At 57.7% G+C, this 56,890-nt stretch carries 56 protein-coding genes, 1 tRNA gene and 1 pseudogene (1 of these 58 cut by a window edge); 43 read left to right on the top strand and 15 right to left on the bottom strand.

All coding sequences use genetic code 11. The features are described from left to right. On the top strand, window positions 1–367 hold the 3' portion of the coding sequence (locus tag VE23_RS16660) for a DUF4446 family protein (RefSeq protein ID WP_069202490.1). 140 nt of this gene lie to the left of the window's left edge; only the last 367 of its 507 coding nucleotides appear in the window; its start codon lies off the left edge, out of view; the stop codon is at window positions 365–367. On the opposite strand, the gene yyaC is transcribed toward VE23_RS16660, so the two are convergent. Continuing rightward, window positions 342–932 carry a spore protease YyaC gene (gene yyaC / locus VE23_RS16655; RefSeq protein WP_049868607.1) on the bottom strand — a complete coding sequence of 197 codons (591 nt, stop codon included), beginning with the start codon at window positions 930–932 and terminating at the stop codon, window positions 342–344. The two genes, VE23_RS16660 and yyaC, sit on opposite strands and share 26 nt — an antisense overlap. 145 nt (window positions 933–1,077) lie before the next feature. On the opposite strand from yyaC, the gene VE23_RS16650 reads away from it, so the two are divergent. The 4 genes from VE23_RS16650 (at window position 1,078) to VE23_RS16635 (ending at window position 3,038) form a co-directional block, all read left to right on the top strand. Beyond that, complete coding sequence (locus tag VE23_RS16650) at window positions 1,078–1,317, top strand: DUF3343 domain-containing protein (RefSeq protein ID WP_049869775.1); 240 nt, start codon at window positions 1,078–1,080, stop codon at window positions 1,315–1,317. Window positions 1,318–1,581: 264 nt separating this feature from the next. Next, window positions 1,582–2,493: a mechanosensitive ion channel family protein gene (locus VE23_RS16645; RefSeq protein ID WP_021878903.1), complete on the top strand. Its 912-nt coding sequence runs from the start codon at window positions 1,582–1,584 to the stop codon at window positions 2,491–2,493. Between the two features lie 83 nt (window positions 2,494–2,576). After that, a complete protein-coding gene (locus VE23_RS16640) occupies window positions 2,577–2,807 on the top strand; it encodes a DUF951 domain-containing protein (RefSeq protein WP_021878902.1) in 231 nt (76 codons plus the stop codon). Between the two features lie 140 nt (window positions 2,808–2,947). After that, window positions 2,948–3,038, top strand: a tRNA-Ser gene (locus tag VE23_RS16635). Between the two features lie 396 nt (window positions 3,039–3,434). Here the strand turns inward: VE23_RS16635 and VE23_RS16630 are convergent. Then, window positions 3,435–3,620 (bottom strand): YjzC family protein, encoded by a 186-nt coding sequence (locus VE23_RS16630; RefSeq protein WP_021878901.1) that lies wholly within the window; start codon window positions 3,618–3,620, stop codon window positions 3,435–3,437. A gap of 432 nt (window positions 3,621–4,052) precedes the next feature. Here VE23_RS16630 and rpsF point away from each other — a divergent pair, with 432 nt between their 5' ends. From rpsF to rpsR, 3 genes are read left to right on the top strand one after another with little or no spacing between them, the layout of a single operon-like run. Continuing rightward, complete coding sequence (gene rpsF, locus VE23_RS16620) at window positions 4,053–4,337, top strand: 30S ribosomal protein S6 (protein ID WP_048744296.1); 285 nt, start codon at window positions 4,053–4,055, stop codon at window positions 4,335–4,337. A 33-nt stretch (window positions 4,338–4,370) separates the two neighbouring features. After that, complete coding sequence (ssb, locus tag VE23_RS16615; protein ID WP_021878898.1) at window positions 4,371–4,946, top strand: single-stranded DNA-binding protein; 576 nt, start codon at window positions 4,371–4,373, stop codon at window positions 4,944–4,946. 20 nt (window positions 4,947–4,966) lie between these two features. Next, window positions 4,967–5,245, top strand: coding sequence for a 30S ribosomal protein S18 (gene rpsR / locus VE23_RS16610; protein WP_021878897.1), 279 nt, complete (start codon window positions 4,967–4,969; stop codon window positions 5,243–5,245). 117 nt (window positions 5,246–5,362) lie between these two features. Here rpsR and VE23_RS16605 read toward each other — a convergent pair whose 3' ends face one another. Then, window positions 5,363–6,703 (bottom strand): hemolysin family protein, encoded by a 1,341-nt coding sequence (locus VE23_RS16605; RefSeq protein ID WP_049868606.1) that lies wholly within the window; start codon window positions 6,701–6,703, stop codon window positions 5,363–5,365. Between the two features lie 239 nt (window positions 6,704–6,942). Here VE23_RS16605 and VE23_RS16600 point away from each other — a divergent pair, with 239 nt between their 5' ends. Next, the gene (locus VE23_RS16600; protein WP_049868605.1) at window positions 6,943–7,704 is read left to right on the top strand and encodes a DUF1836 domain-containing protein; all 762 of its coding nucleotides are present in this window, start codon (window positions 6,943–6,945) and stop codon (window positions 7,702–7,704) included. Window positions 7,705–7,709: 5 nt separating this feature from the next. Here the strand turns inward: VE23_RS16600 and VE23_RS16595 are convergent, their stop codons facing one another. Beyond that, complete coding sequence (locus tag VE23_RS16595) at window positions 7,710–8,063, bottom strand: DUF4870 domain-containing protein (RefSeq protein ID WP_021878893.1); 354 nt, start codon at window positions 8,061–8,063, stop codon at window positions 7,710–7,712. 192 nt (window positions 8,064–8,255) lie between these two features. On the opposite strand from VE23_RS16595, the gene VE23_RS16590 reads away from it, so the two are divergent. The 14 genes from VE23_RS16590 (at window position 8,256) to VE23_RS16525 (ending at window position 25,854) form a co-directional block, all read left to right on the top strand. Next, complete coding sequence (locus VE23_RS16590) at window positions 8,256–9,374, top strand: LCP family protein (protein WP_021878892.1); 1,119 nt, start codon at window positions 8,256–8,258, stop codon at window positions 9,372–9,374. Between the two features lie 28 nt (window positions 9,375–9,402). Beyond that, entirely contained in the window at window positions 9,403–9,813 is a 411-nt protein-coding gene (locus VE23_RS16585; protein ID WP_021878891.1) for a CBS domain-containing protein, read from the top strand. Between the two features lie 294 nt (window positions 9,814–10,107). After that, a complete protein-coding gene (locus VE23_RS16580) occupies window positions 10,108–11,016 on the top strand; it encodes a DUF2232 domain-containing protein (protein WP_021878890.1) in 909 nt (302 codons plus the stop codon). A gap of 15 nt (window positions 11,017–11,031) precedes the next feature. Then, window positions 11,032–12,993 carry a DHH family phosphoesterase gene (locus VE23_RS16575; RefSeq protein WP_021878889.1) on the top strand — a complete coding sequence of 654 codons (1,962 nt, stop codon included), beginning with the start codon at window positions 11,032–11,034 and terminating at the stop codon, window positions 12,991–12,993. After that, window positions 12,990–13,436, top strand: a complete 447-nt coding sequence (rplI, locus tag VE23_RS16570; RefSeq protein ID WP_048744292.1) for a 50S ribosomal protein L9 — start codon at window positions 12,990–12,992, stop codon at window positions 13,434–13,436. Before VE23_RS16575 ends, rplI begins: the two co-directional genes overlap by 4 nt. 19 nt (window positions 13,437–13,455) lie before the next feature. After that, window positions 13,456–14,811, top strand: coding sequence for a replicative DNA helicase (dnaB, locus tag VE23_RS16565; protein ID WP_049868604.1), 1,356 nt, complete (start codon window positions 13,456–13,458; stop codon window positions 14,809–14,811). Window positions 14,812–15,407: 596 nt separating this feature from the next. Continuing rightward, on the top strand, window positions 15,408–16,694 hold the full coding sequence (locus VE23_RS16560; RefSeq protein WP_048744288.1) for an adenylosuccinate synthase: 1,287 nt from the start codon (window positions 15,408–15,410) through the stop codon (window positions 16,692–16,694). A gap of 181 nt (window positions 16,695–16,875) precedes the next feature. After that, a complete protein-coding gene (locus VE23_RS16555) occupies window positions 16,876–17,724 on the top strand; it encodes a hypothetical protein (RefSeq protein WP_049868603.1) in 849 nt (282 codons plus the stop codon). A 446-nt stretch (window positions 17,725–18,170) separates the two neighbouring features. Beyond that, entirely contained in the window at window positions 18,171–19,634 is a 1,464-nt protein-coding gene (locus VE23_RS16550; RefSeq protein WP_021881642.1) for a M23 family metallopeptidase, read from the top strand. A gap of 145 nt (window positions 19,635–19,779) precedes the next feature. Continuing rightward, window positions 19,780–20,529: a response regulator YycF gene (yycF, locus tag VE23_RS16545; protein ID WP_048749826.1), complete on the top strand. Its 750-nt coding sequence runs from the start codon at window positions 19,780–19,782 to the stop codon at window positions 20,527–20,529. Continuing rightward, window positions 20,529–22,361, top strand: a complete 1,833-nt coding sequence (gene walK, locus VE23_RS16540; protein WP_049868602.1) for a cell wall metabolism sensor histidine kinase WalK — start codon at window positions 20,529–20,531, stop codon at window positions 22,359–22,361. The genes yycF and walK overlap by 1 nt, the downstream gene beginning before the upstream one ends. After that, window positions 22,361–23,932, top strand: a complete 1,572-nt coding sequence (gene yycH, locus VE23_RS16535) for a two-component system activity regulator YycH (RefSeq protein ID WP_049868601.1) — start codon at window positions 22,361–22,363, stop codon at window positions 23,930–23,932. Before walK ends, yycH begins: the two co-directional genes overlap by 1 nt. Next, a complete protein-coding gene (yycI, locus tag VE23_RS16530; RefSeq protein WP_048745322.1) occupies window positions 23,932–24,744 on the top strand; it encodes a two-component system regulatory protein YycI in 813 nt (270 codons plus the stop codon). The genes yycH and yycI overlap by 1 nt, the downstream gene beginning before the upstream one ends. A gap of 297 nt (window positions 24,745–25,041) precedes the next feature. Beyond that, on the top strand, window positions 25,042–25,854 hold the full coding sequence (locus VE23_RS16525) for an MBL fold metallo-hydrolase (protein ID WP_048745321.1): 813 nt from the start codon (window positions 25,042–25,044) through the stop codon (window positions 25,852–25,854). Here the strand turns inward: VE23_RS16525 and VE23_RS16520 are convergent. Continuing rightward, window positions 25,817–26,068: a hypothetical protein gene (locus VE23_RS16520; protein ID WP_021880305.1), complete on the bottom strand. Its 252-nt coding sequence runs from the start codon at window positions 26,066–26,068 to the stop codon at window positions 25,817–25,819. The two genes, VE23_RS16525 and VE23_RS16520, sit on opposite strands and share 38 nt — an antisense overlap. Before the next feature lie 231 nt (window positions 26,069–26,299). Here VE23_RS16520 and VE23_RS16515 point away from each other — a divergent pair, with 231 nt between their 5' ends. After that, on the top strand, window positions 26,300–27,673 hold the full coding sequence (locus tag VE23_RS16515) for a S1C family serine protease (protein WP_049868600.1): 1,374 nt from the start codon (window positions 26,300–26,302) through the stop codon (window positions 27,671–27,673). A 166-nt stretch (window positions 27,674–27,839) separates the two neighbouring features. Further along, window positions 27,840–28,007 (top strand): CxxH/CxxC protein, encoded by a 168-nt coding sequence (locus VE23_RS25490; RefSeq protein ID WP_021880303.1) that lies wholly within the window; start codon window positions 27,840–27,842, stop codon window positions 28,005–28,007. A 451-nt stretch (window positions 28,008–28,458) separates the two neighbouring features. Here the strand turns inward: VE23_RS25490 and VE23_RS16505 are convergent, their stop codons facing one another. Beyond that, on the bottom strand, window positions 28,459–30,855 hold the full coding sequence (locus VE23_RS16505; RefSeq protein WP_442950548.1) for a 5'-nucleotidase C-terminal domain-containing protein: 2,397 nt from the start codon (window positions 30,853–30,855) through the stop codon (window positions 28,459–28,461). A gap of 221 nt (window positions 30,856–31,076) precedes the next feature. Between VE23_RS16505 and VE23_RS16500 the strand changes: the two genes are divergently transcribed. After that, on the top strand, window positions 31,077–31,565 hold the full coding sequence (locus VE23_RS16500; protein WP_049869774.1) for a pyridoxamine 5'-phosphate oxidase family protein: 489 nt from the start codon (window positions 31,077–31,079) through the stop codon (window positions 31,563–31,565). A gap of 158 nt (window positions 31,566–31,723) precedes the next feature. Here the strand turns inward: VE23_RS16500 and VE23_RS16495 are convergent, their stop codons facing one another. Further along, a complete protein-coding gene (locus VE23_RS16495) occupies window positions 31,724–32,995 on the bottom strand; it encodes a sensor histidine kinase (protein ID WP_049869773.1) in 1,272 nt (423 codons plus the stop codon). Continuing rightward, window positions 32,995–33,672 carry a response regulator transcription factor gene (locus tag VE23_RS16490; protein WP_021880299.1) on the bottom strand — a complete coding sequence of 226 codons (678 nt, stop codon included), beginning with the start codon at window positions 33,670–33,672 and terminating at the stop codon, window positions 32,995–32,997. Before VE23_RS16490 ends, VE23_RS16495 begins: the two co-directional genes overlap by 1 nt. Before the next feature lie 293 nt (window positions 33,673–33,965). On the opposite strand from VE23_RS16490, the gene VE23_RS16485 reads away from it, so the two are divergent. From VE23_RS16485 to VE23_RS27660, 4 genes are all read left to right on the top strand, one after another. Further along, window positions 33,966–34,715 carry a polyphosphate polymerase domain-containing protein gene (locus VE23_RS16485; RefSeq protein WP_049868597.1) on the top strand — a complete coding sequence of 250 codons (750 nt, stop codon included), beginning with the start codon at window positions 33,966–33,968 and terminating at the stop codon, window positions 34,713–34,715. Beyond that, window positions 34,712–35,392 (top strand): DUF4956 domain-containing protein, encoded by a 681-nt coding sequence (locus VE23_RS16480; RefSeq protein ID WP_048745318.1) that lies wholly within the window; start codon window positions 34,712–34,714, stop codon window positions 35,390–35,392. Before VE23_RS16485 ends, VE23_RS16480 begins: the two co-directional genes overlap by 4 nt. Before the next feature lie 20 nt (window positions 35,393–35,412). Further along, a complete protein-coding gene (locus VE23_RS16475) occupies window positions 35,413–37,632 on the top strand; it encodes a carbohydrate-binding domain-containing protein (RefSeq protein WP_069202489.1) in 2,220 nt (739 codons plus the stop codon). A 105-nt stretch (window positions 37,633–37,737) separates the two neighbouring features. After that, on the top strand, window positions 37,738–37,866 hold the full coding sequence (locus tag VE23_RS27660) for a hypothetical protein (protein WP_269745999.1): 129 nt from the start codon (window positions 37,738–37,740) through the stop codon (window positions 37,864–37,866). A 188-nt stretch (window positions 37,867–38,054) separates the two neighbouring features. Here the strand turns inward: VE23_RS27660 and VE23_RS16470 are convergent, their stop codons facing one another. Further along, complete coding sequence (locus tag VE23_RS16470) at window positions 38,055–38,945, bottom strand: diacylglycerol/lipid kinase family protein (RefSeq protein ID WP_049868596.1); 891 nt, start codon at window positions 38,943–38,945, stop codon at window positions 38,055–38,057. A gap of 380 nt (window positions 38,946–39,325) precedes the next feature. On the opposite strand from VE23_RS16470, the gene VE23_RS16465 reads away from it, so the two are divergent. Together VE23_RS16465 and VE23_RS16460 are read left to right on the top strand one after the other, a co-directional pair. After that, complete coding sequence (locus tag VE23_RS16465) at window positions 39,326–40,288, top strand: hypothetical protein (RefSeq protein ID WP_049868595.1); 963 nt, start codon at window positions 39,326–39,328, stop codon at window positions 40,286–40,288. Window positions 40,289–40,358: 70 nt separating this feature from the next. Beyond that, window positions 40,359–40,595, top strand: coding sequence for an NHLP leader peptide family RiPP precursor (locus VE23_RS16460; RefSeq protein ID WP_021877630.1), 237 nt, complete (start codon window positions 40,359–40,361; stop codon window positions 40,593–40,595). Here the strand turns inward: VE23_RS16460 and VE23_RS16455 are convergent. Then, entirely contained in the window at window positions 40,584–42,509 is a 1,926-nt protein-coding gene (locus VE23_RS16455; RefSeq protein ID WP_049868594.1) for an ATP-binding protein, read from the bottom strand. The two genes, VE23_RS16460 and VE23_RS16455, sit on opposite strands and share 12 nt — an antisense overlap. Window positions 42,510–42,793: 284 nt before the next feature. Between VE23_RS16455 and rlmH the strand changes: the two genes are divergently transcribed. Beyond that, window positions 42,794–43,273 (top strand): 23S rRNA (pseudouridine(1915)-N(3))-methyltransferase RlmH, encoded by a 480-nt coding sequence (gene rlmH, locus VE23_RS16450; RefSeq protein ID WP_049868593.1) that lies wholly within the window; start codon window positions 42,794–42,796, stop codon window positions 43,271–43,273. A gap of 96 nt (window positions 43,274–43,369) precedes the next feature. Here rlmH and VE23_RS16445 read toward each other — a convergent pair whose 3' ends face one another. Beyond that, a complete protein-coding gene (locus tag VE23_RS16445) occupies window positions 43,370–44,317 on the bottom strand; it encodes an LLM class flavin-dependent oxidoreductase (protein ID WP_049868592.1) in 948 nt (315 codons plus the stop codon). Then, window positions 44,314–44,658, bottom strand: a complete 345-nt coding sequence (locus tag VE23_RS16440) for a hypothetical protein (RefSeq protein ID WP_049868591.1) — start codon at window positions 44,656–44,658, stop codon at window positions 44,314–44,316. Before VE23_RS16440 ends, VE23_RS16445 begins: the two co-directional genes overlap by 4 nt. 348 nt (window positions 44,659–45,006) lie before the next feature. On the opposite strand from VE23_RS16440, the gene VE23_RS16435 reads away from it, so the two are divergent. Next, window positions 45,007–45,498: an SRPBCC family protein gene (locus VE23_RS16435; RefSeq protein WP_021877645.1), complete on the top strand. Its 492-nt coding sequence runs from the start codon at window positions 45,007–45,009 to the stop codon at window positions 45,496–45,498. A 158-nt stretch (window positions 45,499–45,656) separates the two neighbouring features. Here VE23_RS16435 and VE23_RS27440 read toward each other — a convergent pair. Then, a pseudogene (locus tag VE23_RS27440) lies at window positions 45,657–45,776 on the bottom strand (LLM class flavin-dependent oxidoreductase); the annotation flags it as partial. A gap of 229 nt (window positions 45,777–46,005) precedes the next feature. Here VE23_RS27440 and VE23_RS16430 point away from each other — a divergent pair. Continuing rightward, window positions 46,006–47,130, top strand: coding sequence for an NADH-dependent flavin oxidoreductase (locus VE23_RS16430; protein ID WP_049868590.1), 1,125 nt, complete (start codon window positions 46,006–46,008; stop codon window positions 47,128–47,130). Window positions 47,131–47,336: 206 nt separating this feature from the next. Here VE23_RS16430 and VE23_RS16425 read toward each other — a convergent pair whose 3' ends face one another. Beyond that, a complete protein-coding gene (locus tag VE23_RS16425; RefSeq protein WP_157053981.1) occupies window positions 47,337–47,543 on the bottom strand; it encodes a hypothetical protein in 207 nt (68 codons plus the stop codon). 609 nt (window positions 47,544–48,152) lie between these two features. On the opposite strand from VE23_RS16425, the gene VE23_RS16420 reads away from it, so the two are divergent. From VE23_RS16420 to VE23_RS16410, 3 genes are all read left to right on the top strand, one after another. Then, window positions 48,153–49,154: a glutathione S-transferase family protein gene (locus VE23_RS16420; protein WP_049868589.1), complete on the top strand. Its 1,002-nt coding sequence runs from the start codon at window positions 48,153–48,155 to the stop codon at window positions 49,152–49,154. 19 nt (window positions 49,155–49,173) lie between these two features. Next, a complete protein-coding gene (locus VE23_RS16415; protein ID WP_049868588.1) occupies window positions 49,174–49,680 on the top strand; it encodes a GNAT family N-acetyltransferase in 507 nt (168 codons plus the stop codon). Window positions 49,681–49,768: 88 nt separating this feature from the next. After that, on the top strand, window positions 49,769–50,074 hold the full coding sequence (locus VE23_RS16410) for an SCO family protein (RefSeq protein WP_232317077.1): 306 nt from the start codon (window positions 49,769–49,771) through the stop codon (window positions 50,072–50,074). 202 nt (window positions 50,075–50,276) lie between these two features. On the opposite strand, the gene tlp is transcribed toward VE23_RS16410, so the two are convergent. After that, a complete protein-coding gene (gene tlp / locus VE23_RS16405) occupies window positions 50,277–50,501 on the bottom strand; it encodes a small acid-soluble spore protein Tlp (protein ID WP_048748327.1) in 225 nt (74 codons plus the stop codon). Between the two features lie 231 nt (window positions 50,502–50,732). Here tlp and VE23_RS16400 point away from each other — a divergent pair, with 231 nt between their 5' ends. The 5 genes from VE23_RS16400 to VE23_RS16380 all read left to right on the top strand — a co-directional run bounded on the left by VE23_RS16400 (window position 50,733) and on the right by VE23_RS16380 (window position 56,828). After that, complete coding sequence (locus tag VE23_RS16400; RefSeq protein WP_198156185.1) at window positions 50,733–51,875, top strand: CdaR family transcriptional regulator; 1,143 nt, start codon at window positions 50,733–50,735, stop codon at window positions 51,873–51,875. A 156-nt stretch (window positions 51,876–52,031) separates the two neighbouring features. Then, entirely contained in the window at window positions 52,032–52,898 is an 867-nt protein-coding gene (locus VE23_RS27655) for a methyl-accepting chemotaxis protein (RefSeq protein ID WP_049868585.1), read from the top strand. After that, window positions 52,895–54,028, top strand: a complete 1,134-nt coding sequence (locus VE23_RS16390; RefSeq protein ID WP_049868584.1) for a glycerate kinase — start codon at window positions 52,895–52,897, stop codon at window positions 54,026–54,028. The genes VE23_RS27655 and VE23_RS16390 overlap by 4 nt, the downstream gene beginning before the upstream one ends. Window positions 54,029–54,078: 50 nt before the next feature. Further along, window positions 54,079–55,506 carry a GntP family permease gene (locus tag VE23_RS16385; RefSeq protein ID WP_084781725.1) on the top strand — a complete coding sequence of 476 codons (1,428 nt, stop codon included), beginning with the start codon at window positions 54,079–54,081 and terminating at the stop codon, window positions 55,504–55,506. A gap of 182 nt (window positions 55,507–55,688) precedes the next feature. Then, on the top strand, window positions 55,689–56,828 hold the full coding sequence (locus tag VE23_RS16380) for a zinc-dependent alcohol dehydrogenase (protein ID WP_048748740.1): 1,140 nt from the start codon (window positions 55,689–55,691) through the stop codon (window positions 56,826–56,828). Window positions 56,829–56,890 lie beyond the last annotated feature (62 nt).

The raw sequence follows: 56,890 nt of genomic DNA, 5'->3' as shown, positions 1-56,890 counted from the left end.
TCAAGTCATGGGCCAAACGGGCGTCACGAGTCTGGAAGATGTCATCGTCGGCCTCCGGCTGTCGCTCGACGAGCAGCAGGATATGCTGCAGGGCTACGGCCGGCAGCTGGCGGAATTCGGGCATCTGCTCAAGGATACGAAGGGAAAGATCGGCGTGTTCCGCTACAACGCGTTCTCCAACCAGGGAAGCGACATGAGCTTCTCGGTGGCTATTGTCAACGAGGACAGCAGCGGTGTCGTGCTGACCGGACTGCATGGCCGGGACGAGACGTATATGTACGCCAAGCCCCTGCAGCAGGGCAGCTCGGCCTATGCGCTTACGGAAGAGGAGCAAAAGGCGATCAGTCTTGCGTTGCAGCGTGAATAGAATAGGCTCGGACGCTGCCGATCGTATGATGAAGGACGTGTGACATCATGTCGGCCATCCTCATGACGAGATTCAGGCGCGTATTTTGCAGGACGAAATATTCCATGAATCCGCCTACGTTGACGATTCCGGTCATATGAATATCGCCTACAGGCGGCAGATCCTTGTTCACCCCGGCGCCGGGACGGACAGGGCCGGGTCCGAGCTGGATGCAGCCTACGCTGGACAGCTGGCCCAGACAGGCATCGATGCCGATGATGAAAGGCTTGGACACCTTGCGGTTGATTTCAAGCATCGTCTCCTCCAGATTCATCGCGTGAACGGGCTCGTCCAACGTGCCGAACAGCTCGAAATGAGGGCTGCTGCTCTTGGCCAGCTGGGTGCCGATGAGCGGTCCGAGAGCATCTCCCGTGGAACGGTCCGTCCCGATGCATACGACGACGATGCGGCGGTCAAGCGGAACAGGCTGGAGATGCAGATGAAGACGGCTGGCAAGCTGCTCGGCAGCATCGGACTCGGTGTGGGGCACTTTCAGCGGCAGCTCTCTCAACACAGGTCGTTTCATAGAATCCCCTCCGCAATAATGAATTGTTACTAGCTAGTATATGGTAGAGAGAACGGATTTATACTTGTACCATCCATCCAATCTGGACAAGCTCCGCGAGCGGGGCCTGCCTCCGGAGAGGACAGGTAAGGAGCCTAGCAAAATCATGCTGATCGCCTTCGATTCCACGCAGCAGGCGCTGCGGACCGAAATGCTGCTGGAGTACGCAGACATCGAAATCGATATTCGCCCGACGCCCAAGCAGATTACCGCCGGCTGCGCGCTCTCCATCGACTTTCCCGATGGGGAGCTGGCGCAGGTGCGGAAGATTATCGCCGAGGAGTCCGTCGACATCCGTGGCATCTTCCGCGAGACGGAGGACGGCTACGACGAGGTGCGGGAGTAAGCGGGCTGTCATCAGCCCGGCGATCTCAGCGGACCAGGCTATGCCTGATCCTGGCGGCCTCATCCACGAACCGTCCCAAGCCAGCGGGCGGCAGCCCGCTGGCGGCGGTATGGCCTGCACAGGGCGGCAGGCGTGGATGGGATGCGATGCAAGGATCGATGGAATCTTGGCGAGGCGCCCTTCCAGGGGCGCCTTATCCCTTTGCACAGACATGCCCGGCAATGGCGGTTGCCGCCGCTCCGCCGGATGAAAGGAGAGGTATAGATGAACCCCTATTTGACGAACGCTGCGGTGGAAAATGCGGCAAGCCCCGATAATGAAGGAACTCTCGCCTCTGCGGCCGATCAAGCGGCAGAAAAAACGAATGAGTTCCTCTCGGCGATGAAGGAGCAGTTCTCCTCGACATTCTGGGTCAATTCGGGGATTATCCTGATCAAGATCGCCTTGATCCTGCTGATCGGCCGGCTTATCATCCTGATTGTCAACAAGTCGATCGATCGGATCCTGGAGCGGGAGTCCAAAGTGCCGCTGCAGACGCGCCGTGTCGTCACGGTCGGCCGGCTGATGAAGAATGTCGCTTCGTATGTGGTGTATTTCATTACGGCGATGCTTGTGCTGCCCTTGGTGGGCATCCAGATCGGCCCGCTGCTCGCCGGCGCAGGCGTGCTTGGCCTGGCCATCGGCTTCGGCGCCCAGAGTCTGGTGAAGGACGTCATCACCGGATTCTTCATCATCCTGGAGGACCAGTTCGCTGTCGGAGACATCATCCAGACGGGAACCTATAAAGGCACCGTGGAGCTGATCGGTCTGCGTACGACGAGGCTGAAGAGCTGGACCGGCGAAGTCCATATCATCCCGAATGGAACGATCGCGCAGGTGACCAACTATTCGCGGAACAACTCGCTCGCGGTCATCGATGTGGACATGCCCAACGGCGACAGGCTGGATGAGACGGCAGCCTTGGTCAAGGACATGCTTGCCGCCATGGAGAACGCCAACCTCGTCAAGCCGCCGGAGCTGCTCGGCATATCCTCCATGACGACTGCGGAGTACAAGCTGCGCATCGTGGCGGAATGCATGCCGAATACGGAGGCTTCCGTCACCAGGCAGATCAATATGGACTTGCAGCGCTTGCTGCGGGAGCGTGAGGACGGGCAGCAAGATGCGCTGGCCTGATCTCACAGCCCATGGTAAGATGAAGGGAACTTACCGCAGGGGCCAACCCGGCTGTGATCAAGCGCTGAAGGGGGAATGAAGCGATGGAACGCAAGCAATTCGAGCTTGGCGATGTCGTGCTGATGAAGAAGCCGCATCCATGCGGAACGAATGAAATGGAAATCATTCGGATGGGAATGGATATCCGCATCAAGTGCACCGGATGCAAGCACAGCGTCCTGATCCCCCGGGCGAAGTTCGAGAAGAACATGAAGAAGGTGCTTCGTTCCGCTGCGCCGGAGGACAGGCAAGGGGAGAGCGGATCGGCTTCCTGAACGCTGGGCGAAGGGAACGGGAGCGGGGAGCGGTATTGACCGCCCGTAGAGGCAGCATGGGCTCAGCCATGCGAATTGTCAGACTTTTCATATGCTCTTGCGTACACTAGTCCAGCTATGGTATGATAATTTTTGCTTGCGGAGAGGTACCCAAGTGGCCCAAGGGGGCTGACTCGAAATCAGTTAGGCGTCGCAAGGCGTGCGTGGGTTCGAATCCCACCCTCTCCGCCATAACATTTGCATCTAACGCGGCTCTTTCCAAGAGCCGCTTTTTTGCGTCAATGTTTACTTGCCGGACTGCACCTATACATACGGAAAAGAGGACCCTTGCGGGTCCTCTTCCGACGGCGCTTAATGGAGTTCGCAATTCAAGCTGCACTTCCCTCATCGAAATCCGGTATGCCGCCCGGCTGTGGATGTCTAGCGACTTCCCTGCCTGCTGCGGCGATGTCCCTGCAGACTAATGTCTTTGGCACAACCCCTCGCTTCTCTGCGTTCATGTACGTGCTTTCCCTGCAGTGTCCTTGCGCTTTTTACGGCCAACGGAACCACACCCTCATCTTGTCGCGCCGTCAAGGATAGTATGAGCGGAGGATGGCCGCCTTATTCGCCCGGAAAGAAATAAAATCAGACCTTCGGCATTTTCACCCAGACCCGGTTGTGGTTCGAGGTTTTCGGGAAATGCTGACCCTTCTTGAGCGAGATCTTCTTGGGATGTGAGATCCCCATGTGGAAGGAGTCCTCGCCGGCCTCCATGTACCATCCGTCGTTAGGAGCCTTGAAGCCTTGTTCAAACTTGGTGCGTTCGCCCATTACGATTCACCTCGTCCGCGGATTTTCCGACCGCCGTGCCCGCTGCGGACATGACGCGCCGGACCTATAGTTTCGGCTTCCCGGGAGCGAATCATCAGCGGCAATTATTCGCATGGATAGGGGGAGAGGAAGGCTTGTTCCGTCGCTTTTCTTGACTGCGGCAAGGGGGCTCGAAGTCGGGGTCCGGTCCGTCCGAGCCGGCGGCTGCGGCTGCCTCGGAGCCGAGAACATAACTGAAACCGTCATTCGGAGGGTGCAGGAGGGAGACTGCTCAAGCGCCGTTCAAAATCTGGAAGCGGCCTCCGCTCAGCTTGCATCGTACAAGCTGTTCTGATATAGTAGGTGGGTATGCGAGTTAGAGTTAAGTCTCTCGCTCCTTGCTCTTATGCTCAGGCAGAAAGGGCCGCTTAGTCCAAGAGGAGGTGAATCAAAGTGCGCAAATACGAAGTGATGTACATCATTCGTCCAGAGACGGAGCAAGAAACCGTTCAAGCTCTCGTCGAAAAGTTCAATGGCATCATCAACAATGGCGGAGAAGTTACCAAGTCCGATGTTCTCGGCAAGCGCCGTCTTGCGTATGAGATCAACAAGATTCGTGACGGCATCTACGTTCTCGTCCACTTCAACGGAACCAACGAAGTGATCAACGAGCTGGATCGCGTCATCAAAATCACGGATGATGTTATCCGTTACCTGATCGTCAAAGACGTAGCGTAAGCCAAGATTGTTTGAACTTGGGAGGCGGGTACGATGTTGAACCGTGTCATTCTGATTGGCAGATTGACCAAAGATCCAGAACTTCGCTATACCCCGTCCGGAGTTGCGGTAACGCAATTCACGCTGGCGGTGGACCGGCCCTTCAACAGCCAGTCCGGGGAACGCGAAGCCGATTTCATTCCGATTGTCACGTGGAGGCAGCTTGCCGAGACGTGCGCCAACTATCTGCGCAAAGGCCGTCTGACGGCGGTTGAAGGCCGGATGCAGGTAAGGAACTACGAGAACAATGAAGGCAAGCGCGTCTACGTGACGGAGATTATTGCCGACAATGTCCGTTTCCTCGAATCCGGTAACCGCGATGGCGGTTCGCGTGAAGAAGGCTCGTACAATGCAGGAGGAAGCGGCGGCTACAGCGGCGGAAGCGGCAATGGCGGCGGAAGCGGCAGCAGCGGTGGCGGATACGGCGGCGGCCAGTCGAGCGGCGGCAACCAAGGCGGAGGTTCCTACGGGGGCAATCGCGGCGGCGGCGGAGGTTCTCAGGGAAACCGGGATCCATTCTCGGATGACGGACGCCCCATCGACATCTCCGAAGATGATTTGCCATTCTAACTAGAAAGGACGGATAAACCATGGGATTCAAGCAAAGAGAAGACGGCGGCGAGCGTCCAGAACGCAAATTCCGCAAAGGCGGCCGTAACAAGCGCCGTAAAGTCTGCTACTTCACCGTGAACAAAATCAAGCATATTGATTACAAGGACACGGATCTGCTCCGGAAATTCATCAGCGAGCGCGGCAAAATTCTGCCACGCCGTGTAACGGGCACCAGCGCGAAATACCAGCGTGCCCTGACGACCGCTATCAAGCGTTCGCGTCAAGTTGCACTGCTGCCATATACGACGGACAACTAAGCCGTTGCGACAACAGCTCTTCCGGATTTCCGGAGGGGCTGTTTTTTAGTTTGCCAGGATAACCGCATCCGCATGCAAAAAAAGCCCCGCGCATAAGAGCGCAGGGCTGCAGTCCGATCAGTCTTCTTGATCATGAAGCTCAGGAGTATCTTCGAATTCATCGGCCGAATCGCGGATGATCATCTCGACCTTGCGGATCCGGTTCTTGGTTGCTTCGCGAATGATGAAGGTCATGTTGTCGAACTCGTACCGGAATCCGGGCTTCGGCGACGGGATGCGGGCGTAGAGCCAGCCTCCGATCGTATCAGTGTCTTCGTCGTGAAAGTCATGTCCGACCATGTGTCCAAGCTCATCAAGGGAAACTTTGCCGTCCAGCAGGTAGCAGTTCTCCTCGAGCTTCTCGATCTCGCGGCGCTCGTCTTCATCGAACTCGTCGCGGATCTCGCCGACGATCTCCTCCAGAATATCCTCGATCGTAATCAGGCCGGATGTGCCGCCGTACTCATCGACAAGGATGGCGATATGGACGCGGTCGCGCTGCATGCGCTGCAGAAGCTGCTTGACCGGGATGCTCTCCGGCACCGACAGGACGGGATGAATGAGATCCTTCATCTTGAATTCCTTGTCTTCCTGATAGGTCAGGAAGAGCTGCTTCGTATTGATCATGCCGACGATGTTGTCCTTGCTTTCAGTAGCTACAGGGAAACGAGTATATTGTTCACGCTGGATGACAGCCAGGTTCTCTTCGCGGGTATGGTTCGTGAACAGGCAGACCATATCGGTGCGGGGCACCATAATCTCTCTGGCGACCATCTCATCGAAAGCGAAGATCCGGCTGACATAGCCATATTCGGTCGTATTGATCTTGCCGCTCTGGAGGCTTTCACTCAGGATGATCTGAATTTCCTCCTCCGAGTGGGCGTCCTCATGCTCCTTGGCGGGATGCAGGCCGAACAGGCGGATCAGGCCGTTGGCGGAGCCGTTCAGCACCCAGATGAACGGGTAGAGTACTTTATGGAACAGGATGATCGGCTTGGCAACGAGAAAGCTGATGAATTCGGCTTTTTGGATCGCCCAGGATTTAGGGGCCAGCTCGCCGACGACTACGTGAAGGTAGGTCACGATGACAAAAGCGATCAGGAAGGACAGTAGACTACTCACTCTCTCATTCAAATCGAACTGAGTGAATAGCGGATGCAGCAGCTTCTCTACAGTAGGTTCGCCGAGCCAGCCAAGACCGAGGGCGGTAATGGTGATACCGAGCTGACAGGCGGACAGGTAACCGTCCAAGTTGCTGGTAACGCGCTGCACGGCTAAGGCGCCTTTGCGGCCTTCAAGCACCAGCTGGTTGACGCGGCTGGGGCGGATTCGGATAATGGCGAATTCCGTTGCTACAAAGAAGGCGGTCAAAAAGATAAGCAAAGCCACCAAAGCCAAATTTAAGCCTATACTGTCCATTCGTGTACATCGACATCCTTTTCATCTTAGAATAAGTTCTTATGAACCAGTATAACGAACTTGAGGATCTCACTTCAACTGTTTGAAAAGGCCTTGCCGGACGGTATAAGCTCATTAGCGGTCTTTGTCACGCCGAAATAAGCCCTTTTCATGCCCGCACTTGCCTTTACAGGCCTATTTGCGGGCTTTATGATAGGTTCATATGATCGGATAAGGAATCCGAAGGGAGGAAAGCGGCAGTGGAATCATTTCTGCTTAAGCGCAGCGAGATGGCGGCGCTACTCATGTCTCTGGACGGGAAGGGCGACCATACCCCGATTCAGATCGTCCAGCAGGCCTGGAAAAAAGGCCATCGCAAGCAAGTAAGCTCGGGCAGGGCACTGCCGGCGTTCCTGTCCACGGATTGGCCGGCGGTTCTGGAAAAGCTGATGAAGGGGCAGGGACTGAAGGGAATGTCCCTCCAGGAGGCTGCTGCTCTGGGCCAGCTGATTCCGTACGCGGGCCTCTCCATCACGGCCATGCAGAACTGGGTCAAGCGGGACTTCAAGAGGTACTTTGAATCGCCCAAAGCCGGGAAGAAGTACTCGCTCGAACAGGCGGCGCTTCTATTTATTATCGATGATCTTAAGGCCAGTCTGGACTTTGAATCCATCCGCAAGCTTCTCGGCCGGCTGTTCGGCTGCGGAGGAGAGAAAAGCCTCCTCAGCCCCGTGGACTTTTACCAGGCTTATTCTGCTCTATTTGAAGAATTGGATGCTGACGGAGATCAAATTCTTGACGCGGCTCCCTCGGAGAGCGTGTCCGGCAACGGCATGGAGAGCAGCCTGGAAACCAAGGCCAGAGAAGGGGCAAGCCGTTATATAAGCGGCTTGTCCGGCCTGGATGAAGCGGAAGCCGAAGCGCTCGGCAATCTGCTGCTGATCGCCGTGTTCTCCGTCCAGGCCGCTTATTTCCATTCCTTGTCGAGAAGGTACAGCAACGCCACGCTGTTCCTGAACTGACCCGGCTAGAACTCGCCGCTGATCATCTCGGCCCAGTCCCCGAGCACGGGCAGCCGGGCCTGCTTGCCCTGCAAGGAAACGATCATAAGGCCGATCCAGACCAGCAGGGCGAGCGGAGCGAGCAATCCTCCCAGCAGCCAGCCGATGACGGGGACGAGGGCGAAAACCATGCTCAGGCACAGGTAAGCTGCGGAGAAAAGAATGGATTGCACGGCATGGAAGCGGACATACCGGCTCTTCTTTTCCAATAGAAGGAGCAGGAAGGCCCCGACGAAGCTGCCGAGATAACCGAGGAAAGCGGCCAGCCGCGGATCGAGGCCGGTGGAAGACGGATCGGCTCTTCTTGGAGAAGGGTGCATGTGTCCAGGCTCCTTTTCCATAAAATACAGTCATTAGGCCATGTTTATGTGCATTGGAGCGCGGGTATGCGATGGATACAGGGGTATTGCAGGCAAGTTTTAAGCAATTTGTAACTATTCTTTAAGGTTACTCGTCTACAGTTAGGCTAAAATGAATGGAGCCGTGCACCCTCAGCAGAAAGGAATTCACCCATGAAACCCAAAAAATCTCGCGCCCGCAAGGCGTGGACATGGACGGCTTCCGTCCTGGCCGTCCTTCTCGTCCTGGGAACCGTAGGCTATTTCAACCGGACTACTCTCGCCCTATGGGGCTTTGATATGTTTCTTTCCAAAAAAGTGGAGAAGCAGCTGGAGGGCTCGTACCAGCCGACCGTCGACAGCAAGCCGCCTGCAGCCAATCCCGTGAAATATCAAAAAGCCGACCCGTACTCCGTCCTCCTCCTTGGAGTGGATGCGCGCGGCGCCGAGCAGGGACGCTCGGATACGATGATGTTTACGGTCGTCCGTCCATCGGATGGAGCGATTCTGATGGTATCGATGCCTCGAGACACCTATACGGAGATCGTCGGCAAGGACAAGAAAGACAAAATCACGCATGCCTATGCGTTCGGCGGAGCCAAAATGGCTGTCGACACGGTGGAGAATCTGCTCGGCAACCAGGTCGATTATTATGCCGCGGTCAACTTCGAGGGCTTCCGCAACCTGATCGACGCGATGGGCGGCATTCCGCTGCCGGTCGAAAAGGATCTGGTCAACAAGGAAGCCGATCATGAGAAGTTCGTCGTCAAGGCCGGGCAGAGCAAGTACAACGGCACCGACGCGCTCAACTTCGTCCGCTACCGCGAGGATGCCGGCGGCGACATCAGCCGCACCGAGCGCCAGCAGGCGTTCGTGGAATCCATCATGGACGAGGCCTCCAGCGTATCCTCCTGGACGCGCATTCCGGAATTCGTCGGCATCATGGGCAAAAACTTCGCGACCGACATTCCGCCATCCGAGATGATCGACAAAGCCAAGGCGATGCTGCAAAGCGGCAACCGGGCCATCTACACCCACACGCTCAAAGGCGAAGGACATAAGCTCAGCGAAAATGGGGCCTGGTATTACTTTGCCGACGAGAAAGACGTTGAGGCGAGCAGGAAGCTGATCGCCGACTGGATGAACAAATCCTTGACGATGGAGCAGCTGACGGGCGCCGCATCGAAGGACAGCGAAACGCTGGATGCCGCCTCGGGGTCGACCAACGATGCCAGGAGCGAATCCGGCAAAGGACCGGAGGTCACGACGGCTTCTTCCGATGAGAACCAGTGACCTTCTCCAAGATAGGAGAAGCTGAGAAATGAATATTGCTTTTTTTCTTCTGCCCAAGGCAGAGACGATTACACTGACGCTTGAAGCGACGCTGCGGCAGACGCTGGAGAAGATGGAATACCATCGCTATACGGCGGTGCCGATTTTGGATAAAAACGGCGCGTACGCGGCCACGGTCACGGAGGGCGACCTTCTCTGGTTCATGAAGAACGAGAATCTCAGCTTCGAGCAGACCAGCCGCGTCACCTTGTCGGAGGTGCCGATGCGGGTGAGGAACAAGCCGGTTCGGATCGATGCCAACATGGAGGATCTCATCTCGCTTGCCAAGGCGCAGAATTTTGTGCCTGTCGTCGACGACATGCAGCGTTATATCGGCATCGTCCGGCGCAGCGACATCATCGACTATTGCGCCAAGTCCATCTTCCAGGAGAAATCCTGAAGCGAGCTTCCTGCATGCCCTGCCGCATTTGCGGCAGGGCATTTTTTGCCGCGGATCCAAGCTGCCGCAGCAGCGCGAGCGGGCCGCAAACTGTCCTGCCAGCCGCCCAGAGAGCCTATCGGACGACGGCTGGTGAGGCGGCGCGTCCCGCGGGAGGGGAGAGGCAGGCAATCCCGGCGGTACGGGCGTAGCTTGCACCGCCGGGATTTGTGTTATAATGAGAGGTACAGCTTCCTGCGTTTTTTGCCGGGAGGCGCTTAGATAGACCTTTATTAATCCAAGAGGTGAACGGGTTTGAAATTCGGTGGGAAATCCATCCTGTGGAGCGCTATTGCTCTCTTGCTGCTGCTCTCTATGGGAGTGCCGCTGCTGAACTGGCTGACCGTCGCCTTGATCATGGTGCCGTTCGTGGTTCTATACGCCACTTTGTCCAGAGGAATGTTCGCCGCTCATATCGTGCCGGTATTTCTGATCGCCTTTTTCGTGCCGGGTAGCGGACCGGCCTCTGTCATTATCGGACTCTTCTTTCTCGTGCCCGCTATCGTGATGGGCCATCATTACCGGCAAGGCAAGCCCGTCCGCAGGACCATGACGGCGGTGCTGCTTACGATCCTCGGGCTGGCGCTGGTCGAGCTGCTCGTGTTCGAGTCGGTATTCGGCGTCTCCCTGATCCGCGAGATGCAGGATCGGATGCAGGATATGCTCGGCAACGTGGCGAGCCAGGGCGTGATGTCGGATATTTGGACGGCGGAGAATACCGATATGGTCGTGAAGATGACCGTACAGGCGATTCCTCAGGCGCTGCTCTTGATGGCATTCGCGGCAACGGCTGTCGCGCAGTATTTGTCCCGGAGGGCGCTGGCCGGCTTCGGCATGGCTGTTCCCGGAATGCCGCCCGCCCATGAATGGCGTCTGCCGCGCGTGCTCGTCACGTATTATTTGATTGCGCTGGTCGTGCAGATGTTCATCCCCGCGGGAGACAACTCGTTCCTATCGGTGGCGCTGCTGAATCTGGTTCCGCTGCTTCGCATGGCCTTCACGGTCCAGGCGATGGGCTTTTTCTTCTTCCTGGCGCATCAGAAGGGCTGGGCGAAGCCCGTTCCGGTCCTCATCAGCATTATCCTGCTTATCTTCCCTCCGCTCAGCCTGATCGGAGTGCTGGATGCGGCGTTCCCGATCCGCAAGTCGTTCCAGAAACATTGAACAGGGGCGTGTACTATGCCGAAGTTGCTTCTTAAGCGCTGGCACGGGACCCATATGGTGCTGGCTCTCGTCCTCATGATTGCGTTGTCGGCGGCCTTGTTCTGGTTCGAGTGGCCGCTTGGCGCGGCCGCGTTCGTCCTCACGATCCTCTGCGGCGTCTATATCTTCCTGGCGGAGAAGGCTTTCCGCAAGGATCTCAAGAAATATTTGGGCACCTTGTCCTACCGTGTCAAAAAAGTCGGCAGCGAAGTCATCAACGAGCTGCCTTTCGGCATCATTCTATTCAATGACGATCGTATCGTAGAGTGGCATAATCCTTTTGTCGCGGACATGATGGACCGGGATTCGGTTGTCGGCGTTCCGCTGCTCGATCTGTTCCCCGCGCTCGCCCAGGCGAAGGATAGGCCGGGCAAGATGGAGGTCGCCGTCGGCGCCGATATTTACGAGCTGCTGTTCAAGCCGGGCGACAAGCTTCTGTACATCCGCGAAATCACAGAGATGTGGCAGCTGTCCAAGGCTTATGAAGAAGAGAAGCTCGCGCTCGGAATCGTGTTCATCGACAACCTCGACGAGGTGTCGCAGTCGATGGACGATCAGCAGAGGACGACGCTGCTGTCCCGTGTCACGACGGAAATCACGGAATGGTCGCAGCAGGAGAACCTGTATATCAAGCGGCTCAACTCCGACCGGTTCCTGCTCATTACCGACCAGAAGGCGCTGCGGCAGCTGGAGCTGTCCAAATTCATCATCCTGGACGAAGTTCGGGAGATGACCGGAGATCTCAAGATTCCGATGACGCTCAGCATCGGCTTCGCGGCGGGGGCTTCGAGCATATCGGAGCTTGGCCAATGGGCTCAGATCAGCCTGGACATGGCGCTTGGACGCGGAGGCGACCAGGCGGCCGTGAAGGTGGGAGAGCGGCAGAGCTTCTACGGCGGCAAATCCAACGCGGTCGAGAAGCGGACCCGCGTGCGGGCAAGGGTCATCGCTCATGCGCTGCGCGATATGATCCGCGAGAGCGAGAAGGTCGTCATTGTCGGCCACAAGATGCCGGATATGGATGCCATCGGCGCTGCGATCGGCGTCGCCAAGGCAGCGCAGCATCTCGGCAAGGAAGCGTTCATCGTCCTGGAGGGCATCAACCCGTCCATCCAGAAGATGATGGAGCTGCTCAAGGAAGACGAGCGTCTGTACCGCCGCTTCATCTCGCCGGAGCAGAGCCTTGGGCTCGTCGATGCCCGTACGCTGGTCGTCGTCGTGGACACGCACAAGGCGTCGATGATCAAGGAGCCGCGCATCCTCAGCCAGACTGGCCGGATCGTCGTCGTCGACCATCACCGCCGCGGAGAGGAGTTCATCCCGAACGCGGTGCTGATCTACATGGAGCCGTATGCTTCATCGGCTTGCGAGCTCGTGACGGAGTTGCTTCAGTATATTCACGACCGGCTCGTGCTCGACATCCGCGAAGCGACGTCTCTGCTCGCCGGCATCACGGTCGATACGAAGAGCTTCGCGCTGCGCACGGGAGCCCGCACGTTCGAGGCGGCCTCGTTCCTGCGCCGCAACGGCGCCGATACCTCGATGGTGCAGCGGATGCTGAAGGAAGATTTGGAAGAGTATTTGAAGAAAGCCGATATCATCAAGCATGCCGAGATCGTGCATGAACACATCGCCCTCGCGGTAACGGAGCCGGGCCAGCGCTACTCCCAGCTGCTGATCGCGCAGTCGGCCGATACGCTGCTGAACATGACGGGCGTTTATGCGTCCTTCGTCATTGCGGAGCGCCAGGACGGACTTGTCGGCATCAGCGCGAGGTCGCTCGGCCAGATGAACGTACAGGTCGTCATGGAGCGGATGGGCGGCGGCGGGCATCTCACGAATGCCGCCTGCCAGATGGACGGTTCCGTGCGCGAGGTGGAAGCCAAGCTCAGGGCTGTGCTGAGCCAAATGAATGAGGAAGAGGAGTTGTTCGAATGAAAGTCATATTCCTGCAGGACGTAAAAGGCCAAGGCAAGCGCGGCGAAATCAAGGAAGTGTCGGAAGGCTACGTACGCAATTTCCTGCTCCCGAAAGGGCTCGTAAAGCCGGCTGAAGCAGGCAACATCAAGAATCTGGAAATGCAGAAGGCGTCGGAAGACAAGCGCAAGGCTCAGGAGAAAGCGGATGCCGAGGCGCTGGCCGCGAAGCTGGAAACGCTGACGATCGTCGTGCGGACCAAAGCCGGGGAAGGCGGCCGCCTGTTCGGAGCCATCACGACGAAGCAGATTGCCGAAGCGCTGGAGAAGCAGGAAGGCATCAAGATCGACAAGCGCAAGATCGAGCTCCAGGAGCCGATTCGGGCGCTCGGATTCAGCAATCTGGACGTCAAGCTGCACCCTCAGGTGAAGGGCAAGCTGAAGGTGCAGGCGGCGGAAGAATGAGAACGGAGGGACTACGGGGATGAGCCAGGACGGATTGATGTTTGACCGGGTTCCCCCGCAGAATACGGAAGCCGAGCAGGCGGTGCTTGGCGCCGTCCTGCTGCAGGCGGAAGCTCTGATCACGGCGATGGAGAAAATCCGTCCCGAAGATTTCTACTTGAACCAGCATCAGATCGTGTTCGAAGCGATGATCGAGCTGGGCGAGAACAACCAGCCGATCGACCTCGTCACGCTGACGGCGTATCTCAGCGACCGGCAGCAGCTCGACGAGGTCGGAGGCGTCAGCTATTTGGCCAAGCTGGCCACGGTCGTTCCGACCGCCGCCAACGTGGAGTACTACGCCCAGATCGTCGAAGAGAAATCGATGCTGCGGCGTCTGATCCGCACGGCGACGACGATCGTCTCCGACGGCTATGGAGCTTCCGACGATATCGGGCTCATGCTGAGCGAGGCGGAATCGCGCATCATGGAGATCGCCAACCGGCGCTCCAGCAGCGGCTTCGTCTCCATCCGCGACGTATTGATGGAAGTTTTTGAACGCGTAGAGTTTCTGTATACGAACAAAGGCGGTTCCACCGGCATTCCATCGGGCTTTGTCGATCTCGACAAGATGACGAGCGGCTTCCAGCGCAACGACCTTATTATCGTTGCGGCGCGCCCTTCGGTCGGCAAGACGGCATTCGCTCTGAACATTGCCCAGAACGTAGGCGTGCGCTCGCGCGAGACGGTCGCCATCTTCAGTCTCGAGATGAGCGCGGCCCAGCTCGTCCAGCGTATGGTATGCGCAGAATCCAACGTCGACGCCGGCCGCATGCGGACGGGCTTCCTCGAAGGCGACGACTGGGAGAAGCTCACGATGGCGATCGGCGCGCTGTCCGAAGCGGAGATCTATATCGACGACACGCCGGGCATTACCGTCAGCGATATCCGGGCCAAATGCCGACGCCTGAAGAAGGAGCGCAACCTCGGGATGATTCTGATCGACTACCTGCAGCTGATCCAGGGACGCGGGAAGTCGGGCGAGAACCGCCAGCAGGAGGTCTCCGAAATCTCGCGTACGCTCAAGCAGATCGCGAGGGAGCTCGAGGTTCCCGTCATCGCCCTGTCCCAGCTCAGCCGGGGCGTCGAGCAGCGGCAGGACAAGCGTCCGATGATGAGCGACTTGCGGGAATCCGGATCGATCGAGCAGGATGCCGACATCGTCGCGTTCCTGTACCGGGATGATTACTACGACAAGGAAACCGAGAAAAAGAACATCATCGAGATCATCATCGCCAAGCAGCGTAACGGTCCGGTCGGAACGGTGGAGCTCGCTTTCTTGAAAAATTTTAATAAATTTGTCAGCTTGGATCGAACCCACGAGCCAGCGTCATAGGCTTTTGGGGTTGATCAGGCGGACCCCCCAGCCCGCGTCATAGGCTTTCGGGGTCGATCAGGCGAACCCCCGAGCCAGCGTCATAGGCTTGCGGGTTCGATCAGGCGAACCCACGAGCCAGCGTCATAGGCTTGCGGGTTCGATCAGGCGATTAAACCTTCCGGATAACCGGCGTTGCTTGCACAGGACGCAAGGGGGTCCGGATTTTTTTTCATATCGGGCAAGAAGCCGTAGAGTTTTTGTGCCGTATTAAAGATTCTAGATGGTCCAATACGGAAAATGGCTCAGCCCGCTGCCTGCATCTGACCTGATCTTCGGAATTGTGCCGGGGTCGATCCGACCCCGGCATCTCTGTGATGCAAAATGCTTTGAGGCAAAGCAGGAATGCCCTCTAAATCCGAACATTAAACGAAACTGCAATGGTATCGTTCGCCTTATTTGTTGACATCCCATGGCAGGGCTGGTACACTGGGTTTGCTGCTTTTTTCGCCGCCCAGCTGCTTGCACGTAGTAACGTGCGAAAGCGCCTGCATGAGAGCATGTTCCGCGGCGAAGCATAAGACAGTAAATTCAGGCAGTAAAGCGGAGGTATGATCATGTCTACAGTTGTTGTTGTCGGCACGCAGTGGGGAGACGAAGGGAAAGGCAAAATTACCGATTATCTGGCGGACGGAGCGGAAGTGGTCGCCCGTTACCAAGGCGGAAACAATGCCGGCCACACGATTCTGATCGACAACAAGAAGTATAAGCTGACGATGATTCCATCCGGCATCTTCAATCATAATAAGACCTGCGTCATCGGCAACGGGATGGTCATCAATCCAGCCGCGCTGCTTGACGAAATCGACTATATCCATGAAAACGGGTTCTCGACGGACAACCTGAAAATAAGCGACCGCGCCCATGTCATCATGCCGTACCATCTCGTGCTGGACGGTCTTGAGGAAGAGCGCAAAGGCGACAATAAAATCGGCACGACTCGCAAGGGCATCGGCCCCTGCTACATGGACAAGGCGGCCCGCGCCGGCATCCGCATCGCCGATCTGATGGATGCGGAGGAGTTCGAAGGCAAGCTGCGCCGGATGGTAGAAGAGAAGAACCAGGTCATCCAGCAGGTGTATGGCGGCGAGCCGCTCGACGCAGACGCCATCCTGCCGGAATACCTCGCTCATGCGGAGCGTCTTCGCCCTTACGTGACGGACACGTCGGTCGTTCTGAACGATGCCATCGATTCCGGCAAGCGCGTGCTGTTCGAAGGCGCTCAAGGCGTCATGCTCGATATCGACCAAGGAACCTACCCGTACGTCACGTCGTCCAATCCGACCGCCGGCGGCGTCTGCATCGGCTCCGGCGTCGGCCCTTCCAAAATCCAGCAGGTCATCGGCGTAGCCAAAGCCTACACGACCCGCGTCGGCGACGGTCCGTTCCCGACGGAGCTGCATGACGCCATCGGCGACCAGATCCGCGAGACCGGCCATGAATACGGCACGGTAACGGGCCGCCCTCGCCGTGTCGGCTGGTTCGATACGGTCGTCGTGCGCCATGCCCGCCGCGTCAGCGGCATCACGGGCCTGTCCCTCAACTCCCTCGACGTCATGACGGGCCTGGAAACGGTGAAAATCTGCACGGGCTACAAGTTCCGCGGCGAGGTCATCGAGCACTATCCGGCCAGCCTGAAGATGCTGGCGGAATGCGAAGCCGTCTACGAGGAGCTGCCGGGATGGTCCGAGGATATCAGCGGGGCCAAGACGCTGGCCGACCTGCCGGAGAACACCCGCCGCTATGTGGAGCGGGTATCCGAGCTGACCGGCATCCCGATCGCGATCTTCTCCGTCGGCCGCAACCGCGAGCAGACGAATCCGGTTCGTCCGATTTACGAATAGGAAGACGAGCACGCAGCTGTCCGGCTAAGCCGGAGCTGCGTGTTTTTTTGTTGACTGCTCAACGGAAGGACCTCCGACCGTTGTGAAACCGGGTCGGTTCTCTTCCACTCTAGTGAATGCCCTCTCCCGAATATGCCCATACTGGTAGAACATAGCCGTTCTGTCGAGGGAGGAATCATAAATGAACTATAAAAAGATTGCGGTCTGGCTGGGCAAGACGGCAGCGACCGCGCTGCTGGCCAGCTTTTTGACGCTGTGGACGACGGGATACATCGTGACGAGCTATGTCGAGACGCTGCTCAAGCAATTCCATGTCCCCGTCCAGGTGCAGCCTCTGTCCATGTCCGGCGTCTGGGGCATGCTCTGGGGAGCGGACAAGCCCGCAGGGGCATCGGCTCCTGTGACAGCGCCGCTGGATTCGCCGCCTGCGGACAACTCCGGCGAAGACCAGGGGGCCGTTCCGTCCGGAACATTGAATGAAGGCGGCGGAGATAGGCCGGACAGCGGACATGCCGATCGTGATTCGTCCGGTATCGGCTCTGGAGCGGATGGCAGCGGGAACGGGCCGGCAGCAGGCAGCGGGAGCGCGGACGAGGCCGGCGGTTCCGGCGACTGGATACCGGCAGCCGGGGCCGGCAACGGCAGCATGGGAGGCGAAGCCGAGGGCGGAACGGCCCCGGCTTCGGGCGGAAGCGATGCCGCGAACGACGGCTCCAGCCCGTCCTGGGAGGCGGGCAGCGGGTCGCCCGCCGCCAGTGGAGGCGGCGAGTCCGGAATGCCTCCTGCGGGCAGCGGAGCTTCCGGGGGAAGCGGAATGCCGCGAAGCTCCGCAGCGGGAGGAGACGGAGGATCTGGAAGCTTGGGCAGTGGAGCATCCGCACCGGATTTTTCTGCCGGGGCTCCCTCCGCTGCGGCCTCCCCCTCTCCCTCGCCGGATCGTTCTTCCGCAGCATCTCCTCAGGCGCAGCCGTCGGCCGATCCCGGTTCCGATGACGCAGGAGGAGCGTCGGGCCAGCCGCAAAATATATGAATTGAATCCTAGCGGTGGTTCAAAGTGTTACTCGACCATACTGGTTATGATTCGAGTGGCGAAATTGTGTCCGCGGTTAAACGGCGTCCTGCCGCCTGTTGCCGAAAGATGCCGGCCATTCTGAAAAAATCTTAATCTCGCACCGTCCAGGCCTCGGTTGTCCGTTAAAATGAACCTATGGTAAAGTTAAAGGCGAATTCTCCAATCGGAGCATTCGTCTTTTTTTGACTTCATTCGATTCGACCATCGGAGCCGAGCAAAGAGGTTCGGATTGCTCTGCATGTGCGCCCTTTAGGGGCGGAAGCCGTATTGCTTGACTGATCAAGCCGATTCCCTTGCTGATTCCTTGCTCGTTCAGCCCAGCGGCATAGTTGCCCGGGACCTGGCGAGATACATAGGACCAAAAAAGCAAATGCAATCGAGCATGCGAAGAAGGAGACACGGTAGTGATTGCTTACAACCAACAAGAACCGCTTAAGGATATGAGGCCCGCACCGGGGCCAACGCGAAAAAAATGGGGCTGGATCGGAGCGGCGGCGCTTCTGCTCGCCGTTTTGGCAGGAGGCTCCTATTGGGGCTATTCCCATTACGTCAACACCCATACGAACGAATATTACCAGGTTCTTCTGGACGGCAAGCCGGTAGGGACGGTAGACAAGCCGTCCACGGTGGCCGCGATGGTCAAGAAGAAGGAGCGGGAAACCGCAGAGTCGCATCCCAACCTGACCATGACGCTGCATACGGGAACGATTTCCTACGAGAAGGTCCGGGAATACAAGGGGAAGCCCGATAGCGAAGCGACCTTGGACAAGCTGGCGGAGGGCTTCACGGCGACGGCGACGGGAGCGGCGGTCAAGGTGGACGGCAAAGTCATCGGAATCGTGAAGAACGAGGAGACGGCCAGAACCGTGCTGGATCAGCTGCAAAGGAAATACGCGCCTCCTCAGCGGATGAAGAGCGCCCTCAAGGTCATGACTCTGTCGGCTTCGACGAAGGCCGCCGCGCCTGCCAACGGCATCAGCGGCGTCAAATTCGCCGAGGACGTGACGGTGGATGAGGCGGCGGAGCTGGATCCTTCCGAGATCCTCGGCCAGGACCAGCTGCAGCGCATTCTGACGAGCGGCACATCGACCGACACGAAGTATACGGTGCTCAAGGGCGACTGCGTCGGCTGCATCGCGTCCAAGTTCGGCATTTCCAAGGAGGTCATCTATCAGAACAACCCGACGATCGAAGACGATATGATCAAGGCCGGCGACATCCTGGACCTGACGGTCAAAAAGCCGGCGATCAACGTCGTCACGACGGAAAGCCAGTCGGAGATCATTACGACCGAGCCGCAGGTGATCATCCAGAAAAAAGCGACGATGAAAGCCGGCGAGTCGAAGGTCATCCAGCAGGGACAGCCGGGCTCCAAGCGGCTCACCTATTCGGTCGTCAAGCAGAACGGCTACAAGATGAGCGAGGATCTCGTCAGCATCGACGTCATCCGAAAATCCGTTCCGAAAATCGTCGTGCGCGGCACGAAGGTCGTCGTCGGGGAAGGAAGCGGGGACTTCATCTGGCCGGTATCGGGCCATCGCATCACGAGCACGTACGGCACCCGCTGGGGCAAGCTGCACAAGGGCATCGACCTCGTCGGCGGCAGCACGATCAAGGCGGCGGACGAGGGGTACATCGAATTCGCGGGCCAGAAGAGCGGATACGGCAATGCCATCATCATCAATCACCGCAACGGCTACAAGACGCTGTACGGACATATGAGCAAGCTGTCGGTGCGCACCGGCCAGGTCGTCGACCGCGGCCAGGCCATCGGGGTCATGGGCAATACGGGCCATTCCTTCGGCACTCATCTTCATTTCGAGATCTACAAGAACGGAGCGCTGCAAAATCCGCTCAAATTCTTATAACAAGCTACAGCATCCGGATGCCCGCAAGGGTTATCCGGGTGTTTTTCGTTGCGGACGAGACGGCCATGCAAGGCGTGCCCGTGCTCTTTTATGGTAAACTAGAAGGTAACGGAATCAACAGTCCAAGAGGCAGGCGGTGACGGGAATGCACGGCAAAATACTGGTGGTGGACGACGAGCGTCCCATCGCGGATATATTGAAATTCAACCTGGAGAAGGAAGGCTACGAGGTCATCTGCGCCTTCGACGGCGGCGAAGCGGTGCGCATGGCATTCGAGGAGCAGCCGGATCTGATTCTGCTGGATTTGATGCTGCCGGTGAAGGACGGCATGGATGTATGCCGCGAGGTGCGTACGCGCCTGCAGACGCCGATCATCATGCTGACCGCGAAGGATACGGAGATCGACAAGGTGCTCGGGCTTGAGCTTGGCGCGGACGACTATGTGACCAAGCCGTTCGGGACGCGCGAGCTGCTCGCGCGGGTGAAGGCCCATCTGCGTCGCACGCAGAAAATCCAGGAGGCTTCCTCCGGGACGAGTCCGGGAAGCAAGGAAGAAGGAGGGGAAGAGCAGCAGGGCTTGAAGCTGTTCAACCTGTTCATCGATACGGATATGTACGTCGTCTACAAGGACGGCCAGCCGCTCGATCTGACGCACCGGGAGTATGAGCTGGTCTATTACCTCGCGCGCCACAGCGGCAAGGTCATGACCCGCGAGCATCTGCTGCAGGCGGTGTGGGGCTTCGAGTATTTCGGCGACGTCCGCACCGTGGATGTGACGATCCGCCGGCTCCGGGAGAAGATCGAGGATGACCCGAGCCGTCCGGAATACATTCTGACCCGCCGCGGACTGGGCTACCTCATGCGCAATCCGAAGCACGGCGGCTTCGGCGGCTGATGAAGGGGCGCCGCTGGTTCAGCACGATCCAGGTCAAGCTGATCGCGATCTACATGCTGCTCATCCTGATCTCCATGCAGGTGATCGCGGTGTATTTCGTCAGCTCGGTGAAGACGTCGCTGACCGAGACGTTCACGAACAGCCTGAACGATCAGGCGCGCGCTCTGGCCGTGCTGGCGGCGGACAAGCTGACGGAGGAGAGCCTGGCCGCGCCCGCCGACAGCGGCAAGGAAGCCTCGTCCCTGTCGGAATACGTCAACAGCCTGTTCAGCCGCAGCGGCTCGGAGCTGCAGGTGCTCGACGCCAGCGGCCGCGTGCTGGCGGCGTCGGATGCCTACAGCGGCTACATAGGGAAGAAAAACACCTCCCTGATGGTCAGCCAGGCGCTGCAGGGCATTCCCGACAACGAGCAGGACATCCTCGACGAGGACAACGTGCGCAAAAAGATCATCACGCAGCCGATCAAATCCTCCGACAACCGGATCGTCGGGGCGGTCTACATCGTCGCTCAGATGACCGAGGTCAACGCTACGGTCGACCGCGTCAACCGGATCTTCGTCTCCGGCACGCTGATTGCGCTCGGCCTCACGGGCGTGCTTGGCGTCGTGCTGGCGCATACGATCACCAGCCCGATCAAAGGGCTGACCCGCCAGGCGGAGGCCGTGGCGGAAGGACGCTTCGACCAGCAGGTGCCGGTGCTCGCCGACGACGAGATCGGCCGCCTCAGCGAGGCGTTCAACGAGATGACGCATCGGCTGCGGGAAGCTCTCTCCGTCAACGAGGAGGAGAACGAGAAGCTGCAGTCCGTCCTCTCGAACATGAGCGACGGCGTCATCGCCGCGGACGAGTACGGCACGGTCATGGTGTCCAACCAGCGGGCGATCGAGCTGCTCGGCGTCGATACATGCGAAGGCTGCAACCTCTCGGAGCTGCTGGAGCTGCCGCAGGAGCGGCTTGAAGCGCTGCGCAGGTCGCGCGGACTGGCCGCGGTGCTCGTGAAGGAGTCGCCGGACGGCGAGGAGCGCTGGGTGCTGCGCGTGACGCTGAGTCCGATCCACCGGCGCGGCCGCGGCATTACGGGGACGATCGCGCTGCTCCAGGATATTACCGAGCAGGAGAAGCTGGACCAGTCGCGGCGGGAATTCGTCGCGAATGTGTCCCATGAGCTGCGGACGCCGCTGACGACGATCCGCAGCTATGCGGAGGCGCTTGATGACGGCGCCCTTGCGGAGCCGGAGCTGGCCGGCCGTTTTGTCGGCGTCATCCGCAACGAGACCGAGCGGATGATCCGGCTCGTCTCCGATCTGCTCCATCTGTCGCGGCTGGATTCCCAGCAGTCGACGTTGCGGCGCCGGGAGACGGAAATCGCGGACATGCTGGATGAGGTCGCGGACCGATTCTCCGTCCAGATGCGCAAGAAGGGAATCCGCGCCGTCGTCCGCGTCGAGCCGGGTGTGCACACCGCCGTGCTGGACCGCGACCAGATCGACCAGGTGCTGGACAATCTGATGTCGAATGCGATCAAATACACGCTGGAGGGCGGCCGGATCGAGCTGGCGGCGCGCGAGCATGAGGGAGATATGCTCGCCGTCAGCGTCAAGGACTCCGGAATCGGCATTCCGAAGCGGGATCTGAGCCGGATATTCGACCGTTTCTACCGGGTCGACAAAGCCCGCTCGAGGGAAATGGGCGGCACGGGGCTCGGCCTGTCCATTGCCCGGGAAATTATCAAGGCGCACGGCGGGTCGATGGCTCTGGAGTCGGAGCTTGATGTCGGCACGACGGTGACGTTCTTCGTGCCGAGACTGCAGGAGAAGGGGGAGCCGGCCTAATGGAAAGAGCCAAAACATGGATGCTTGCCGTGCTTGTCGTGCTCAGCCTCGTCCAGAGCTACATGCTTTCCTACAGCGTGCCGGGAACTGCCGTGCGGACGCCGCAGAACTACGTCAATACGGAGCAGATGGGACCGGAAAGCAAAACCGAGGACGTGCTGTTCCCTGAGCAGATGATCCTGCATTTCGGCAACGGCAACCATACGGTGCTCAATCCGGGCGATCTCCCTTTCTACAGCCTGATCATGAGCAAATTGAAGGGCCGCCAGTTCGGCGGCTTCCAGCGGACGAGCGCCGAGATCGTGAACTGGCTGGAAATCCGCGACCGCAACCTCGGCATCGAGCTGAGGCTCGGCAGCGGGCTTCCGGTTCAGCTGCTCTCGCGCATGCTTCAGCTGGAAAGCAGCGACGGCACCTTCCAGTCGGACACGATCGACCGGATCTGGATCTTCCGCAGCGCCGGCAGCGAGGAAGTGAGGACGTTCTTCTTCAGCACCGACGGCAGCGCAGCGTATGAGGCGACTCAAGCCGACTTGACCGTGCGGGATGTGGAGGATGATGTCGGCCTCGGCGAATATTGGACTCCCTACAAGCCTAATATCTACGGCGTCTACCTGCCGCAGCAGCCGGTTGAAGCGGCCGAGGCGGAGACGAATTACCAGACGTACTCACCGGATCTGCTGCAGCGCAATTTGTTCTTCGACCCCGGCATGACGCGCAGCCGCAAAGACCGGACGGGCTCGCAGGTGTATACGGACGGCAAGCGGACGCTGCAGGTCGAGCAGGACGGGCAGTGGATCAGCTATACGGATCCGGCCGCGCCGCTCAGCGGAGCCGGGACGGGCGCAAGCCGGACGACTCCGGCCGGCAGCATCTCAAGCTCGGTGCTGTTCGTCAACCAGCATGGCGGCTGGGACGGCCTGCATCAGCTCGAGGGGATGACCGAGCCCCGAAGGCCGGACCGCACGCCTCAGCCGGGCGGTAGCGGCGCGGCGAACGGCTCAAGCGCCGGAGCGGATCAGCATTTCCTGCTGTTCCGCCAGTACTTCCGTTTCGGGGAGAACCGGATTCTGCCGATCGTTCCGTCGCCGGAGTTCCGCTTCGGCTATATTCAACTGACGGTCCAGCAAGGGAATGTCACCGCTTATGAGCGCTCGCTGATCACCCTCAGCGGCTCGCCGACACGCAAGGCGGTGCGCTGGCTGCCCGGCGGAAGCTCGCTGGAGGCCGCGATCTCGGGGTATGAGCGCCGTTCGGAGATTCGTTCCTTGTACCCGGCGGTGAAGGCGTATCGAGCCGATGAAGGCAGCATCCGGTTCACCCCGGTGTGGGCCGTCCGTCTCAAGGACGGCACGGAGCAGACGCTGATCGGGCCGCTCGCGGAGAGCTACGACGGATCGGATCTAACGAGAACCGATCTCTCGGCGGCTGCGCCGACGCCGACCCCCAGCCCGACGCCATCCCCGGGCAGCTCCGAAGGGCTCCAGGGTCCGCTGGCAAGCGGCAGCACCGCTGATGGCGGCGCGGCCGCGGATCCCGCTGCCGGCGCCGGGAAAGGGGGAAGCGGCTGATGGATTGGGGAAGGGCGAAAAGCGTTCTGATTCTAGCTTTTCTGCTGCTCAACATGCTGCTCGGCTATCAGCTCTGGATGGATGTGCGCGAGCGGCTGCAGCCGAACAATACGGTGGCTGGATTGTCCCCCGACACGCTGGCAGCGATGAAGAGCAAAGGCATCGAGCTGACAGGCGGCATTCCGAAGGAAACGCCGGAGCTGCAAAACCTGACCTATCGTTATGTAGACATGGATGCGGACGAGCAGAATGGAGACGCCTCTGGGGGAGAGGCGCAGGGCGGCGAGATCACGGAGCTTCAGACCCCCGTAGACAGCCGCGTCGTGTTCGACCCCAAGGAGCTGAGCAAGGCTCTGGGAGGCGTCATTCCCGAAATCGGCAAATACGATCTGGACACGGCGGTATATGACGACCGCAAGTTCGTGCTGTACCGGATGGCGGAAGGAAGGCCGATGTTCAACGTCCGGCTGGAGCTCTATTACAGCAATCAGCGGATTACCGGCTACCGGCAGCAGCGGATCGAGCTGCTCCCCTCGGAGCAGCAGAGCCCGCCGCAGTCCGTCCTGCCCGCCTCCAAGGTCATCCGCACGGAAATCATCGAGCGCTACGTTCCCGAGCATGCCGTCATCAAGGAAATTCGGCTCGGCTACAAGGAAGGCCAGCTGTTCGACTCCGAGACGCAGGTATCCACGCCGTCCTGGAGAATTCTGATGGAGGACGGCAGCGTCATCTACCTTCAGGCGTACAGCGGAGAGGTGCTGACGGACGCGGCTCAGCCGCAGCCGCCTTCCTCGCCGGGCACCGGCAAATAGAGAGGCGGCCGCCTCTGGACAAGGCGTTATGGCTGGCGCCAACGGCGGCCGCGGCACGAGGACCGGCATCCCGCGAAGCATGGGAGGCCAAGGGGCTTTCGCCGGGACGCACATTCCTTTCGGCCGGAATTTTCTTTTCCTTGGAAAGGCATGCCGTCATTGGTATGGTACAATAGGTTTTCATAGTGAAATGGCGAGCCGAGAGGCTCTGCAGCGGCATGAAGCCGTCTGCTTCATGCGATAGAGCGGATAGGCCTGCAGGAGCAACGCCTGGAGCGTAAGGAAGGAACATGCGGAATGGAATTCAGATTCACTGTGCTGGCGAGCGGTTCGACGGGCAATGCGACGCTGGTGCAGAGCGGGGACAAGACGGTGATGGTGGATGCGGGGCTCAGCCTCAAGAAGCTGGAGGAGCTCATGTATCTTCAAGGCGTGACAGGGCATGACGTGGACGCGCTGATGATCACGCACGAGCATTCGGACCATATCAAGGGATTGAACGCGCTGGCGCGCAAATATGAGCTGCCTGTATACGCCAACGAGGCGACCTGGGCGGCTCTGGAGCGGCATGCGGGCAACGTCCCGCAAGAGAGGCGCATCGTGATGGGCACCGGCGAGGAGATCCGGTTCGGCAGCATGGGAGTGCGCTCGTATCCGATCTCCCACGACGCGGCCGAGCCGGTCGGCTATACGTTCACGGATGACGGCTACAAGCTCAGTCTGGCGACGGACCTCGGTTATGTCAGCGACATCGTCCGCCGCAACATCATCGATTCCGACGTGCTCGTCCTGGAATCGAACCATGATCCGGAGATGCTGCGCATGGGCCGGTACCCATGGAACATCAAGCGCCGGATTCTCAGCGATATCGGCCATTTGTCCAACGAGGCCGCCGGAGAGGCGCTGTGCGAGCTCATGACGGACCGGACGAGGCGGGTATACCTGGCTCATCTCAGCTTGAACCACAACATGCCGGACCTGGCCAGGCTGACGGTCAACCAGGTCATGGAGGACAAGGGACATTTCTTCCGGCAGGACGAGCATCCGCTGCGCGGAACGTATCCCGACCAGCCTACTCCATGGGATCAAATAAAGCGGAAAGCGCTTTGAGCGGCTCGTTGTCCGCGGCTTCCAGCTGAGCCGACTTGGCCTCCAGCTCCTGCCGGGTAAGCAGGCCCTTCTCGACGAGCAGCTCCAGCATGGCGCTCAGCGCGAGGAGGGTGCGGTACTGGTTGTCGGCCAGATCTCCCATCTTGGCGTGCAGGGTTACCTGGTCCCAGGCGTTAGGGACTCCAGCCGGCGGTTGAACAAGCTTGATATCCATGTCGGAATCACTCTTCCTTTGACCAAGATTGGAGCGGACCTGCAACATTCGGTGCCTTGAGGTCGTTGAATAGGTAACAGGCAGACCGGCTCTCTATTATTATTCTAGACGAATCTTCCGAAATCATTCCAAGTAGAGAAAAAACATCCTGTAGTTGAAAATCAGGCAGGCACGTATGCTTAACTATATGGCAGTTACCGCGTGCGCATATCACGGGAGGAGCGGGTTACAGTGGGATTGTTCGACGATGAGTTTTATTCGACAGCAGTATCCCGGCGCACAAGCAAAAAAAACCGCAAGCCAATCTCCGGGTTCCCGCTGCGCAGCCGCAGAAGCTGGGGAGCGGGCCGGCTCGTCGCCGTATCGGCCGCCAGCGGGGCCGTCATCGTCCTGGTGCTGACGCTTGCCATCGGCAGCGGCGGCACTCAGGCTGCCGCCGTCAGCGAAGCGGCATCGCCGCCAGCGGCCGGACTGGTCGCTCCCGGCGACGCGATCCAGCAGACCGTCGCCGCATCCGCCAAGGTGCGCCCGGCCGTCGTCAGCATCGTCAACGAGCAGGCGGCTCCCGACCGCAGCCAGAGCGGCAGCGGGTCTGCGGACAATGCAGACGGGGGCAGCGCGATGCAGCCGGATACGCCGGAAGGCCAGGCAGAGGACGCGCCGGAAGGCGAGCTGCAGCCGGCCAGCGTCGGCAGCGGCGTCATCTTCGCCAAGAAGGACGGCAAGGCGTACATCATCACGAACAACCACGTCGTGGAAGGCGCATCGGCGTTGAAGGCCGTCCGTATCAACGGCGAATCGCGTCCCGCCAAGCTGGTGGGCAGCGACTACATTACGGATCTGGCTGTGCTGGAGATCGACGGCAAGGGCATCGACATCGTGGCGGAGCTCGGCGATTCCTCCAAGCTCCAGTCCGGAGAGATGGTCATGGCGATCGGCAACCCCCTCGGCCTCGGCGACTCCCTGTCCATGGGCATCGTCAGCAAGACGAAGCAGATCATTCCCGTCTCGCTGAGCCAGGACGGCAATTACGATTGGGAGCAGGAGGTCATCCAGACCGATGCTTCCATCAATCAGGGCAACAGCGGCGGTCCGCTCATCGACATGCAGGGCAAAGTAATCGGCATCAACAGCATGAAGATCGCGGATGTCGGGGTTGAAGGGGTCGGTTTCGCGATTCCGGTCAACAACGTCATTCCGATCGTCGACCAGCTGATGGCAAGCGGCAAGGTTCCGCGTCCGTATCTCGGCGTCTACACGCTGGATCTGGCTTCCTACTTCGCACAGCAGAGCCTGCCGGGCAGCAAAGGCTCCGCGCAGGGATCGGACGGCGAGGCAGAGGGCTCCGGTCCGAAGCTTCCCGCCGAGGTGAAAAAGGGCGTCATCGTCCTGGAATCGGTCGGTCCCGCCCTGGATGCGGGGCTGCAGTTCAACGACGTCATCGTGCAGCTGGACGATCAGCCGATCAGCAGCACGATGGAGCTGCGCAAGTACCTGTACGGCAAGAAGCAGATCGGCGACAAGATCAAGGTGACGTTCTATCGCGACTCCAAGCAGGAGAGCGTCACGTTCAAGCTCCAGGACAAGGCGGACGACGACGAGTAGCGTGATTGGAGCGATAGAGAACGAGGGATCGATCCGGCTTGCAGCCTGCAGGCCGGATTTTCTTTTATTTCCCGGAAGCAGGGGATTGAATGCCTCTGCCGGGGATGTGGTACAATGGTAGGGACGAAGGTAAACTTACAAGATACGAAGCGGGGTAGGTCATCGAATGTATTGCGTGTGCAAGGAGCATATTGAGCTGGCTTTGGACAAGTTCGTGGATGAGTACGAGGATGCGCCGGATATGGTGAATCTGAATGAAACGCATTTTGCGAATTGGGACCCGCCGGTGAAATGTGACTTGTGCGAAGAGAAAGCGGAATTCTTGATCGTATAATCCGGATGAGATTGTAAGGCCGCACGGACTGCCGGCAGGGCGGGACGTTCCGAAGAGCTTCTTTCCCCAGGCGGGAGAGAGGCTTTTTTCTGTGGATGGCGATGGAATCCAACCAGAGTCCGGCTGTGGATAAGAGAGGCAGCTTGAGTTAAGGAGATATCCACATGTGGATATTCGAGACGGCGAGTTTATGAACGGGTTTATCCACATATTCACCGATATAGCGGGAGATGCGATTGAAGCCGCTCATGGTCAAGCAGCGGCGATGGATAAGGTAACGGCTATTCGGCCTATGCCTAGAGCGGCTGAGGCAGAGATAAGCGCCCGGAAGATGGATTGCTTGAAAGGCAAGTTCCTTCCATGCGTTTTGCAGGCTGTGATCGTCGCGGATAGACCCTCCTTGCATGAGAAAAGGCTGCCCTAGGGGGCAGCCTTTTTGAATCCTACCGATTTACTTGATGACGGCGACGTACTTGCCGTATACGTAAGCTTTGTTTCCTTTGTAGCTTACCTCGATCCAGCCCTGCTTCCAGCCCGTAACGGTGAACACCGTACCTTTTGGCACCGTGGCCAAAATCTTCGCCTTCGAGGACGCCTGGGCGCGCACGTTCAGGAAAGCGGCGGTCACCTTGGCTTTCTTCTGAAGTGATGGGGCTGGCTTCACCGTTGCCGGCTTGCCCGGTTTTACCGCAAGTGGAGGTTTCGGAGCCGGAGCTGCTGTAGCCGCCGGAGTCGGAGCCGGAGTCGCTGCAGCCGTCGGAGTCGGAGTCGCCGGACTAGGAGCCGCCGTAGCCGTCGGAGCCGGAGTCGCGGGATTCACCGGAGAAGGCGTCGGCGAGACGGACGGAACGACAGGCGGGTTGGTCGGAGCCGGACTCGCGGCATCCTTCCGCGCTTTGTTCAGGCTTTGATAGAACTCGCCTTTGGTTTTCAGCCCTTCGAACAGAGCTTTGCTCACGCCCGCTTTGGCGGACAGCTGGGCGATTTCATCCGCGCTGACGGCATCCCGGACGTTGATGGAGGCCACATTCGTATACTTGCCGTCATCCGTCGCAGGGACCGGCAAAATGCCGGCATTGATCAGCTCCACGATGTCGGCGCGGACCGGAGCGGCCGTATCGACGCCGGTGATTTTCCAATGCTGGGCCGGCTGCGGCTCATACACGCCGTTCTGGACTTCCTTCAGGTAAGAAATGGACAGGTTGCGGATCGTGCCCTTGTCCTCGCCGAATGCGGTCGCATCCTTGGAAGACCACAGCTGCTTGAAGGTACGGCCTGCAAGCGCTCCTCCAGGAGCTCTCAGAGCATCCATGCGGTAGGCGTTCATGCCTAGTTTCAGCGTATCGCCTGGTAGGATGGGGTTGCCTTTGAGATCGGCCAGATTCTTGATTCGGCTGCCGTAAGGCTCGGTCAGGTCGATCTCATAGGTCACGCCGCCGAAGAAATCGTTCGTGCTGTATTTGGAGGCGCGCCGCTTCTTGTCGAAGCTGACCGTGACGTCGCCCGGACGGGTGGAGTTGAAGTAGCCTGCCGCCCACTCCATGTAGTCCTTCAGATCCTTGCCGGTCACCTCGTAGACGGTGACTTCGCCGAGGGCGAACTGATAGTTGAAGGCGATGTCCTTCTTCTTGATCGGGCCGACGTCGAGCTTCGCCTTGTCGTTGTCGATCTGATGGGCGACGACATCCGCCTTGCTGTAATGGAGCATCACTTCGCTGAAGAAGTCCGACAGCGGCGTCTCCTGGACCTGAACGGCCGGAATGCCCTTGATCTCGTCGGCCGGGACCATGTTCATCCCTTTCAGCTGGGCCACGATGGTGTTTGCATCCGCCCGGGCGAACTCATGGAAGGGCTGCAGCTTGCCTTCGAGGCCGGGGTCGGACACGGCGAACGTGCCGTCTGCCGCCTTCACCGGAAGCGCGAACGCCTGCTTTTCCTTCAGCACCATCCTGTCTCCCTGCTTCTCGAACGTAAGGTCGATCCGGGACAGATGGGAGCCGTACTTGTTCGGCTCCGAGATGATGACGCCGTTCACCGTCTCGGATTCGACGAGCGTATGCATATGTCCGGCGAAAATGGCGGCGAGCTGCGGATTGGCATTGGCCACGTCCTTCACGCCTGTGCCGGGCTTGCCATTCTCATTCTCTAGGCCCATGTGCATGAGGCCGACGATGGCGTCCACCTTGCCGTCGAGCTCGGCGATGGCTTTTTTTGTCTCTTCCACGGGATCCTTGACGACGACGCCGTCCAGATGGTTGGTTCCTTTCTCGAATTCCGTGATCATAGGCGTGTTCATGCCGACAACGCCGATCTTCACGCCGCCTCTCTCGATGATCGTGTAGGCCGGCATGTAGCGTTCGCCGTTCTCCTTGTAGATGTTGCCGACCAGCGGCTGGCCGTGGAATTGGGAAGAAATTTTCGCCAGCACGTCGAGGCCGAAGTTGAATTCATGGTTGCCCATGACCCAGGCGTCATAGTTCATTTCGTTCATGGCGACCATCATCGGAGACTGCGGCTGGTCGTTGAACAGCTCGGCCGAGTTGTCCTGGATCATGTCTCCAGCGTCGAGCAGAATCGTATTGGGATTCTCCGCGCGCACCTTCTTGATCATCGTGTACAGCTGGGTCATGCTCCCCGCGGGGTTGGGACCGTCCAGGGCGTAATCCCAAGGCATGAAGCGGCCGTGAATGTCGGAGGTGCCGAGCAGCGAGATCGTCGTCGTATCGGCTGCCGCCTCCTCCGCGTGAGCGGTCGGAGCCGTAAGCGGTGCAGCAAGAGCAGCGGCTGACAGCGCGAGGCCGAGAAGGAGCTTGGCGCTGCGCTTGAGAGGATTGGACAAGGTAGGAATCTCTCCTTTTGAATGGTTAAGAATATGTAAATGAGGTTCTCGTAAAGTCTATTGCATATCCAAAAGGATGTAAATCCTTCCATGCAGCGGGGGAGACGGCTGGTTTGGCTGTCCTTCATTTCGTTTAAGAAGATATCACTTGGGAAGGCTTGTAGAGTGCAGGCCGAATCCGCTTGTCGGAGCAGCAACGGAAATCAAACTAAATGAATGAGGTGACCAGCATGTCGAATCAACATACCGCAAGCCAAGAGGCTGTCGAGAAGGTCCGGGATCTGATCAAAGGAATCGATATCGCGATGCTCACGACGGTAACGGACGAAGGTCTGGTGTCCCGTCCGATGCAGACCCAGGAGGTCGAGTTCGACGGAGACCTGTGGTTCATCACCACAAAGGAAACGGACAAGTTCGAGGAGCTTCAGCATAATCGCAACGTCAACGTCGCCTACGTCGGCAAATCGTATGTGTCGGTCCGCGGCGAAGCCGAGCTGGTGAACGACCGGGCCAAGATTAAGGAGATCTGGAATCCGACCTACGAGAAGCTGCTCGGCATGTCGAGCGACGATCCGGATCTGGTGCTGATCAAGGTGAAGGCCGAGACGGCGGAATACTGGGAAACCGGCAGCAAGGCCAAGATGGTGACCCAGCTGTTCAAGAAGATGACGGGCAAGCAGGAGCATATGGATTTGAACAAGACGGTGGAATTGAACTGACGCAGGGATGGAAAAGAAAAAACGCAGGAGGCGCTCTTTCGAGACGCTTCCTGCGTTTTTGGCATGGCTTTCTGATTCAGTCATAGAGAGCGCTACGCACCGTCATTCCACCTCATTGTGCACGGGGAAGACGGCCTTGGATTTGGATGTTCGAAAGCTTAAAAAACGGAGGGCACCATGAAATAAAAGGACGTCGAGCTGCCGGGCTCGCTCTTCGCCCAGATCCGTCCCCCATGCTGCTCCAAGATCGACCTCGCGATCGCCAGCCCCAGCCCGTAGCCGCCGCCGCTGCGGGAGCGGGAGGCGTCGACCCGGTAAAAGCGGTCGAATATTTTCTCCAGATGCTCGGGGGGGATTCCATCCCCGGTATTGGACACCTTCAACTGAATCTGGTTATGCTGCTTCATCAACTCGACGTTGATGGAGCCTTTTTTGTTGGTGTATTTCACGGCGTTGTCCAGCAGGATCATGACGACCTGGCGGATCTGCTCGCTGCTGCCGACGGCAGTCAGGCCGGGCTGAATCTCATACGAGAATTCCAGGTCCTTTTCGTAGATGACCGCCTCCATCGTCAAAATGACGCTTTCCACCGCTTCGCTCAGGTTGAACGGAACCTGGAGCACCCGGTCGCGGGCATCCTCCATCTCGGTCAGGTACAGCAGGTCGTTCGTCAGCGTCTTCATGCGCTCGGTTTCCGACTTGATGTGATGCAGCCACTTGGCTTGAGCGGCGATCGTGTCGTCGCTGTTCGCGAGCAGCACGTCGGCGTTGGTGTTGATGACGGCCAGAGGCGTCTTCAGCTCATGCGAGGCATCGGCGATGAAGCGCTTCTGCTTGTCGAACGCCTCCCGCACCGGAGCGATGGAGCGGCCTGCGAAGTACCGGCTCACAAAATAGATGACGGCGAGCATGACGAGAGCGACCAGAGAGAACGTGTAGATCATCGTGGTGAGAATTTTCTGCTGGGCGGTCACGTCCAGGTAAACGACGGTATAGCCTTCCGCGGTACGCTGCGTGCTGTACGCCCAGTCGGTGCCGTCGAGCGTAAAGCGGCCGTTCTCGACCGGATTCGCGACGGCGCGCTCCTTGGCCAGCTCATAGAACTCGTCGTCCATGTCGAAGCGCGAGTCCTTGGCCAGCAGGTTCCACTCCGCATCCGTCCGCAGAGCGAACGAGACGGAGCGCTCGGGAGGCGGATTCATTCCTCTGCCGCCACCGCCGCCCGTCGGCGTCTTCATGCCGCCGCCGGGGCCGCCTTGGCCGGGACCTCCTTGATGAAAGAAATCGGAGACGCGCCCGAGCTCCATGTCGATGTCATGGCTTGTATTCTGATAGGTGATCGTGTAGATGGACCCGAAGGCGACGAGCATGATGATCGAGATGATCACCATGTTCATCATCAGGAACCGGTTGCGCAGCCGATTGAAGATCATTCCGTCGCCTCCAGTACATACCCGACGCCCCGGATCGTATTGATGCGGACCGATGCGTCCAGGAACGCCAGCTTTTTCCTCAGGAACGAAACATACACTTCCACGTTGTTGTGCTCCGCCTCGGAGTCGAAGCCCCACAGCTTCTCGATCATCTGCTCCTTGGACGTCACGGCCGACCTGCGCGTGATGAGCAGCTCGAGCAGCTCGCTTTCCTTGAGGATGAGCTTGAGCTCCTTGCCCTGGCAGGAAAGCCTCAGCGTCGAGGTGTTCAGCTCGATATTGCCGAACCGCAGCCCGTCCTCCGGCACGACCTCGCCCTTGCGCCGCAGCGCCGCCCGCATGCGGGCCAGCAGCTCGTCGGTGTTGAACGGCTTGGCGATGTAATCGTCCGCTCCATGGTCCAGGCCCGAGATTTTGTCCGTGACTTCGCCCTTGGCCGTCAGCATGATGACCGGCGCCGCGATGCCTTCCGCCCGGATCGCCTTGAGCAGCGTCATCCCGTCCATGCCGGGAAGCATGATATCCAGCAGAAGCAGATCGTAGATGCCGCTGAGCGCGTAATCGAGTCCCGCGTGGCCGTCGTTCACGACGTCCACCGAATAATGGTTTTTTTTCAATAGTTGAGAAAGCGCCTCTGCCAGATGCACTTCGTCTTCGACTATCAATATGCGCATGAGCCAAGTCCCCTCCGTCTCTTCCTCTCCAAGCCGCCTTGCACGCCCATTATAGGAAGCGAACCTTTAATCAACCTTAATCGTAGCATTCGGGCGGACATGCACCCAAGCCCTAAAATTCCGGATTCCGCTGGACGGGCAGGGTCTGTGGAAGGGAAAGTCCTTGAACGTCAAAGCATTCTATTTTTCCTCTCCGTCAATTGTTTAAGTTTCGTTAAAGGTTGACCCACTAAGCTACAGACATGAAGGGGCGAGGCCATCGCCCGACATGACTTGGAAAGGGGCGCTGCCCAGTGGCGATCGAAGTGTTCAACCGGTACGAAAACAAGTATTTGATGGATACAAAAGCCTTCTACGGCATCTACAACCGCCTGATGGCATACATGGAGCTCGATGAATACAACCGCGACGACAAGTTCTACTCCATCAGCAATCTCTACTATGATACCGAGCATCACTCGCTCATCCGCACCAGCCTCTCGAAGCCGAAGTACAGGGAGAAGCTGCGCATCCGCGCTTACGGGGTGCCGGGGAGCGACGCCAAGGTCTACCTGGAGCTCAAGAAAAAAGTGTTCGGCCTCGTCAACAAAAGAAGGTCGGCGATGAAGCTGAGCGAAGCCTACGAATTCGTCCGGACAGGCTGCCAGCCGGTCTGGCGGCCAGGAATGAACCGGCAGGTGATGAATGAAATCGACTATTTCCTGAGCCGGTACGAGCTGCAGCCGATGACGTATCTGGCCTACGACCGGATCGCAATGTTCAGCAAGGAGAGCCGCGATCTGCGGATCACGTTCGACACGAACATCCGTTCCCGGCGGCATGACCTGCTGCTCGAGAAGGGCGATTACGGGGAGCAGCTGATGGAGCGGGGACAGTGGCTGATGGAAGTGAAGGCACAGAAGACGATTCCCGTCTGGCTCGCGCAGCTGCTGTCGGAGCTCGGCATGTACCGCACCAGCTTTTCCAAATACGGCAACGAATATAAACAATCCATCCGCCATGCAAACGCACCGCAGATCGAAAGGGAGAGAATCGTTTTATGATCGAATCCATCTTTGCCTCCACAGCAACCGACACGACGCTGACGCTGCCTCACGCGCTGCTCACCGTCCTGATCGCCATCGCCGTCGGCGCCGTCATCAGCCTGACCTACATGAGGACCCAGCCCGCGTACTCGCAGAGCTTCACGCTCACGATGATCGTGCTGCCCGTCATCGTCGCCATCATCATCCTGCTCATCGGCAGCAATATCGCCAGGGCTTTCAGCCTTGCGGGCGCCTTCTCGATCATCCGCTTCCGCAGCGCTCCGGGCGATGCCAAGGACATCTCCTATGTCCTGTTCTCCATGGCGGCAGGCCTCGCCTGCGGCGTCGGGGCTCTCGGCTACGCGGTGCTGTTCACGATCATCCTGTGCGGGCTCATGTTCGTCCTGAAATTCGTGAACTTCGGCTCCCATAAGGAAGCCATGAAAACCTTGAAGGTGACGATTCCCGAAAATCTCGGGTATGAAGAAGCTTTCCACGAAGTGTTTCGCAAGTTCAACGTCGGGTATGAGCTCAAGAAGGTGCGCACGACGGAGCTCGGCAGCCTGTATGAACTCGTGTATTCGGTGAAAATGGGGCCGGAAACGAACCCGAAGGACTTTCTCGATGCCGTCCGCACCCGCAACGGCAATCTGGACATTACCCTCACGATGAGTCCCGTCGTGCAGGAATACTAAGCGAAAAGAGGTCGATGACGATGAAACATCCCTATCAAACGAAGCTGGCTGCGCTGGTTCTCCTGTCGTCGCTTGTGGCTGCGGGCTGCAGCAATGCGAATTCGACGGATTCGGCTGCCGATGCAAGCGGCGGCACGGCCGTGAACGCCTCGGCGAATACGGCTGCGGCCGTCGCCAAGCTGGCCGGGCTCAAGCTGGCGGATGTCGTCAAGTACGATGACGACGACATCTCCGCGGCATGGGACGCGGCGAGCTCGACCGCGGTCAAGCTGAGCGGAGCAAGCGCCAGCGTCGAGGGCTCCGGGGCCGCGGCCGATGGAGGGACCGTGACCATTACGGCGGCGGGGACGTATGTGCTGAGCGGCAAGCTCGAGGGCGGCGTTGTCGTCGATTCGAAGGACGACGGCATCGTGCATATCGTGCTGAACGGCGCGGAGATCGTCAATGCAAGCGGACCCGCCATCTATGTGAAGGCGGCGGGCAAGACGGTGCTCACCCTCCAGGAAGGCACGGAAAATGCGGCGGCCGACGGCGAGAAGTACGCCGACAGCTATACGACCGCAGACGACACGCCGACGGCGGCGATCTACAGCAAGGATGACCTGACGGTCAACGGCACGGGCAAGCTGAGCGTGACGGCGCTGAACAACGACGGCATCACGAGCAAGGACGATCTCAAGATTGTCAGCGGCACGATCGCCGTGGAGTCCAAGGACGACGGCCTCGTCGGCAAGGATCTGGCCGCGGTCAAGGACGGCAGCATTACGGTGAAGGCCGGCGGCGACGGCATCAAGTCGACCAACGATACGGATGCCGACAAAGGTTATGTGGCGATTGCGGGAGGAACGTTCTCCATCGTGTCGGAGAACGACGGCATTCAGGCCGCCAGCTCGCTGGTGATTGAAGGGGGCTCGTTCGAAGTCGCCACCGGCGGCGGCAGCGCCAATGCCGAGCCGCATCAGCAGGAAGGCCCTCCACAGTGGGGCGGACAGCAGGGGCAGGGCGGCACGATGCCGGAAGATCCGAACGGCACGCAGCAAGGTCAGTCCGGCGATGCGTCGGCCCGGACGCCGAGCGCCACGGAGTCGGGAACGACGGAGGCAGCCGGTACGGAGTCGGCCAGCGCCAAGGGGCTGAAGGCATCGACAGGCATCTCGGTGGCGGGCGGCGTGTTCAAGCTCGATTCCGCCGATGACGGCGTTCACAGCAACGGCGCCGTCGCCATTGCCGGGGGAGATTTCAGCATCGCGACGGGCGACGACGGCATCCATGCGGACGCTTCGCTGGCGATCAGCGGCGGGAAGATCAACATCACCGGCAGCTATGAAGGGCTGGAGAGCGCCAGCATCGCCATTTCGGACGGAGAGATCCATATCGTCGCCAGCGACGACGGCGTCAACGCCTCCGAGGGCTCCAGCGAGAGCATGGAGGCAGGCCAGGGCGGCGGAGGCATGGGAGGCCCCGGCGAGGCGGCGGGCAACGCCCTGCTGGCCATCAGCGGCGGGTATATGACGGTCGACGCGGCTGGCGACGGACTCGACTCCAACGGCTCGATCACGATGTCCGGAGGCACGGTGCTCGTGAACGGGCCGACGATGGACGGCAACGGCGCTCTTGACTACGACGGCACGTTCGAGCAATCCGGAGGCTTGCTGATCGCCGCGGGCAGCTCCGGCATGGCGCAGGCGCCATCCGAGACCTCCTCCCAGCGCGCTGTCTTGATGACCTTCCCGGCCCAAGTCCAGGCCGGCACGCTGGTGACGCTGGCCGACAGCGCGGGCAAGTCCGTCGCGACCTTCGCCCCGGCCAAGGCGATCCAGAGCATCGTCATCTCGGCGCCGGAGCTGAAGGCGGGAGAAAGCTACACGATCAGCACCGGCGGCAGCTCCGACGCCGCTCAGAAGGATGGCCTCTATGAAAGCGGCGCCTACAGCGGAGGCACCAAGGTCGTGAGCTTCACCCTCGGCGACAAGGTCACCTATGTCAACGAGTCCGGCGTCACGACGGCGCCGAGCGGATTTGGCGGCGGCGGCGGAGGCCGCGGCCCCGGGGGCGGCGGCGGAAAAGGCTTCGGCGGCGGAGGGCGCGGGCAAGCGCCCGGCCAGGGCCAGGACGGCCAGCCGCCTGCCCAGGGCGACGGTCCGGGGAGCACGGCGCCGGGAGACAGCGCAGCGCCGGGAACGGGCGGCCAGAGCGATTCCGGAGCGTCGGCCAACTCGGGAGACAGCGCGTCCAGCTAAGAGACGAAGGCGAAGGATCGTTCGCGCCGCGGCGGAACTCCAGGGACGAGCCCAGCTCTTATGGAGCCGCACCTCTGCCGACAGTCAGGCGGAATGGAGGAAAGCATGCGTCATCAAGCCAACCCGATTGTCGGGTTGGCTTTTTTCCTTGAAAAGCGGGAGAGCAACAGAGACGGGGGCGCCTGGAATGAAGTCGGGTTTGCCGCCTGCCAGGATGAAAATGTAGAGGAATGAAACGAAAGTATGACGAAGTAACGCAAAGTATTTCTTGGTATGGTATACCAACCGTCTCATGCGGAGAAGAAACCGAAGAAAGCGATGAAAGCGATGAAAGGGAAGAAAGCACCGATTGGCCGGAGCCGGCTTACGCATGGGCATGGGACCGGCCTCATAGGACCTGCTTGGGATGATGCAGAGAGCAATCAGCCTTCCTCGGGTACGATGACCTGCAAGTACCCCGGCAGGATGCTCAGCTCAACCGGAAGAGCCGGCCCTTCGTCGCCATCGACATTGGTCCGGAGCGGCTTCGGCGAGGTGATCCGGATTTTCTTGGCCGTGAAATAGACGACATCCTTCTTTTCTTTCAGGCTGCCGAACCAGAGCGACAAGCCGGCCGCAATCGTATCGAAGACGTTCATGTCCCGGATAATGAAGCCGTGGATCAATCCGTCGTCGACGGATGCATTCGGCGAAAGCTTCTCGAAGCCGCCGACCGAGTTGGTGAGAGCGGCGAGAACTAACGGAGAATCGCCTTCCCAAATCTCGCCGTCATGCTCGACGACGATGGGATGGGCAGGGCTGCCGAGCAGCTCCTTGATGCCTTCCTTCAAGTAGGCGAGAGCGCCGAGCCTGGACTTTTCTTCCGAGCTCACCGAGGCGACGGATTCCGCCAGCGAGCCCGCGGCGACGACATTCGAGAAGAGGCGGCCGTTCAGCTGACCCAGATCGACGGTTCTCACATTGGAGGAGGACAGCGCTAGAATGGCTTCCTCGGGATCGAGCGGAATCCGGAGCGCGCGAGCAAAATCGTTGACCGTGCCGAGAGGGACGATGCCGAGCTTCGGCCGGTGATCCTGATCCATGATGCCGTTGATCGTTTCGTTCAATGTGCCGTCTCCGCCTACCGAAACGACCAGGTCGCAGCCTTCCCGGCATGCTGCCTGGCAGAAGCGGGTCGCATCGAGGGCTTGGGCGGTTTCCTTTCTGGCCACCTCGTAGCCCTTGCGGCGCAGAACCTCTTCAATCCTGTTGCTGTAGTCGAGCGCCTTCTCCTTGCCGGAGGAAGGATTGAGGATGATCATGGCTTTGTTCATGCCCTTATTTCCTCTCTGATTTGGAATGGTATCATAGGAGATTACCCACTGATGAGGATAATCGAAGCCACAATCAGCGGGACATAAACCAGGATGATTATGGTTGCAAAAACAAGAGGAGATGGCCTCGTCTTCGACCCTCTCTGGAGCCATGAAGCGGGATTGGGAGACTGCCATCGACCCCCGTGCAAGGTTGCCGCACGGTCGGCAGACGAGCGCGGGCTGCATATCGCCATCCTCTTTTCAAACCGGAAGAAATGTGGGATGCTCCTTGTGGGCTGGGCCGCGTGAAGCGGTGTTCTCCGGCGGGAGAAGATGCCGCAGGATGCACACACGCTGGACCGGGACTTGCCTGAAGGCAGCGAAGGGGGAGCCATTGCATGTCAACCGAGTGGAGTCTGGAAAGGGCAAGAAGCGAGGCTGCTAAAATCATTGCCGAAGCCAGGACAGGGGCGGACGGATGTCCGGAGCCTTTGCGCACCATCCTGCGCGAGCTTATCGAGAGAGCCGATCCTTCGAGGACGGCTGGCGGTTCCAACTATATTACGTACATGCTGCCGGTCTGGGCAGGGGAGCAGGCCGGCGCGCCGGCCTCCGTATGCCGCGATCTCGCTGTCGGCAGCGTCTATATGATGCTGCATTATTTTCTGCTGGACGACGTCATGGACGGCGAGGAAATGCAGCTCGACTCGAAATCAGCCTTGGCGGCGTCCCAATTGCTGCATTCCTTGTTCCTGGAACGGTACAGCCGGCATTCGGCCATGCCGCCGCAGCTTTGGAGCGACTATCTCAGGCATACGGAGGCGTGGGGGCTGGCTGCAGCGATGGAGAAAATCCGGCGCGCCGATCCCTTGGACGTCCCCGGTCTGGCGCGCAAGTCCGCCCCGGTCAAGATCGGCGCCTCGGCTGTCTGGCTGGAATCCGGCCAGAAGGAGCGCATCCTGCCGGCAGAGCAGGCGGTCGAGCTGGCGCTCGCTTCGCTGCAGCTGGCGGACGACTGGGCGGACTGGCGAGAGGATCTGGCTTCCGGCGAGGAGCGCAGCAATGCCTTTCTGACGCTGGTCAGACAGGAGCTTGGGCTGAAGGAAGAGCAGCCTCTGGAGGATAGGATGGTCCGCCGGGCAGTCTATCAGGACGAAGTGCTGGAGCGGCTTGCGGCCATCGCGAGAAGCCATCGCCGGAGCTTGTCCGAGCTTCCGGAAGCGGCCCCGGGCCTTGTCTGGTTTCAGCAAGAGGTGCTCTCGGGCATCGAAGCCGATGCACGCTCAGCCCGGCAAACGGCCATGAGGCTGGCGGTCGAAGGGGGATTCTCTCATTATTTGTCGAACCAGGAAAAAGTATAGGTACTTTCGTCGCGATATGTGGTAGATTATAGGAAGATTTACCCATAACCCTTCGAGGAGCCGTGATCTCATGTCATCCCAATCGTTGAAAGTGCAGATCATTCAAAAAGCATGGAAGGACGAAACCTTCAAAAAGCAGCTGCTTGCCGATCCCAAAGCCGCCATCAAGGAAGCATTCGGCGTTGAACTGCCGGATGACATCCAGCTCACGGCCGTGGCAGAAGCGGACAAGCATTTCTACCTCGTGGTGCCGCCGAAACCGGAGGATTCCGTTGACGCGGCTGGCAACGTCGAGCTAGTCTGGTAATATAGAAGCGGCTGTCAGCTCCGAAGCGAGCTGCTGCACAAGGGGGAACCGAATCGTCACTTCGGTTCCCTTTCCTTTTTGGCTTTTGAAGGCGATGCTGCCATTCATGACCTCGATGATCCTCATCGTGACCATCGTTCCGAGTCCTGTTCCTTTCGACTTGGTCGAAAAGTAAGGGACCCCGAGCTTAGACAGCTGCTCCTCGTCCATGCCCTCTCCGTTGTCCTTGATCCGCAGCACGGCCTCTCCGCCTTCTGCACAAGCGGTCAGCTCGATCAATCCGTCCTCCCCGAGCGCCTCCACGCTGTTCTTGATGAGATTGATCAGTGCCTGCTTCAGCTTGGAGGCGCTGCCCATGATTGCGAGCCCTTCCTCGGAGTAGATCGCCAGACTTCCCCCGTTCATAGACGTATGGGGTCTCATGATCAGATCCAGCTGCTCCAGCAGCTCGGATATCTCGATTCGGGAGACGACCTCAAGCTCAGGCTTGGCGAAGGTGAGGAAGTCGGTAATAATCTCGGCGGCGCGGTCCAGCTCGCTGACGGCGATCGTAATGTAGCTTTGGCTTTTGGCGTCGTCCTTCTTGGCGAGGAGCTGAAGGAAGCCTCTCGTGACCTGCAGAGGATTGCGCACTTCATGCGCCACGGATGCGGCCAGGTCGCTGATGATCTTCATCTTCTCCGTCCGCTCCAGCCTCAGGTTGAACAGCTCCAGCTGGTGGGAGTAGGACAGCAGCGTCTTGTAGTCGGACGAAACGCGGCGGGAGAGGATGACGACAAGCGAAAAGATGAAGGCCACCACGCCGAGCTTCCAGAGAAAAAGCACATAGCTTTTGCCGCTGGCGTAGTACAAAATCAAATCGGTGGCGCTGGAGCCGGCAAAAGCGAGCAGACCGGCCGACAGCACTCGCGCTTGACGGTCGCCGCGCCGCCCGTGGGCGATCGACAGGAAGGAGATCCAGAGCAGCTGCACCAGCATCAGCAGGCCGATCGCAATGACCGAGACAATCGAGTAGAAGCTGTAGAGCTTGCCGTCCGACAGCTTGTAGGCGATGTAGGCGGCAATGCCGAAAGCCGAATAGCAGGCCTGCCACCGGCTGAAGCGGAGGAACCGGGGAGACTTCCGCTCCAACGTCTCGTTGACGAAGTAGCCCAGCGCAGGGAACATCGTGTACAGAGACAGCTCGAACAACGCCAGGAAGAAGGGCCCTGCCGATGGATAATACAGGTACAGCAGCGGAGAGTAGGCTGCGATCAGAATGCCTGCCGTAAGCGCGATGACGCAGAGCGAAATCCATAAGCTGCGCTGACGCTTGCTCAGGAAGCTGGAGCAGACGAACATCAGAAGCGCCAGAAAAATGACCGAGACGCCGAGCAGCAGGCTCGGCAGCTCTTTTCGGATGTAGTCTTTCTCCAGATCGTCGAATTCCCCGAGCCGTACGGAAGAGAGGAATCCGGCTCTCCCGGCCGTCGTCACGATGCGTACATCCAGCTCGGTTCCCCGATCGGATACGTCGAGCGGCAGCAGCAGCCGGGTCTGATCGAACTCGAAGCCGCGCCGAGACTCATACAGCAGCTCTCCGCGTTGGTAGACCTGCATCTCCAGCCCATACATGCGCCCTACAAGCAGGCCGGGCCGACGCCAGGCATCTGTCGCCGGCACCTGCAGCCGAATCCAGACGCCCTTGGCGCCATCGGGCAGCTCGACAAGCGTATTGTCCGTGCCGGCTTCCTCCCAGGAGCCGCTGGCGGGAGGGGAGGCTCCGTTCTTCTCATCCGTTGCGATCGGCATGACCTGCCAGCGGTCCAGGGGGGCTTGCGGCGTAGAAGCCCAGCTCATCGCAGGCCATGACAGCAGAATGACTGCTGCGACAACAAGAGTAGCCAAGGTGTAAAGGAAACGAAGCGGTTTCATAGATTCCTCCGTCGAACGCGATCTTCCTCGAATTATACCGCGACATCCCTCGACTTGTACGCAAATTCCGACAAAATCCGAGTAATTTTCGTGTTGCAAATCGGGCTTGGAGGAAAGGGTGGGAAAGAGAAGCATCTCAGCGGAATGGAGGGAGGTTTCTCTCTGTCCTTGCGCCGGTCGAGACTAGGGTTCGGAGCCGCTTTGCGGTATGATAGCGGCAGAAGGAAGTTCCCGGTGAGGACAATCGCGCTTGATCATTCGAGCGAGGATATAGAGGAGGAATTATGCTCGTACAGATCGTTGGGGTCGGCAAGCTGAAGGAGAAGTACCTGGTGCAGGGAATCGCGGAGTATGCGAAGCGTCTGGCGCCTTATTTGAAGTTTCAGGTCATCGAGGTTGCGGACGAAAAGGCCCCCGACACGCTCAGCGACGCAGAGGTTGCGATCGTGAAAGCCAAAGAAGGCGAGCGGATCCTGGCCCAAATCAAGCCGGACGCGCATGTGATCGCTCTGGCCATCGACGGAGCGCTCTGGAGCTCCGAGGACCTTGCCCGTGAACTGGACCGTCTGGGCACCTACGGGACCAGCCATGTCGTGTTCGTCATCGGCGGCAGCCACGGGCTGTCCGATGAAGTGCTGCGGCGCTCCCAGCAGCGCATGAGCTTCGGCCGGATGACGCTGCCCCATCAGCTGATGAGGCTGGTGCTGACGGAGCAGGTGTACCGGGCAGTGAAGATTAACCGGGGTGAACCATATCATAAGTAGGGCGAAAAATGGGAGTCAAGGAGGGCCGATAGAACGGTAAAAGCGGTGGAGGAAGGTGCTATAGAAGGATAAAAATTATCCCCCTATGGAAACGAATTAAGCCATTAAGCATGCATGGGCAAGCAGCTCAAAAGAACGCAACCGTTTCCGATAGTCGGGAATCATTGTAACGACAATGAATTCATCAACGCCATACAAGTGAGATAACTGTTGGAGCTTTTTCTTTAGGCTCTCAGGCGTACCTATCAGCAGCTTACGCTCCGAAAGCGGAGCCGTTTCCCTTGCGGAAGCTTCTTGTTGAAACAAAGCTGTACCCGAGGATGCCAGCCTCTCTGCCTCCTCCTCTGTTTCCGCGCAAACGACACCAACGGCAACGATCGCTCGCGGTACAGGGGAAAGAGCTGACGGAGTAAACGCTTCGCGGTAAGCCCTTAATACTTCCTCCCCGGCTACTTCGCTCATGAACTGACCAAAAACATAACCGGTTCCAAACTCAGCCGCATAAGCCGCGCTTTTCTTATTTGTCCCTAGCAGCCACAGTTCTGGCGGTACGGATGGAGTTGGGCGGGCGGTAATCCGACGTCCTTCATATTCATAGCTCCCCTGCAAAAACTCGGAAACTCCACGGAGCAATTCTGGCATTTTCCAGACATTTTCAAGAAAGTTGTCGCTAAGAGCGAGGCTGACTTCAGCGGAACCGCCGGGCGCCCTTCCTAACCCAAGATCAATTCGTCCCGGGTACAGGCTAGCGAGCAAATGAAAGGATTCTGCAACTTTAAGAGGCTTATAATGCGGCAACAGCAATGCCCCGGATCCGATACGAATGCTTTGCGTTTTTGCACCGATATGCGATAGCAGCACATCCGTTGAGGTGCATGCCAGCCCTGGCATATCATGATGTTCCGCCACCCAATAACGGAAATATCCCAGTCTTTCGGCTGCTTGAGCGAGCTCTACAGCTTGTCCCAGTGCGAAGGTTGCATCGATCCCATCAAAAACGGGAACCAAATCCAAAACACTAAGTCTAATCGGTTTCGCTGTCATAGGCGTCCTGTCCGAGGATGTCGGTAAAATTCAATCATATCGATAAACGTAACCGTGTATTCGCTCATTACCTTGCCCAAATCATGCATTCGGCCATGACCGTCCTCTTTGGAAGCGAATACGACGTCGTGCCGCACCTTATCCATGATGATTTTGCCAATGAACTGGTGCTCGTACTCTGCATACTTGTTTTTGAATTCCTCATTAAACTCCAATAAATCTACGTAAGACCGCTCTAGCATCGCATTAACCAAAGTCAGCTCCTTCCCTTCCTTGTGGACTGCTGCGTAATAATTGCCCCGATCATCCTTAATCAGATCCTTTAACAATTCAACATTCAAAGTAATGGACTCCCTTCATAACTCCTATGCAAGAACACTTTATCTTGCTTATTATTCCTATTCATTTTGTACATATACGATTAATTCCGTTCCTATACCTTCCTGGCTTTCAATTCGAATCGTGATAGGTGAGTTGTATGCTGCAGCGTCGCGAATTGACGCATACCGGCGAGTCTATGAAAGATGCGCTGAACTTGGATACGAAGCTCGGGTTTGAACCGATGCCGCAGTACGTTTTCTTAAAAAAAAATGTTGAGATGCACGTTCTCCGGAAATTGGGGTTTGGTGTATTATTACAAATAGAAACATGATATGGAATAAAACCCGTAATTTGATACAGGAGGGAACATGGCTACGAACGAGTACTATATGCCGACGGAATGGCGGATTAAAGGAGACATCTGGGAGGTTTTCGAAATCTGTTCGAATTTCCCGGACTATCAGAGATGGTGGCCCAGCGTGTACTTGAAGATCGATTCGGCCGGCAAAGATCTGGAGACCGGCGGCGAGGTGTACGCCATTCTGTCGAAGAGCAAGCTGCCGTACAAGCTGCGCTGGCAGTCCTGCAAAACGGGCGAGCAGGCGCCTCACAGCATTTCGCTGAAGGGCACAGGCGATTTGACCGGCCACGGCACGTGGACGTTTCAACAGGACGGCGATTACGTAAACGCGCGTTTCGATTGGTACGTGACTGCCGACAAGCCGCTGCTGAGATATCTGTCGCCAATTTTCAAGCCGTTGTTCCGGGCAAACCACTACTGGGCGATGGACCGGGGAAAAGAGAGCCTGGAACGAGAACTGGAGAGAAGACGCAAAGCGGGCATCTCCGATCCGGGCTGATTTGTCGGAGGAATATGTAAGGAGCTTGGCCTGGAAGGCCGGGCTTTTGGTGCATCTCATCCCAACAAGGAACCGACATCGTTTCACCAATCCTGCAGAGCCGTCGGGGACGTTCCCTGACGGTTTTTCTTTCGCAGTCGGTGACGGCTCGGTCAAAAGGAAGTGGCCGAGCTCGCGATAAAAGGCCTATTGTGGTACTCCGCAAGCCAATACCGGTGGTATCCCCACTTGTCGGCATGCGTGGCAAAATCCAGCGTGTTCCGGTATGATTCGGCTGGATCATACACGATGACATCGTGTTCCTCTTTTTTCTCGTCACCGCAGAATTAAATATCCCGGCAGGGCTTGTCGGCCAGATCCGCTGTCGGGAAGCTGTCGTACCCGATTGGTTCCGGCGTACAGTAAGTATCCTGATGCCATCTTAATCGTGTTTCTCCATCTTCGCATGCTTTTCCCATTGTTGAACAAACTAGTGAAGGTCTAATCATCCATAGGGAGGACATGCGCATGAACCCCAAGTATAAGCCATTATTTGAAGACTTTACGCTGCGAAGCGGCATCCGGGTGGACAATCGAATCGTCATGGCCCCCATGACGAACTGGTCGTCGAATGAGGACGGCACGGTGTCGGACACCGAGGTCGACTATTACATCCGTCGCGCCGGCGGCGTCGGCATGGTCGTGACCGCATGCACCTACGTCACCCGCAACGGCAAAGGGTTCGCCGGCGAATTCGGCGCCGACACCGACGACATGATTCCAAGCCTGCGGCGTCTTGCGTCCGCGATCAAGGAAAAAGGGGCTGTAGCGCTGCTGCAGATTTTCCACGGCGGGCGCCTGTGTCCGCCGGAGCTGGTGCCGAACGGAGATATCGTGAGTGCGAGCGACGTACCGTCGGAACAGAACGGGAATGTCAGGCCAAGGCCGCTTCAGGATGAAGAGATCGAAGCCATCGTGCGCGACTTCGGGGAGACGGCGCGGCGGGCGATTGAGGCGGGCTTCGACGGGGTGGAGATTCACGGCGCGAACGGATACCTGCTGCAGCAGTTTTTCTCGCCGCATACGAACCGCCGCGACGACCGCTGGGGCGGGGATCTGGCCAAACGGATGACGTTTCCGCTCGCGGTGGTGGAAGAGGTAAAGCGGGTCGTCGCCGAGCATGCCAAACGGCCGTTTGCCGTCGGATACCGCTTCTCGCCGGAAGAACCGGAGGAGAACGGCATCACGATGGACGACACGTTGAAGCTGGTCGACGCGCTTGCAGGCCGGGAGCTGGACTATCTCCATGTGTCGCTCATGGACTTCCGGTCCCAACCGCGGGTCGGGGCGGACGACAGCAAGTCGCGGCTGCAATGGATTGCGGATACGGCCGGCGGACGGACGCCCGTCATCGGCGTCGGCTCCGTGCATACACCCGAGGAAGCGCTGGAGGCGCTGTTGACGGGCGCAGCGCTGGTTGCCCTTGGCCGCGAGCTGATCATGGAGCCCGATTGGGTCGCTAAGGTCGCGGAAGACCGGGAGGCCGAGATCGCGACGACGCTCAGCAAGCAGGACCAGCGCCGGCTGGTCATTCCGGATCCGCTCTGGCAGGGCATCATGGGCGCACCGGGCTGGTTCCCGGTGGTGGACTGAACGCCTCGCCGCAGCCGGCATTTCCGTCATGCGTCCATTTTGGGATAAGCCGATGACAAAAACGGCTGTATGGCGGTGCTCACAGCTGCTGGGGTGGGCGGCGCTGTTGATCATCACGGTCATCTCCTCATTGACAGGAAATGGTGCAAGGGGAAGGCACGCATCCCAGGATTGCTTCAACAGGCGAAGCGTTTTCCCTTTGCGATTCAGCGCAAGATGAAGGCCGCGATCCAGGCTTCGCGCGGAAAGGCGAATAAGGCCCGGATCAACGCTCGTTTCTCGGGAAGCAGGAGCTTTATTTCTTCGTAACCCGTCAGCAACGCATGCAGGAGCGAGGGGTTGATCAGGTTCGGAAGTAACGTCTCCGTGGATGAGGGCCGCCGGAAGGTTTTTTCCTCGGCCAGCATGCTCATCACGGAGGGCTTCCGAAGAATAATCGCGGCGTCCTGATATAGCGTCATGCAATCATGCCCATGCCGTTTAAACCAATACGCCTCTCGCTTATCTTGCTTAAACCTCGTCAAGCGGCGCCCCAGGCGCAAGCAACCTTACTCCTCCGCTTCAAGCCTCCGATTTTCGATCCACTCCATCATGTAATAGGGTCTGCCTTGCCTCGCGGGTTGGCATCCATTTCGGCATATGCGGATAGGCGGCTTCTTTAAGGTAATCGACACTTCTCCCCTATATTTGACCGCCCGAGCAGCATGAAGACGTCGGCGTGGAAGAGTCTTTCAAGCTTTCCGCCAGCTCTTTATCCTTTACTTTTCCGAAGTGTTCCCGTGCTTTTCCGATTTGTTGGTTGGCTATTTTGATATGCGTCCCCACAGCATTCCCCTTCCCTTCTCTGTGAAATAAGCAATATATGAGCATGTGCCAAGCTGTGCCTGAGCGAATAACGAAAGCGCTTTGGGTTTATTTTCAGTGGACGTGAACGGGGTGCGGCGCCAGTCACATCATAGTGTCAGGGCCGCCGAGAATGAGATAGAATAAAAGCTATAAATCCCCAATAAAGGATGAGAAATATGACCCAGAGCGAACAATCCAGCCACAAGCCTGACGAGATCACGAAGGACGGGTCGTTCAAACGTCAGATCAATCGATTCACGACCCCGTTCGGGGATGGGCCCGGCGAGCTGCCGGTCGAAGCGGGGCGATACCGCCTGTTGTGGTCCGCGGCATGCCCGTGGGCCCATCGGTCCGTCATCGTCCGGCGCGTCCTCGGACTCGAGGATGCGATCAGCCTGGGAACCGTTAGTCCGATGAGGCCAAGGCTTCAGCGCGTGGACTGGGAATTCTCTTTGGACCCGGACGGCGTCGATCCGGTGCTCGGCATTCGGTATATGAGCGAGATTTACTTGATGACGGACCCGGATTACGAGGGCAGACCGACCGTGCCGGCGGTCGTGGACGTGAAGAAGCGGGAGGTCGCGAACAACGACTATTTCAAGCTGACCAACGATTTGGAGACGGCGTGGGCCCCCTATCACAAGCTGAATGCGCCCGATTTGTATCCGGAGCCTTTGCACGATCAGATCGTCGCCTTGAACGAGACCATCTTCCATGACATCAACAACGGCGTATACAAATGCGGCTTCGCCCGCTCCCAGGAGGCCTACGACGCAGCTTACGATACGCTGTTCGCCCGATTGGACGAGCTGGAGCAGAGGCTGTCGGAGCGCCGCTTTTTGCACGGGGATTACATCACGGACTCTGACGTCAGGCTGTATACGACGTTGGTCCGGTTCGATGCGGCTTACTATACCGCGTTCCGGACCAACCGCACCCTCATACGCGAGTTCAAACACTTGTGGGGGTATGCGCGCGACCTGTACCAGACCCCTGGATTCGGCGACACGACCGATTTCGACGCGATCAAGCGGCATTATCATCTGTCGATCACCATCGCGACGGACAAGCCGGAAGCAGGCATTTTGCCGAAAGGGCCGGACTTGGCCGTCTGGGATTCACCGCACGATCGGCATGTACTGAGCGGTCAGGAAGGAAAGTTTCTCATTCGCGTCTAACAGGAAGGAGTCGAAAACGATGAATCTACGCAACGCCGCAACGGGCGAGAGGAGCTACATTCGGCAACAAAGACTGGACGCCTACCGCGAGCACGCGAAGTCCATTCCGGACGCCCATTGGCAGGCGCTGGCGCGGGCGATCACGTCGGAAGCCGACACGCAGCCGGGCGTCGATCTCATCGTCGCCGAGGTCGACGGACTTATCGCAGGCAGCGTGGCGATGTTCCCGCCAGACACGGATGCATACGAGGGCCATGCCCTGAAGCTGGCCTATCCGGAGATCCGAATGCTCGCGGTGTCTCCCGAATATCGGGGGAAGGGCGTGGCATCGGCGCTGATCGCAGAATGCATCGGGCGGGCTAGAGCCAGAGGCTGCCGGTGGATCGGCCTGCATACCGGCGAGTTTATGAAGGACGCCCTTCAATTGTACGGGAGGCTTGGTTTCGAACACGTGCCGCAGTATGATTTTCAACCGGCGGACGATGGCATTACGGTAAAAGCGTTCAGGCTCTCGCTGGATGCCTGACTGGCCTGCGGACGGAGTGCTCGAGGAACCGACGGCAGGCAGCTTGCGTCACGTAGCCGATATGGGGCGTCGCCAGCACGTGGAGCAGATGGCGGTACGGATGCTCGGGCGGCAGCTGCTCGACGTCTTAGAGATCGAGGCCGGGACCCGCGATGCAGAGTTTTTTTCTTTTACGATTGACCCAGAGAGGGATACCGCTGAGGCACTTATAAAGTATTCGGAAAAATTAGAGGCCGACCCCAGTGGCTGGGATTTTCTGCGTGGGGAAGAGGCCGGCAATTTTGACATTCTAGTGATGAAAGATGAGGGAGGAACTTTATCACTTGTCAATTTACGCGGCTGCTATATGTTCCATGCCATCGTAACAGCCCGCAACCATTCAAGGCGCTGTTGAGAGCAATGCTGGGAGTAAAGTCTACTTCTACCAGCCGTAGACGGTATGGGAGGATAAGCATGAAGTTGAGTCATAGCTGTTCACCATCCATGGACCGGATGCTTGACCGACATGGCAAGCTGCTGGCGGAATTGTCCTCCTAAAAGGCTAACGGCGATTCAGCCCCATTTTGCAGGTGTGGGGTTGAATCGCCGTTTTTTTCTTACTCTTGATTATGTGCTGCTTCGTCCTTAACTTCCTCTTGAAAGCCTTTAATGCTTACTTTACGGCGTTCATTTTTTTCTTCGATTTGGTTGCGTTCCTCGCTGCTGATTTCAGAGGAGAATTCGTTTAAATATTCTTCAGCTTCATTCAGGTTTTGCTTTGTATTCTGAATACTTTGCTGTAAATGCTCCACATTATCTGCTCGATTATCCGGTTTTGCCATACGTTTATCGCCTCCTGGTAATTGAAGCGCTCGCTGGAGCACTAACAAGTAGCTTGTTCGCTAACGAACGGTTTTATGCATTATCTTTTGGATACCGATATAAGATATAATTCCTCCCGCCATTAGGACTTAGGCTGCCTTCCGACCCGTAAATGCCAACAAAATGGCAATATTTCTTTTAGGTATATGGAGGTAGTAAAAATCAAAATACAGCTTGTGAGGTTAAATGTGATGATTCTTACTCGATCTCTTGCGGATAATATTGTTCAGAAAACAAAGGAATTAACAGCATTGCATATGAACGTTATGGACGCTAATGGCATTATCATCAGCTCCAGCGATCATGAGCGAATAGGTACCTTTCACGAAGGAGCCGCAAAGGCTATCCAGAACGGTGTAGACCAGATCATAACCGAAGAGATCTATCAGAAAATGATAGGAACCAAACCAGGCATAAACATGCCTATACGCTTTGACGATATGGTCATAGGCGTTATCGGTATAACGGGCGATCCGGATCAAGTGCAGCCTTTCGGCAAAGCGGTTCAAATGATGACGGAGCTCATGCTGCAGCAAGCCTTCCTGAGTGAACAGGTCGGCAACGAGGAGAAGGCGCGCGACTTTCTGGTACAGGATTTGATCGCCGGGCAGAACGACCGTGGGCTCGATGCGGTGATAGCCAGAGGCCAGCTGCTTGGCGTTGATCTTACCCTTCCAAGAAGCGCATGGGTTATCCAAACCGAAAATAGCGATAAACAAACAGAAACGTTAGAGATTCATCGATCGCTCGTCCGCAAAATATCGAACCTGTTTCCAAACCCCCGACAAATCTTGTGCTCCCGGGTACAAAGGAACCGTTGGGTTATCATTACCGAAATGCAGCCTTTGACCGATCGAAGCCGATTTGAGTCGATCTCGAACCAAATCCGGAAATTGATCTCGGAGCGGATGAGCACCAAAGCTTATCTTACGGTAGGACGACAGGTACCCGGCGCAGATGCCCTGCACGTTTCCTACAAAGAGGCGCTAACCCTTTTGAAAATAAACCGGCTGTTTCCTGAAAACGCCGCCGTCAAGCATTTTTACGATCTCGGTCTTGAGCTCATGTGTGCCGAAGTAAATGCCTCCACGAGGGCGCATATTATTGACCGATCGCTGGGCGCTCTTCCCGATTTCCCGGATTTGATGGAGACGTTGAACGCATTTCTCAACTGCAGCTTAAATATTGCTTCTGCGGCGAAGATGCTCTGCATTCACAGAAATACGCTGCTGTATCGATTGGATCGAATCAAAGAGATATCGGGCAACAATCCTAGAAACTTCGATCAAGCGGCCCAGATGCATGTGGCGCTTCTTCTCGTACGCATGAAATAAGGTTAATTAAAGGACTGTTCAGCAACCACTTTTTATACAATATATATAAAAGATTGAATTGAAAGCGCTATCTAATTTGTATATTTTATATATTGCAACAAAATCAGCACATTCTATAATGAAATTGAGCATCGGAAGGGAAAGGAAATTATCGATATGAGTCTTTATGATTTGTCACGGCAAGAGGGCTTCTTAGATGAGATTGTGATGATACTTCATGAAGAAACCGGACAAAACGTTAATCTGATGGGTGCTGGGGGTGTTATTCTATCCACGACGAGACCGGAAAGAAAAGGGACGGTTCATGAAGGCGCCAAAAAAATTATGGAAGGCCTCCTGAATGAAGCTATGATAACGGAAGAAGACGCACTTCGAATGGAGGGCGTCCGACCCGGATGCAATCTCCCCATTGAGTTCGATGGCCATCGTGTGGGTGTCATCGGGATGACGGGTAATCCGCAAGAAATGCGCCCGGTGGTTAGAGTTGCCGTAAGGACTGTTATTCTATGGCTTCGGAATTATCAGCAAGCTGTTACGCGGAACAGGACTTCTTCCAACGCCTTCTCGCTGCTGCAAAATATGGCTGCCTCCATTGAGGAAATCACGGCAAGCTCAGAGGATTTCGTATCCGCCAGTGCAGCCGCTTCTGAAGAGGTACGGACTGGCAGCGAGCATGTCAACAATGTTGGTGAGGTTCTGACGATAATCAATGAAATCGCGGACCAAACCAATCTGATCGGCCTGAATGCCGCTATTGAAGCTGCAAGAGCCGGAGAAGCCGGAAGAGGCTTTGAGGTCGTCGCATCCGAAATACGTAAGCTGGCCCAAAAGAGTCAGAAATCCGTAAAAGAGATTCAACACGCTCTTACCCAAGTCCAAAATAGGTTCCGCAACATCGAGAAGCAAGTTAAAGCGAATGAAATCACGGCTAACGATCAAGCTGCAGCCCTGCAGGATGTCGCGAAGCATGTGGTTCATATTGAACAGCTGATGGAGGAACTGGATCAAGGAGACATCAAATGAGAATTATCATCGCGCCCGATTCATTTAAAGGCAGCCTGTCGGCAAAAGAAGCCGCATTCGCCATAAAAGCAGGGATTCGCAAAGCGCTTCCTGAAAGCGCTATCTTCATCGCGCCTATGGCTGACGGAGGCGAGGGCACCATGGATTGTTTGGTCGAGCAGACCAACGGTACTACGGTGTCGGCTAACGTCTTGAATCCATTAGGCTTGGAGATACGTTCGGGCTTCGGAGTTTCAGGCGACACGGTTACCTGCATCATCGAACTGGCTATGGCATCCGGTCTGTTCTTGATCGGTGAAGAAGAACGCAACCCGATGCTTACGACCACCTATGGTTTCGGCCAATTGATTCGTGCAGGTCTTGATTCTGGCTGCCGGAAATTTATACTCGGACTCGGCGGTAGTGCGACCAACGACGGCGGCGCCGGTATGTTGCAGGCGCTGGGCGTAAAATTGCTCGACGAGGACGGCAAAGAGCTGCCTTATGGCGGCGGAAGTTTAGGGCGTTTGGCGCATATCGATTTGACGGATCTGGATCCGCGGCTGAAGGAATCGACCTTTACGGTAGCTTGCGATGTCGATAATCCTTTTATCGGCCCGAATGGCGCCTCCTATGTTTTCGGACCGCAGAAGGGCGCCACTGCCGAAATGGCATACGAACTTGACTGCAATCTTCATCATTACGCCGACATCTTGAAATCGTCTACCGGTGTGGCGATCCACAATGTTCCGGGCGCCGGTGCAGCCGGGGGTGTGGCTGGCGCAATCATAGCTGTCCTTGGCGGCAAACTTCAGTCGGGCTTCGATATCGTGGCTGAAACGACTAACCTCGAAGAATATGTACAAGGATCCGACCTGGTTATTACAGGTGAAGGACAGACCGACTTTCAAACCGCCCGGGGAAAAACGCCATGCGGTGTTGCGAGAATCGCCCGAAAACACGGCGTACCTGTCATCGTCCTATCCGGTTCTATAGGTAAGGGCATCGATGCCTTATATCAAGAAGGCGTCCATGCGGTAGTCAGCATCATGAACCGCCCTATGTCTCTTTCAGAAGCGATGGAACAAGCAGCCGAGCTGCTCGAACAACAAGCCGAACAACTTATTCGTATCTACATGATCGGGAGGTAATAGCAGTGGGAGCTGACGGGTTTACTCAAGAAGCCATAAATTTAGGACCTATTCTACTAGGCCTTCTACTTGTATGTATTGTATTCATTGTATACGCGACAGCAAGATGGAAGCTCCATCCCTTCATTTCCATCGTGGCCGCTACATACATCCTGGCTTTGGGCACGAACCTGCTCGCCAAATTGAACGGTATAGAGGGTCCTCTAATCAAAGACATTGGGGCTACTCTGACCAGCGGATTCGGCGGAATTATAACAAGCATTGGTCTCGTTATCATCTTCGGAACGATGATTGGAAAGATTCTAGAGAAATCTGGCGCGGCGGTTAAAATGGCCGACGTTGTCCTTAGACTGCTGGGTGACCGCCATCCAGCTGTTGCAATGTCCATTATCGGCTGGATCGTGTCCATTCCCGTCTTTTGCGATTCCGGATATGTCATCCTCTCTTCCCTGAAGAAATCATTGGCGAAGAAGACGGGAGTCAGTGTCGTTACGCTGGGCGTTGCCCTGTCAACCGGTTTATACGCCACTCATACGCTTGTCCCCCCTACTCCAGGCCCTATCGCGGCCGCAACGAATGTCGGAATCGGTCCGGACGGACTATTCTGGGTCATCGTAATCGGCCTTTTCGTTTCCATCCCGGTTGCATTGGCAGGCCATATATGGGCTCGTACAGTCGCTTCCAAGCTGCCTTCCAACCTTGATGAAGCAACGGAAACATTCGAAGAGTACAAACAGCGCTTCGGCAAACTGCCGTCGGCAACGGCAGCGTTCGCTCCTTTGCTTGTCCCTATCGTTTTGCTGGCTCTGGGTTCATTCGCCAACTTCCCTGTGGGAACGGATGCCGAAGGGAACAAAGAATTGCTGATGAGCGGTTTTGCCTATACGTTCTTCACATTTGTCGGCGCACCCGTGAACGCTCTCTTTATCGGGTTGCTGCTCGCCATGTTCTGGCTTCTTCCGAAGCGCAACGAAGAAACCCTTACCAAATGGATGAGCGAAGGCCTTCTGGACTCCGCGATCATCATCATGATTACGGGAGCAGGCGGCGCATTGGGCGCAGTCATCCGCGCAACCCCGATTGCGGATTACGTGAAGACGCTTATTGGCGGCAACAGCGCAATGGTCGGTGCGGGAGCACTTCTCTTCGTCTTTATTATCGCTGCTCTCCTGAAAACCGCTCAAGGCAGCTCGACGGCTTCACTGGTTATCACATCGACTCTCGTCATGCCCATGATTCCGTCACTGGGGCTCGATACGATGATGGGATCGGTGCCGATCGGGCAAATGTTGACGGTAATGGCGATTGGATGCGGTGCGATGGTCGTAAGCCATGTTAACGATTCCTACTTCTGGGTTGTATCCCAGTTCTCCGGGATGAACCTGAATACCGCCTATCGCGCCCAAACCATGGCGACATTGGTTCAAGGCCTGGTCGGTATTGTCGTCGTTGTGATTATGGGGCTGTTCTTCCTGTAAGGACTACGCCTGTTGTTAAAAGTGATGCAGGAAGAATAGTACTATTAAAGCAGTGCTTTAGGGCTCCCTACACCGGCATGCTCGTCGAAAATACCGTGCATGGAATGTATGATCATCACTCTCCATTTCCATAATAGAAGCATGCATGCAAGTTCAAGGCGTGCCATAACAGGAGGGTGATTATGAAGGCTGTAACTTTCAATGGCATGAAGGACATGCAGGTGAAGCAGGTCGCTGATCCGACGATTCAGAAAAAGGACGGGATTATCGTCAGGATCACCTCGACCGCCATTTGCGGTTCCGATCTCCATATATACCAGGGGGCGATTCAAGCCCAAACCGGATACGTGGTCGGACATGAACCGATGGGCATCGTCGAAGATGTGGGCCCTGAGGTGACAAAGGTCAAAAAAGGGGACCGGGTTGTGCTCCCGTTCAATATTTCTTGCGGCAGCTGTCATTACTGCCAGCATGAAATGGAAAGCCAATGCGACAACTCCAACCCCAACCCTCAAGTGGATACGGGAGGTTACTTTGGGTTTACCGAACGTTACGGGAATTATCCGGGCGGACAAGCCGAATTGCTTTACGTGCCGTACGGCAATTTCATGCCGTTCGTTATTCCGGAGTCATGCGAATTGGAGGATGAGAAGCTCCTGTTCCTGTCCGACGTTCTGCCGACGGCCTATTGGAGCGTGGACAACGGCGGCGTGAAGCAGGGGGATACGGTGGTGGTGCTCGGCTGCGGCCCCGTCGGCTTGATGGCGCAAAAATTCGCCTGGATGAAAGGGGCCAAACGGGTCATCGCAGTCGACAATCTCCCGTACCGGCTGAACCATGCCAAAAAAATGAATAAAGTCGAAATCTTCAACTTTGAAGATTTCACAGACATGGGGCTGCATATAAAAGAAATAACAGGCGGGGGTGCGGATGTCGTCATCGATTGCGTCGGAATGGACGGCAAGAAGACGCCATTGGAGGAGGAGGAGCAGAAGGCCAAGCTGGTTGGCGGAACGCTCAGCCCGATCAACATCGCGATGAATGCGGTGCGGAAATTCGGCACAATTCAGATTACAGGGGTATACGGTTCTAAATACAACCAGTTCATGTTCGGAAACATTTGGGAACGAAACGTGAAGCTGACCATGGGACAGGCGCCCGTCATTCATTACATGCCGATGCTGTATAAAAAAATTATGGCAGGCGAGTTCGATCCGACGGAGATCATCACGCATAAAGTGCCGCTCGATCAGGCGCATGACGCGTACAACACCTTTTACAACCATGCGGACGAATGCATTAAATTTGTCCTGAAGCCTTAAATGACGGCAATGAGAAGAGGGGCTGTGCCACGGGGAATTGTATCCTGGGGGACAGCCCCGTG

Origin of the sequence: Paenibacillus sp. D9 (assembly GCF_001188365.1) — a bacterium.
GTDB classification, from domain to species: Bacteria; Bacillota; Bacilli; order Paenibacillales; family Paenibacillaceae; genus Paenibacillus_O; species Paenibacillus_O humicus.
The sequence above is the reverse complement of the archived record's forward strand: the minus strand, read 5'-3'. Positions and strand labels throughout refer to the sequence as shown.

Coding starts and splice junctions, on each gene's coding strand:
- VE23_RS16435 (WP_021877645.1), top strand. CDS start 45,007: ATGGCTACGAACGAGTACTATATGCCGACGGAATGGCGGATTAAAGGA.
- VE23_RS16520 (WP_021880305.1), bottom strand. CDS start 26,068: ATGGATATCAAGCTTGTTCAACCGCCGGCTGGAGTCCCTAACGCCTGG.
- VE23_RS16575 (WP_021878889.1), top strand. CDS start 11,032: ATGCCGAAGTTGCTTCTTAAGCGCTGGCACGGGACCCATATGGTGCTG.
- VE23_RS16605 (WP_049868606.1), bottom strand. CDS start 6,703: ATGGACAGTATAGGCTTAAATTTGGCTTTGGTGGCTTTGCTTATCTTT.
- yyaC (WP_049868607.1), bottom strand. CDS start 932: ATGAAACGACCTGTGTTGAGAGAGCTGCCGCTGAAAGTGCCCCACACC.
- VE23_RS25490 (WP_021880303.1), top strand. CDS start 27,840: ATGTATTGCGTGTGCAAGGAGCATATTGAGCTGGCTTTGGACAAGTTC.
- yycF (WP_048749826.1), top strand. CDS start 19,780: ATGCACGGCAAAATACTGGTGGTGGACGACGAGCGTCCCATCGCGGAT.
- VE23_RS16500 (WP_049869774.1), top strand. CDS start 31,077: ATGTCGAATCAACATACCGCAAGCCAAGAGGCTGTCGAGAAGGTCCGG.
- rlmH (WP_049868593.1), top strand. CDS start 42,794: ATGCTCGTACAGATCGTTGGGGTCGGCAAGCTGAAGGAGAAGTACCTG.
- VE23_RS16415 (WP_049868588.1), top strand. CDS start 49,174: ATGAATCTACGCAACGCCGCAACGGGCGAGAGGAGCTACATTCGGCAA.
- VE23_RS16590 (WP_021878892.1), top strand. CDS start 8,256: ATGAAACCCAAAAAATCTCGCGCCCGCAAGGCGTGGACATGGACGGCT.
- VE23_RS16490 (WP_021880299.1), bottom strand. CDS start 33,672: ATGCGCATATTGATAGTCGAAGACGAAGTGCATCTGGCAGAGGCGCTT.
- VE23_RS16465 (WP_049868595.1), top strand. CDS start 39,326: ATGTCAACCGAGTGGAGTCTGGAAAGGGCAAGAAGCGAGGCTGCTAAA.
- VE23_RS16560 (WP_048744288.1), top strand. CDS start 15,408: ATGTCTACAGTTGTTGTTGTCGGCACGCAGTGGGGAGACGAAGGGAAA.
- VE23_RS16480 (WP_048745318.1), top strand. CDS start 34,712: ATGATCGAATCCATCTTTGCCTCCACAGCAACCGACACGACGCTGACG.
- VE23_RS16525 (WP_048745321.1), top strand. CDS start 25,042: ATGGAATTCAGATTCACTGTGCTGGCGAGCGGTTCGACGGGCAATGCG.
- VE23_RS16630 (WP_021878901.1), bottom strand. CDS start 3,620: ATGGGCGAACGCACCAAGTTTGAACAAGGCTTCAAGGCTCCTAACGAC.
- VE23_RS16645 (WP_021878903.1), top strand. CDS start 1,582: ATGAACCCCTATTTGACGAACGCTGCGGTGGAAAATGCGGCAAGCCCC.
- VE23_RS27655 (WP_049868585.1), top strand. CDS start 52,032: ATGAGTCTTTATGATTTGTCACGGCAAGAGGGCTTCTTAGATGAGATT.
- tlp (WP_048748327.1), bottom strand. CDS start 50,501: ATGGCAAAACCGGATAATCGAGCAGATAATGTGGAGCATTTACAGCAA.
- VE23_RS16650 (WP_049869775.1), top strand. CDS start 1,078: ATGCTGATCGCCTTCGATTCCACGCAGCAGGCGCTGCGGACCGAAATG.
- VE23_RS16460 (WP_021877630.1), top strand. CDS start 40,359: ATGTCATCCCAATCGTTGAAAGTGCAGATCATTCAAAAAGCATGGAAG.
- VE23_RS16445 (WP_049868592.1), bottom strand. CDS start 44,317: ATGACAGCGAAACCGATTAGACTTAGTGTTTTGGATTTGGTTCCCGTT.
- VE23_RS16390 (WP_049868584.1), top strand. CDS start 52,895: ATGAGAATTATCATCGCGCCCGATTCATTTAAAGGCAGCCTGTCGGCA.
- VE23_RS27660 (WP_269745999.1), top strand. CDS start 37,738: ATGCGTCATCAAGCCAACCCGATTGTCGGGTTGGCTTTTTTCCTTGAA.
- VE23_RS16585 (WP_021878891.1), top strand. CDS start 9,403: ATGAATATTGCTTTTTTTCTTCTGCCCAAGGCAGAGACGATTACACTG.
- rpsR (WP_021878897.1), top strand. CDS start 4,967: ATGGGATTCAAGCAAAGAGAAGACGGCGGCGAGCGTCCAGAACGCAAA.
- VE23_RS16380 (WP_048748740.1), top strand. CDS start 55,689: ATGAAGGCTGTAACTTTCAATGGCATGAAGGACATGCAGGTGAAGCAG.
- VE23_RS16425 (WP_157053981.1), bottom strand. CDS start 47,543: ATGAGCATGCTGGCCGAGGAAAAAACCTTCCGGCGGCCCTCATCCACG.
- VE23_RS16470 (WP_049868596.1), bottom strand. CDS start 38,945: ATGAACAAAGCCATGATCATCCTCAATCCTTCCTCCGGCAAGGAGAAG.
- rplI (WP_048744292.1), top strand. CDS start 12,990: ATGAAAGTCATATTCCTGCAGGACGTAAAAGGCCAAGGCAAGCGCGGC.
- yycI (WP_048745322.1), top strand. CDS start 23,932: ATGGATTGGGGAAGGGCGAAAAGCGTTCTGATTCTAGCTTTTCTGCTG.
- VE23_RS16430 (WP_049868590.1), top strand. CDS start 46,006: ATGAACCCCAAGTATAAGCCATTATTTGAAGACTTTACGCTGCGAAGC.
- VE23_RS16595 (WP_021878893.1), bottom strand. CDS start 8,063: ATGCACCCTTCTCCAAGAAGAGCCGATCCGTCTTCCACCGGCCTCGAT.
- dnaB (WP_049868604.1), top strand. CDS start 13,456: ATGAGCCAGGACGGATTGATGTTTGACCGGGTTCCCCCGCAGAATACG.
- VE23_RS16400 (WP_198156185.1), top strand. CDS start 50,733: ATGATTCTTACTCGATCTCTTGCGGATAATATTGTTCAGAAAACAAAG.
- VE23_RS16475 (WP_069202489.1), top strand. CDS start 35,413: ATGAAACATCCCTATCAAACGAAGCTGGCTGCGCTGGTTCTCCTGTCG.
- VE23_RS16410 (WP_232317077.1), top strand. CDS start 49,769: ATGGCGGTACGGATGCTCGGGCGGCAGCTGCTCGACGTCTTAGAGATC.
- yycH (WP_049868601.1), top strand. CDS start 22,361: ATGGAAAGAGCCAAAACATGGATGCTTGCCGTGCTTGTCGTGCTCAGC.
- walK (WP_049868602.1), top strand. CDS start 20,529: ATGAAGGGGCGCCGCTGGTTCAGCACGATCCAGGTCAAGCTGATCGCG.
- ssb (WP_021878898.1), top strand. CDS start 4,371: ATGTTGAACCGTGTCATTCTGATTGGCAGATTGACCAAAGATCCAGAA.
- VE23_RS16640 (WP_021878902.1), top strand. CDS start 2,577: ATGGAACGCAAGCAATTCGAGCTTGGCGATGTCGTGCTGATGAAGAAG.
- VE23_RS16555 (WP_049868603.1), top strand. CDS start 16,876: ATGAACTATAAAAAGATTGCGGTCTGGCTGGGCAAGACGGCAGCGACC.
- VE23_RS16420 (WP_049868589.1), top strand. CDS start 48,153: ATGACCCAGAGCGAACAATCCAGCCACAAGCCTGACGAGATCACGAAG.
- VE23_RS16455 (WP_049868594.1), bottom strand. CDS start 42,509: ATGAAACCGCTTCGTTTCCTTTACACCTTGGCTACTCTTGTTGTCGCA.